Origin of the sequence: Geodermatophilus marinus (assembly GCF_003428645.1) — a bacterium.
GTDB lineage: Bacteria > Actinomycetota > Actinomycetes > Mycobacteriales > Geodermatophilaceae > Geodermatophilus.
Genome location: NZ_QVQH01000003.1, coordinates 271,535 through 328,032, shown reverse-complemented (window position 1 = coordinate 328,032; position 56,498 = coordinate 271,535). Strand labels below are relative to the sequence as shown.

Here is a 56,498-nt window from a genome sequence, read left to right as displayed (position 1 = left end):
TCCGGACACGGGCGGGCGTGCTCCTCAGCTCGGTGGCGTGGGCGGGCGGCCGGGGCCGCGCGCTCACTCGGTGGCGCCGGTCTCCTGACGCGGGCGGGGCGACGGCGCAGTCAGCAAGCCTACCAACTCGTCCGCGGCCCGGGCGACGTCGTCGTTGACCACGACCACGTCGAACTCCCCCGCGGCGTCCAGCTCGGCCTGGGCGATGGCCAGCCGGCGCTCCTGGACGGCCGGGGGCTCGGACCCGCGCCCGGCCAGCCGGCTGACCAGCTCGGCCCAGGACGGCGGGGCGAGGAACACCAGCTGGGCGTCGGCGTCCCGGGCCCGCACCTGGCGGGCCCCCTGCAGCTCGATCTCGAGCAGTGCCGGCGCCCCGGTGGCGAGCTGCGCGCGCACCGGGGCGGCCGGCGTGCCGTAGCGGTTGCCGGCGTACTCGGCCCACTCCAGGAGGCCGTCCTCGGCGACGAGCCGGTCGAACTCGGCGTCGTCGACGAAGTGGTAGTGCACCCCGTCGACCTCACCGGGCCGCGCGCGGCGGGTCGTCGCCGACACCGACACCCACACGTCGGGGTGCCGGCGCCGGACCTCCGCGACGACCGTGCCCTTGCCGACCCCGGACGGGCCGGAGAGCACGGTCAGCCGCGCGGGGGACCGCTGGGGGGCGACACTCGCCACGCGTCGTCCTCGACCTCCGGGTGCCTCGACGTGCGGGTCAGGCCTCGACGGCGGCCTGGTCGGCGGCCACCTTCTCGCCGCCGAACTCCGCTTCGAGGGCCCTGCGCTGGTTGGCACCCAGGCCGCGCACCCGGCGGGTCGGGGAGATCTCGAGCCGCTCCATGATCTTCGCAGCCCGCGCCTTGCCCACGCCGGGCAGGGACTCCAGGACCGCGGAGACGCGCATCTTGCCGATCACCTCGTCGGTCTCGCCCTGGCGGAGGACGTCGCCGACGGTGGCACCCTTGCTCTTGAGCCGCTCGCGCAGCTCGGCCCGGGCCTTGCGGGCGGCGGCGGCCTTCTCGAGGGCCGCGGCGCGCTGTTCGGGGGACAGGTCGGGAAGGGGCATGGTGCGACCCAATCTCGTCGTCGCCGGCCTTCGGGCTCGGCCGGCGGGGCTCGTGCTGATCTCGTGGTGCCGGTGCTCTGTGCTGAGCCTGGCGATCAACCTAGTTCCCGGGATATGCGCAGGTCACGCCCGGTCCGCACGGACTTTCCGGGCAATTCGTGACCTACCGGTCACTCTGCGTGCCAAGGGGTGCTCACGCTCCGTCAGGAGCGCAGGTCAACCCCGGTTGCGTGACGGCTGCGTTGCCCCCGTGTCACGACGGCTCGCGCCCGACACGCCGGTCCCGACACGCCGGGACGCCGCTCAGCGCCCCCGCCGGCCGAGCGGCCGGCCCCGGGTGGCGGGCGCGCCCGGGCGGGCCCGCCTCACGCCAGCGCGGCGGCCCAGCGACCGGCGGCCGCCCGGAGCGCCGCCGCGTCGGGCCCGGCGGCCAGCACGTCCCGCGACACCGCGGGGACCACGGCCGCGCCGTCGCCGAACAGCCGGCGCAGGTCGGCCGGCGAGCCGCCCTGGGCGCCGAGCCCCGGCGCGAGCACGGGACCCCCGAGGCCGCTCAGGTCGACGTCGCACTCGGCCAGCGTGGCGCCGACGACGACGCCGAAGGAACCCGTGCCCGGGCCCCAGCGGCTGCCGAGGTCCTGCACCGCGCCGAGGTCGGGCGGCGGGTCGCCGACCACCCAGCCGGGGGTGTTCCAGCCGCGCACGGCGTCGACGACGACCTGCGCCACCGACCGCTCCCCCACGAGCGCGTGCTGGAGGGCGCCGGCCCCGGGGTTGGAGGTGCGGGCGAGGACGAACAGCCCCCCGCCGTGCTGCCGGGCGGTGTCGACGGCCGGCTGGAGCGAGCCGGGACCCAGGTAGGGGCTGACGGTCATGGCGTCGACGGCCAGCGGGTGCTCCGGGCGCAGGTAGTCGGCGTAGGCGTCCATGGTCGAGCCGATGTCGCCGCGCTTGGCGTCGAGCAGGACCAGCGCCCCGGCCGCCCGGGCACGGGCGACGGCGTCCTCCAGGACCGCCAGCCCCCGCGAGCCGTGCCGCTCGTAGAACGCCAGCTGCGGCTTGAGGACGGCGACCGTGCCGGCCAGCGCGTCGACCACGGCGTCGGTGAACCGCGCCAGCCCCTCGGGGGCGTCGGGCAGCCCCCAGCGCTCCAGCAGCGGCAGGTGCGGGTCGATGCCGACGCACAGCGGGCCCCGGGCGGCGACGGCGTCGGCCAGCCGGTGCCCGAACGGGGCGATCACGGCCCCACCGCGCGCGGCAGGGTCTCCCCCAGCGCGGCGGTGCAGTCGCGGGCCAGGTACGGGGAGGCGAAGGCCCCGGAGGCCGACTGCACCGCGTCGGCGCCGGCGGCGAAGAGCGCCGCGAAGGAGGCCGGGTCGGTGACCCCGCCCATCGCCAGGACGTCGAAGCGCGCCCCCGCCGCCTCCCGCAGGCCCACCAGGCGCCGGGTGAAGTCCAGCGCGGAGGCCCGCACGGCGATGCCCGAGAGCCCGGCGAGCTCGCGGCCGGGGAACGTCGGTGCGCCGTCGCTGCGGCGCACCCGGGTCTGGACGGTGTTGATGCCCGCGATGCCGTCGACCAGCGGGGCGATCCGCGGCACCAGCGCGGCGAGCCGCCCGGTGTCCAGCCAGGAGAGCTTGGCCACCAGCCCCGTGCGGTCGTCCAGGGCCCGCCGGACGCCCTCGACGACGGCCACCGTGGCATCGGCGTCCAGGCACAGCGGCGGGCGCACGCCGGCCGTCGAGCGGTCGCGGCTGTTCGGGCAGGACAGGTTGAGCTCGACGACCGGCGCCCCGGCCTCCTCGGCCAGCCGCGCCGTGCGGGCGAAGTCCGCGACGAGCTCGGCCGCGTCGGCGGCCTCGCCCATGACGCTGACCAGGAGCAGCTGGTCGTCGTCCACCGCGGCCAGCGACCGCTCGAGGTCGGGCATCCACTCCTCCGGCGCCGGGGAGGGCACGCCGAAGGAGTTGACCGTGCTCACCGCCGCCGAGCCGGGCGGCACCCAGTCCCAGGGGTCGGCGGTGACGTCGGCGGCCGCCCCGGGCGGCAGGCCGGCCGTCTCGCGCGCGGCGAAGGTCCAGTTGGGCTGCGGGTTGGGGTCGTGGGCGCGGCTGCGGACGGTCTTGTAGGTCAGCACGTTCCACCCGTTGGCGGCGTGGTGGCGCACCCAGGCCTCGCCGCCGTTGAGCACGCAGGCCGGCACCCCGATGGGGAAGCCGACCGACCGGCCCAGCACCGGCCAGCGGCGCCGGGCGGCCGGGCGCTCCGGCAGCCGCGGCCCCACCGGGGTGGTGAGGTTGTCGCGGTAGGAGCCCAGCACGTCGTAGGCCGGGGTCGGGACGCCCGCGGCGGCGAGGACCCCGGCGTGCCCGGCGAAGAAGACCACCCGGGTCAGCAGCGGCAGGTCCTCGTCGCCGACCGCGCCGGAGGCCAGCCGGGCGGCCAGCCCGCGCGCCGCCGCGGCCAGCGCGTCGAGCTCCGGCTGCGGCGGCCGCGCGAACCGGGTGACCCCGGCGAGGAAGGCGTCGGGCAGGACGTCGACCGCCCCCCGGGCCACGAGCCCGTCGCGCACCCGCTGCACGGCCGCCGCCGGCGGGGCCTCGGTCACGACCGCGCCGGGGCCGCGAGGGCGGCGTGCACCTGCTGCAGGCTGCGGACGCCGACGTCCCCCCGGCGGAGCGACTCCACGCCCTGCACGGCCGCGGCCAGCCCCTGCACCGTGGTGATGCACGGGATGCCGGCGGCCACCGCGGCGGTGCGGATCTCGTAGCCGTCCAGCCGCGGCCCGCTGTTGCCCGGCGTCCCGAACGGGGTGTTGACCACGATGTCGACGTCCCCGGCGAGGATGCGCTCGACGACGTTGCCCGGGCCCTCGCTGAACTTGCCCACCACCTCGCAGTCCACCCCGTTGCGGCGCAGCACCTGCGCGGTGCCGGCGGTGGCCAGCACCCGGAAGCCCAGGTCGGCGAGCCGCTTCACCGGGAAGATGGCCGAGCGCTTGTCCCGGTTGGCCAGCGAGACGAAGACGGTGCCCTCGACCGGCAGCGACCCGTAGGCGGCGGCCTGGGACTTGGCGAACGCCGTGCCGAACCCGGTGTCGAGGCCCATGACCTCGCCGGTCGACTTCATCTCCGGCCCGAGGACGGTGTCGACGTTGTGCCCCTCGACGGTGCGGAAGCGGTGGAAGGGCAGGACCGCCTCCTTGACCGCGATCGGCACGTCCGCGGGCAGGTCGGCCCCGTCCCCGGAGAGCGGCAGCACGCCGGCGCGGCGCAGGTCGGCGATCGACTCCCCTACCGCGATCCGCGCGGCCGCCTTGGCCAGCGGGACGGCGGTCGCCTTGGACACGAACGGCACCGTCCGCGACGCCCGGGGGTTGGCCTCCAGGACGTGCAGGACGTCGTCCTTGACCGCGTACTGGACGTTGACCAGGCCGCGCACGCCGATCCGCGCCGCGAGCTGCTCGGTCGCCGCGCGGATCCGCGCGACGTCGGTCTGGCCCAGCGTGATCGGCGGCAGCGCGCACGCCGAGTCGCCGGAGTGGATGCCGGCCTCCTCGATGTGCTCCATCACCCCGCCGAGGAACAGCTCGGTGCCGTCGTAGAGGGCGTCGACGTCGACCTCCACCGCGTCCTCGAGGAACCGGTCGACGAGCACGGGGTGCTCCGGGCTGACGTCGGTGGCCTTGGCGATGTAGGCCTCGAGGGTGGCGTCGTCGTAGACGATCTCCATGCCCCGCCCGCCGAGCACGTAGGAGGGCCGCACCAGCACCGGGTAGCCGACGGCGGCGGCGATCCCCCGGGCCTCGGCGAACGTCGTCGCGGTGCCGTGGGCGGGCGCCTGCAGCCCGGTGTCGGCCAGCACGCGGGAGAACGCGCCGCGGTCCTCCGCGTCGTCGATCGCCTCCGGGGCGGTGCCCAGCACCGGCACCCCGGCGTCCTTGAGCCGCTGCGCCAGGGCCAGCGGGGTCTGGCCGCCGAGCGTGCAGATGACGCCGGCGACCGGGCCGGCGGCCCGCTCGGCCTCGTAGACCTCGAGCACGTCCTCGAAGGTGAGCGGCTCGAAGTACAGCCGGTCGGCGGTGTCGTAGTCGGTGGAGACGGTCTCCGGGTTGCAGTTGACCATCACCGCCTCGTAGCCGGCGTCCTGCAGCGCCATGACCGCGTGCACGCAGGAGTAGTCGAACTCGATGCCCTGACCGATCCGGTTCGGCCCCGAGCCGAGGATGAGGACGGCCGGCCTCTCCCGCGGCTCCACCTCGGTCTCCTCGTCGTAGGACGAGTAGTGGTACGGCGTGCGGGCGGCGAACTCGGCGGCGCAGGTGTCGACCGTCTTGTACACCGGGCGCACGCCCAGCCGGCGCCGCAGCGTCCGGACGCCGTCCTCCCCGGCCAGCTCGGGGCGCAGGGCGGCGACCTGCCGGTCGGACAGGCCGTGCCGCTTGGCCCGCCGCAGCAGCTCCGGGGTCAGGGACGGCGCGTCCCGGACCTCGGCGCCGACCTCGGAGACGAGCGCGAGCTGGTCGACGAACCACGGGTCGAAGCCGCTGGCCGCGGCGACCTGCTCGACGCCGGCGCCGGCGCGCAGCGCCGCCTCGGCCAGGTACAGCCGGCCGTCGACCGGGGTGCGCAGCGCCTCGAGCAGCTCGTCGACCGGGCGCGACGCCAGGTCCTCGCCCGCCCCGGTCCAGAAGCCGGCCCGCGAGGTCTCCGTCGAGCGCATCGCCTTGCCCAGCGCCTCGGGGAAGTTGCGGCCCAGGGCCATGACCTCGCCGACGCTCTTCATCGTGGTGGTCAGCCGCGGGTCGGCGCCGGGGAACTTCTCGAAGGCGAACCGCGGGATCTTCACCACGACGTAGTCCAGCGTCGGCTCGAAGGCCGCCGGCGTGACCCCGGTGATGTCGTTGGTGATCTCGTCGAGGGTGTAGCCGATGGCCAGCTTCGCGGCGATCTTGGCGATCGGGAAGCCGGTGGCCTTGGACGCCAGCGCCGACGAGCGGGAGACCCGCGGGTTCATCTCGATCACGACCAGCCGGCCGTCGACCGGGTTGACCGCGAACTGGATGTTGCAGCCCCCGGTGTCGACGCCGACCTCGCGCAGCACCGCGATGCCGACGTCGCGCATGTGCTGGTACTCGCGGTCGGTCAGCGTCATGGCCGGGGCGACGGTGACCGAGTCGCCGGTGTGCACCCCCATCGCGTCGACGTTCTCGATCGAGCAGATGACGACGACGTTGTCGCTGCGGTCGCGCATCAGCTCGAGCTCGTACTCCTTCCAGCCGAGCACCGACTCCTCGACGAGCACGGTGTGCACCGGGGAGTCGGCCAGGCCGTGGGTGGCCATCCGCCGGAGCACCGCCTCGTCGGTGGCGAACCCGGAGCCGAGGCCGCCCATGGTGAAGCTGGGCCGGACCACCACCGGGTAGCCGACCTCGGCGGCGGTCTCCACCGCCTCCTCGACGCTGCCGCAGACCCGCGAGCGGGGGGCGTCGGCGCCGACCGACCGGACGATGTCCTTGAACAGCTGCCGGTCCTCGCCGCGGTTGATCGCCCCGACGTCGGCGCCGATGAGCTGCACGCCGTAGCGCTCGAGGACGCCGCTGTCGTGCAGGGCGATGGCGATGTTCAGCGCGGTCTGCCCGCCCAGGGTGGCCAGCAGGGCGTCGGGGCGCTCGGCGGCGATCACCTTCTCGACGAACTCCGGCGTCAGCGGCTCGACGTAGGTGGCGTCGGCGACCTCGGGGTCGGTCATGATCGTCGCCGGGTTGCTGTTGACCAGGCTGACCCGCAGCCCCTCGGCCCGCAGCACCCGGCAGGCCTGGGTGCCCGAGTAGTCGAACTCGGCGGCCTGGCCGATGAGGATCGGCCCGGAGCCGATCACCAGGACGTGCGAGATGTCGGTGCGCCTGGGCATCAGGCCTGCTCCCCCGTCGTGTGCTCGACGACCGGGGGCGGGCCGCCGGCGACGGCCGAGCCCTCCCGGGCGGTCTCCATGAGGTCGACGAACCGGCCGAACAGCGGCGCGGCGTCGTGCGGCCCGGCCGCGGACTCCGGGTGGAACTGCACGCTGAAGGCCGGCGCCTCCTGCAGCCGCAGGCCCTCGACCACGTCGTCGTTGAGCCCGACGTGGCTGACCTCGACCGGCCCGTACGGGGTGTCGGTCGGCCGGTCCAGCGGGGCGTCGACGGCGAAACCGTGGTTGTGGCTGGTCACCCGCACCGTGCCGCTGACCCGGTCGAGCACCGGCTGGTTGAGCCCCCGGTGCCCGAACCGCAGCTTGTAGGTGCCCAGCCCGAGCGCCCGGCCGAGGATCTGGTTGCCGAAGCAGATGCCGAAGAGCGGACGGCGGGCGTCGAGCACCCCGCGCACCGCCGCCACGGCGTAGTCGGCCGCGGCCGGGTCGCCCGGGCCGTTGGACAGGAACACCCCGTCGGGCCCGGCGGCCAGCAGGTCCGCGGCGGTGGCGGTGGCCGGCAGCACGTGGGTCTCCACGCCGAGCTCGGCCAGGTACCGCGGGGTGGCGGTCTTGATGCCCAGGTCGAGCGCGGCGATGGTGAACCGCTTCTCCCCCACCGCCGGGACGACGTACGGGTCGTTCGCCGTGACCGCCGGTGCGAGGTCCGCGCCGGCCATGCCCTCGGCCCGCCGCACCCGGGCGAGCAGCTCGTCGGCGTCGAGCCCCTCGCTGCTGATGCCGGCGCGCATGGCCCCGCGCTCGCGCAGGTGCCGGGTCAGCGCCCGGGTGTCGACGCCGCTGATGCCGACGACGCCCTGGCCGGCGAGCGCGTCGTCGAGGCTGCCGGTGGCCCGCCAGTTGGCCGGGCGGCGGGCGGGGTCGCGCACGACGAACCCGGCCACCCACATCCGGCGGCTCTCGTCGTCCTCGCCGTTGACCCCGGTGTTGCCGATGTGCGGGGCGGTCATGACGACGATCTGCCGCGCGTAGCTGGGGTCGGTGAGGGTCTCCTGGTAGCCGGTCATCCCGGTGGCGAAGACCACCTCGCCGAGCGTCGTCCCCACCGCGCCGTAGGCCTCGCCGCGGAACGTCCGCCCGTCCTCCAGGACCAGGACCGCGGGCCTCACCGCTGCGCCTTGCCGTCGAGCACCGTCGGGACACCTCTCAGGAACGTGTGGACCACCCGGCCGGGCAGCTCCCGGCCGGCGTAGGGGCTGTTGCGGCTGCGGCTGGACAGGGCGGCCGGGTCGACCACCGACCGGGCCGCCGGGTCCAGCAGCACCAGGTTGGCCGGCTCGCCGGGAGCCAGCGGGCGGCCGTGCGCCAGCGGGCCCCGGCCGTCGAGCCGGCCGATCGCGGCCGGGCGGGCCGACATCCGGTCGGCCACGCCGCGCCAGTCGAGCAGCCCGGGCTCGACCATGGTCGCGAGGACCACCGAGAGCGCCTGCTCCAGGCCGAGCATCCCGGGCCGGGCGGCGGCCCACTCGCTCTCCTTGTCCTCCACCGCGTGCGGCGCGTGGTCGGTGGCGACCGCGTCGACGACGCCGTCGGCGAGCGCCTGCCGCAGCGCCTGCACGTCGGCGTCCGTGCGCAGCGGCGGGTTGACCTTGAACACCGGGTCGTAGCTCTCGGCGCAGGCGTCGGTGAGCAGCAGGTGGTGGGGGGTGACCTCGGCGGTGACCTGGACGCCGCGGCTCCTGGCCCAGCGGAGGATCTCGACCGAGCCCGCGGTGGAGACGTGGCAGACGTGCAGCCGGGCGCCGACGTGGCCGGCCAGCAGCACGTCGCGGGCGATGATCGCCTCCTCGGCGGCGGCCGGCCAGCCGGTCAGGCCCAGCCGCGCGGAGCGGTCGCCCTCGTGCATCTGCGCCCCGGCGGTCAGCCGCGGCTCCTCGGCGTGCTGGGCCACGACGCCGTCCAGCGCCTTGACGTACTCCAGCGCCCGCCGCATGAGCGCGGGGTCGGCCACGCACATGCCGTCGTCGGAGAAGACCCGCACGCGGGCGGCGGAGTCGGCCATCGCGCCCAGCTCGGCCAGCCGCTGCCCGCCCAGCCCGACGGTCACCGCGCCCACCGGCACGACGTCGACCAGCCCGGCGTCCCGGCCCAGCCGCCACACCTGCTCGACGACGCCCGCGGTGTCGGCGACCGGGTCGGTGTTGGCCATGGCGTGCACCGCGGTGTACCCGCCCAGCGCCGCGGCCCGCGAGCCGGTCTCGACGGTCTCGGCGTCCTCCCGGCCGGGCTCGCGCAGGTGGGTGTGCAGGTCGACCAGCCCGGGCAGGGCCACCAGGCCGGCCGCGTCGACGACCTCGGCGCCCGGCGCGGACAGGCCCGGCCCGATCCCGGCGATCCGGCCGTCCTCGAGCAACAGGTCGGCCGGGGCCTCGCCGTAGGGGCGGGCGCCGGTGACGAGGTAGGTGCTCACTGGGCGCCTCCGAGCAGCAGGTAGAGCACGGCCATGCGCACGGAGACCCCGTTGCCGACCTGCTCGACGATCGTGGAGCGGACGGAGTCGGCCACCTCGGCGGCGATCTCCATCCCGCGGTTCATCGGGCCCGGGTGCATGACGATCGCGTCGTCGCCCAGGGCGGCCATGCGCCGGGCGTCGAGGCCGTAGCGGCGGCTGTACTCGCGGGCGCTGGGGAAGAACGAGGCGTTCATCCGCTCGGCCTGCACCCGCAGCATCATGACCACGTCGGCCTTCGGCAGGACGGCGTCCAGGTCGTAGGAGACCTCCGCCGGCCAGCTGCCCACCCCGACCGGCAGCAGCGTGGGCGGCGCGACCAGGGTGACCTCCGCGCCCAGGGTGTGCAGCAGCCGGACGTTGGAGCGGGCCACCCGGCTGTGCAGCACGTCGCCGACGACGGCGACCCGCACGCCCTCGAGCCGGCCGAGCCGCCGCCGGACCGTGTAGGCGTCCAGCAGCGCCTGGGTGGGGTGCTCGTGGGTGCCGTCACCGGCGTTGACGACGCTGCCGCGCACCCAGTGCGCCAGCCGGTGCGGCGCGCCCGAGGCGGAGTGCCGGACCACGATGGCGTCGCTGCCCATCGCCTCGAGGGTGAGCGCGGTGTCCTTGAGGCTCTCGCCCTTGGAGACGCTGCTGCCCTTGGCGCTGAAGTTGATGACGTCGGCCGACAGCCGCTTGGCCGCCAGCTCGAAGGAGATGCGGGTGCGGGTGGAGTCCTCGTAGAAGAGGTTCACCACGGTGCGGCCGCGCAGCGTGGGCAGCTTCTTGACCTCGCGGCCGGCCAGCGCGGCGTCGATCTGCGCAGCGGTGTCGAGGACCAGCGTCGCGTCGGCGCGGTCGAGGTCGGCCGCCTCCAGCAGGTGCCGCTTCACCGCGCATCCCCGGTGAGGAGGACCTCGTCGACGCCGTCGACCTCGGTGAGGTGCACCCGCACCGACTGGCTGCGCGAGGTGGGCACGTTCTTGCCGACGTAGTCGGCCCGGATCGGCAGCTCCCGGTGCCCCCGGTCGACGAGGACGGCCAACTGCACGGCGCGGGGCCGGCCCAGGTCGCGCAGCGCGTCGAGCGCGGCCCGCACCGAGCGGCCGGAGAACAGGACGTCGTCGACCAGGACCACGAGCCGGCCGTCGATGCCCGCGTCGGGCAGCACAGTCGGCTCCAGCGCGCGCACGCCGCGGGTCCGCAGGTCGTCGCGGTGGAGGGTGATGTCGACGGTGCCGGTGCCGACCGCGGTGCCGGAGAAGGCCGCCACGCGGGCGGCCAGCCGGCGGGCCAGCGGGGCGCCGCGGGTGGGGATGCCGACGAGGACGAGGTCGGCGAGCGACTCGCCTGCCTTCTCGATCAGCTGGTGGGCCATCCGGTCGACCACGCGGGCGACGTCGGCGGCGGAGAGCAGCGCTCCCGGCGCTGCGGGGCTGCCCAGGGCAGCCGGGGACGAGCCGGCCATGAGGCCTCCTTCCCCGCCTCACGGGACGGGTCGTTAAAGGAGAGGGGTGGACCGGGGACGACCGTACTGCACCGCGACCGGTGACCCGCGGCACGCTCCGGGTGGGTCCCGGGGCGCCCGGCGGCCCGGCCGGTCCCCCCGGCGGCCACCTCCGCGCGTGAAGCCGCAGGACATCCCGCTCACCCGGGGGAGTGCCCTGGTGTCGCCGTCCCCGCGAGATCGGTACGCTCCGTGACGACAGAACGCCTCCGACGACGGACAGTGAGCAGGAACGCGATGAGCACCGACTACTCACGGGCCCTCGGTGCCCGGCTCCGCGCCATCCGCAACCAGCAGGGACTCTCCCTCCAGGGGGTGGAGGACAAGTCGCACGGCCGCTGGAAGGCCGTGGTGGTCGGCTCCTACGAGCGCGGCGACCGCGCGGTGACCGTGCAGCGGCTCTCGGAGCTCGCCGTCTTCTACGGCGTCCCGGTCTCCGAGCTGCTGCCCGACCCGCGGCCGAGCTCCGCGGTGACCTCGACGACGAAGATCGTGCTGAACCTCGAGTCGCTGGGCTCGCTGCCCGCCGACGAGGCCGGCCCGCTGGCCCGCTACGCCTCCACCATCCAGGCGCAGCGGCACGACTACAACGGCAAGGTCCTCTCCATCCGCGCGGAGGACCTCAAGTCGCTGGCGATCATCTACGACATGAGCCCGGACGAGCTGACCAGCCGGCTGATCGAGTGGGGCGTCCTCTCCCCCGGCATGGAGGGCATCGCCGGCGGCGACGACGAGGACGACGAGGCCTGGGGCAACGACCGCCGGCGCGCCCAGCGCTGAGGGGGCGACCCGCCGGCCGGGGCGCCCCCGCCCCCCGGGCCCGCACGGGCCGGGGGGCGCGGGGCGCTCAGCGGGTGGGGACCTCGGCGTCCAGGATCGCGCCGAGGACGCCGTTGACGTAGGCCGGGGAGTCGTCGGTGGACAGGCTCCTGGCCAGCTCCACGGCCTCGTCGATGACCACCGCGTCGGGCACGTCGTCGGCCCACAGCAGCTCGAAGACCGCCATGCGCATGATGGCGCGGTCGACGTCGGGCAGCCGCGCCAGCGTCCAGCCGCTGGCGTGCCGGGCGATCAGCTCGTCGATCCGCGCGCCGTGCTCCACGGCGCCCTCGACGAGCCGGATCGCGTGGTCGGGGATCGGCGGGGCGGCGAGCGCCACCCGCTCGCGCAGCAGCTCCAGCGGGTCGCTGCTGCGGACGTCGGCCTCGTAGAGGACGTCGACGGCGCGCTTGCGCGCCTTGGACCGGGCGGCCATGTCGGGGCGGGGCCGGGGACGGGCGGGCCGTCAGTTGGCGCGGCCGAGGTACCGGCCGTCGCGGGTGTCGACCTTGAGCCGGTCGCCGGTGTTGACGAACAGCGGCACCTGGATCTGCGCGCCGGTCTCCAGGGTGGCCGGCTTCGTGCCGCCGGTGGAGCGGTCGCCCTGCAGCCCCGGGTCGGTGTGCTCGACGACCAGCTCCATGGTCACGGGCAGCTCGACGTAGAGCGGGGTGCCCTCGTGGACGGCGACCACGGCCTCGGTGTTCTCCAGCAGGTAGTCCGCCCCGCCGCCGACGGTCTCGGCCGGGACGGGGATCTGGTCGAAGGTCTCGCCGTCCATGAAGACGAAGTCGGTGCCGTCCTTGTACAGGTAGGTCATCGACCGCTTGTCGACGGTGGCGGTGTCCACCTTCGTGCCGGCGTTGAAGGTCTTGTCGACGACCTTGCCCGAGAGCACGTTCTTCAGCGTGGTGCGCACGAAGGCGCCGCCCTTGCCGGGCTTGACGTGCTGGAACTCGGTGACGGCCCAGAGCTGGCCGTCGAGGTTGAGGACCATGCCGTTCTTGAGGTCGTTGGTGGTAGCCATCTAGAGGACCAGCAGTTCCTTGCTCGTGAGGGTCAACAACTCGGGCTCGCCATCGGTGACGACCAGCGTGTCCTCGATCCGGACACCGCCGTGGCCGGGCAGGTAGACGCCCGGCTCCACGGTGACGGCCATGCCGGCGGCCAGCGTACCCGCGCCGAGCGGGCCGATGCCCGGCGCCTCGTGGATCTGCAGGCCCACCCCGTGGCCCAGCCCGTGGGTGAAGTGCTCGCCGTGCCCGGCGGCGGCGACGACGTCGCGGGCCGCGGCGTCGACCGCGACCACGTCGGCCCCGGGTGCGAGCGCCGCCCGGCCGGCCGCCTGGGCCGCGGCGACGAGGTCGTACACCTCGCGCTGCCAGTCGGACGCGTGGCCGAGGACCAGCGTGCGGGTCATGTCCGAGTGGTAGCCGTCGACGGTGGCGCCGAAGTCCAGCTTGAGCAGGTCGCCGGCGCGCAGCTCCGTGCCGTCGGGCCGGTGGTGCGGGATCGCCGAGTTCGCGCCGGTGGCGACGATGGTCTCGAAGGACGGCGCCTCGGCGCCCATGGCCAGCATCCGGGCGTCGAGCTCGCGGCCGACCTGCAGCTCGGTGCGGCCCGGCCGCAGCGCGCCCTCGGCGGCCAGCTCGGCCAGGGCGGCGTCGGCGATCGCGCAGGCCCGGCGCAGCGCGTCGACCTCCTCGTCGTCCTTGACCGCGCGCAGCGCCTCCACCGCGCGCCCCAGACCGGTCAGCTCCGGCACCTGGCCCCCGGCGGCGTCGGCCACCGCCGACTCCAGCGCGCGCAGCCCGTCGACGGTGACGTGGTGGCCCTCGAAGCCGATCCGCCCCGCGCCCGGACCGCCCGACCGCGGGCGCACCGCCTCGCGGGCCAGGGCGGTCGCGGTCGCCCGGTCCACCAGCAGCTCGACATCGGGCACCTGGGTGCCGGCCTGGGTGGTGTAGCGGCCGTCGGTGCCGAAGACGTCGGGGTGGGCGGGGGACGGATCGGTGCGCAGCAGCAGCGCGCCGTTGGAGCCGGTGAACCCGGTGAGGTACCGCACGTTGTGCAGCTCGGTCACCAGGACGGCGTCCAGCCCCCGCTCGGCGGCGGCCGCCCGCAGCCGGTCCCGCCGGCCGGCCTGACGCGCACCCATCTGCAGACCTCCTCCTCCGGGGCCGTGCCCGGACCCCGCCGCGGTGCCCACCCGCTGCCGCCTCACCGCACGCCCCGCGCGGCCAGCCACTGCAGCGCGAGCACGTAGCCCTGCACCCCGAGACCGGCGATGACCCCGTCGGCCACGCCGGACACGTAGGAGTGGTGCCGGAACCCCTCGCGGGCGTGGATGTTGGTGATGTGCACCTCGACCAGCGGGCCGTTGAGCGCGGCCAGCGCGTCGCGCAGCACCACCGAGGTGTGCGACCAGCCGCCCGGGTTGACGACCACCGCGTCGCCGGCGTCGGAGGCGGCGTGCACCCAGGTGAGCAGCTCGGCCTCGGAGTCGGTCTGGCGCACCAGGACCGCGACGTCCAGCTCGCGGGCGGCGTGCTCCAGCAGCGCGACCAGCTCGGCGTACGTCGTCGTCCCGTACTTCTCCGGCTCCCGCAGGCCGAGCCGGCCCAGGTTGGCGCCGTTGAGCACCTGGATGGTCATGCCGTCCCCCCACGGACCGCCGCCTGCGCGGCCCCTCCGTCCACCGCCGCCCACGCGGCGTCGAGCCAGGCCTGGTCCGGGTCGGCCAGGATCCTCGGGTTGCCGAGCCCGTCGAGGACGACGAAGCGCAGCGACGCACCGCGGGCCTTCTTGTCCACCCGCATCACCGACTGCAGCCGGGGCCAGTCACCGGCGTAGCGGGTCGGCAGCCCGATCGCGGCGACGAGGTCGCGGTGCCGGGCGACCTCGGCGGGCGTGAGCAGCCCCGCCTGCCCGGCCAGCTCGGCGGCGAACACCAGCCCGACGCCGACCGCCTCGCCGTGCCGCCAGCCGAAGTCCTCGACCCGCTCGATCGCGTGGGCCAGCGTGTGGCCGTAGTTGAGGTGCTCCCGCACCCCGGTGTCGAGCAGGTCCTGCCCCACCGCGTCGGCCTTGACGCGCACGGCCCGCTCGATGAGCTCGGCGGTGTCGCGGCGGCCGGTGGGGTCGGCCTCGAGCAGGGCCAGGACGGCCGGGTCGGCGATGAACCCGCACTTGACGACCTCGGCCAGGCCCGAGCGGAACTCCGCCGCGGGCAGCCCGGCCAGCACGTCGGTGTCGGCGAGCACCGCGGCCGGTGGGTGGAACGCGCCGACGAGGTTCTTGCCCGCGGCGGTGTTGATGCCGGTCTTGCCGCCGACCGCGGCGTCCACCATGCCCAGCAGGCTGGTCGGCACCTGGACGACCCGCACCCCGCGCACCCAGGTGGCGGCGAGGAAGCCGGCGAGGTCGGTGACCGCGCCCCCGCCCACGCCGACGACCGCGTCGGAGCGGGTGAGCCCGAGCCGGCCGAACTCCTCCCAGGCCGCGGCGGCCACCGCTGCGGTCTTGGCGGCCTCGCCGTCGGGCACGACGACGGCCTCGGCGGCCACCCCGGCGGTCTGCAGCGCCTCCACGGCGGCGCCGGCGCGGGCGGCCAGCGGTGGGGCGTGCACGACGGCGGCCCGGGTGGTGCCGGCCAGCACCACCCCGAGCTCGGCCAGGGCGCCGGGGCCGATGACGACCTCGTAGGGCCGCTCCCCCGCGACGGGGACGCGCCTCACGAGCGGGCCCGCTGCGCGCCCACGGCGGCGAGCACGTCGGCGACCACCTCGGCCGGCTCCCGCCCGCCGGTGGGGACGGTGGCCGAGGCGACCTCGGCGTAGAGCGGGGCGCGCGCCTGCAGCAGGCTGCGCAGCGTCGCCCGCGGGTTGAGGCCCAGCACCGGCCGCTCGCGGCCCAGGCCCACCCGCCGGGCCGCCGAGGCCAGGTCGACGTCGAGCCACACGACCGTGCCGCCGGCGCCGCGGTGGGCGGTCAGCAGGGCCCGGGTCTCCTCCGCCAGCACCGCCCCGCCGCCCAGGGCGAGGACGCCGTCGTGCCCGGCCAGCGCGCGGTGGACCGCCTCCCGCTCCAGCGCGCGGAAGTGCTCCTCGCCGCGCTCGACGAACAGGTCGGCGACGGTCCGGCCCGTGCGCGCCTCGACGTCGGCGTCGGTGTCGCGGAACGGCACGCCGAGCGCCCGCGCCACCGCGGTGCCCACGGTGGTCTTGCCCGACGACGGCGGGCCCACCAGCACCAGGACCGGGCCGCTCACCGGACGGCCAGCGCGTCGAGGTAGGCCCGGGCGTTGCGCCGGGTCTCGGCGAGGGAGTCCCCGCCGAACTTCTCCAGCGCCGCGTCGGCGAGCACCAGCGCGACCATCGCCTCCATGACGACGGCGCCGCGCGGCACCGCGCAGGCGTCGCTGCGCTGGTTGATCGCGACGGCCGGCTCGCCGGTGGCCACGTCGATCGTGGCCAGCGCCCGCGGCACGGTGGAGATCGGCTTCATCGCGGCGCGCACCCGCAGCACCGCGCCGTTGGTCATCCCGCCCTCGACGCCGCCGGCGCGGTCGGTGAGCCGCTGCACCCGGCCGTCGGCGAGCACGATCTCGTCGTGGGCGACCGAGCCGCGGCGGCGGGCGGTCTCCAGGCCGTCACCGACCTCGACGGCCTTCACCGACTGCACGCCCATCAGCGCGGCGGCCAGCCGGGAGTCCAGCCGGCGGTCCCAGTGCACGTGGCTGCCCAGCCCCGGCGGGAGGCCGTGCACCACGACCTCGACGACGCCACCGAGGGTGTCGCCGTTCTTCCGGGCGTCGTCGACCTCGGCCACCATCTGCGCGCTCGTGGCCGGGTCGGCGCACCGGACCGGGTCCTCGTCGACGCGCGGGTTGTCCTGCGGGCCGGGGACCACGCCCGGCGGGACGACGACCGGGCCGATGCCGACGACGTGGCTGACCACCTCCACGTCGAGGGCCTGGCGCAGGAAGGCGCGGGCCACCGCCCCCAGCGCCACCCGGGCGGCGGTCTCGCGGGCGCTGGCCCGCTCGAGCACCGGGCGGGCGTCGTCGAAGCCGTACTTCTGCATGCCCGGCAGGTCGGCGTGCCCCGGCCGGGGGCGGGTGAGCGGGGCGTTGCGCGCCTGGCCCTCGAGGACCGCCGGGTCGACGGGGTCGGGCGACATCACCGTCTCCCACCTCGGCCACTCGGTGTTGCCGATCTGGACGGCGATCGGCCCGCCCTGCGTCAGGCCGTGGCGCACCCCCCCGGTGAGCGTGACGACGTCCTGCTCGAAGGACATCCGCGCGCCGCGGCCGTGGCCGAGCCGGCGGCGGGCCAGGTCGGCGTCGAGGTCGGCGGTCTGCACCCGCACACCGGCCGGGAGGCCCTCGAGGATGGCGGTGAGCTGCTGGCCGTGCGACTCACCGGCGGTCAGCCAGCGCAACATGCCCCGGATTCTGCCAGTAGCAGGACGCTCCCCCTCCGGCCTCCCTGCTGGATCCCACGGCGAGCCCGCGAGTCGTGGGGGGCAGGGAGGTCCTCTCTCCCTCGCACGCTCGGGGTGGGTCCCGGGAGGGGGCCGTACCCCACGTCCACCTCAGCGGAGCCCGAGCGCGGCCCGCATGGCCTCGATCGGCGCCGGCCGCCCGGTCATCAGCTCGACCTGGACGGTCGCCTGCCAGAACAGCACCTCCAGCCCGCCGGCCACCGTGCCGCCGGCCGCGGTCACCGCCCGGGCCAGCGGGGTGGGCCACGGGTCGTAGAGCACGTCGAGGACCGTCTGCCCCGCCCGCCAGCCCAGCGCGGCCACGGCCGGCTGCCCGGCGACGGGCACGGTGCTCACCACGACCGGGGCCGGCACCGGCCCCCCGGACATCGGGAGCACCCGTGCGGGCACCTCCAGGGCGTCGAGCACCCGGAGCACGTCCTCGGTGCGCGCGGGGTCGCGGACGACGACGTCCACCGCCTCGGCGCCGAGGGAGGCCAGGGCCACCGCGGCCGCCGCCGCCGTCCCCCCGGCGCCCAGCAGCGCCGCGTGCGACACCTGCTCCACGCCGGCCAGGCGGAGCGCCATGCCCACGCCGGTGACGTCGGTGTTCTCGGCCCGCCAGCCCGCCCCGGTGCGGACCAGGGTGTTCGCCGCGCGCAGCAGCCGCGGCAGCGGCTCCACCACGTCGGCGACCTCGACCGCCGCCTGCTTGCACGGCATGGTCACCGAGAACCCGCACCACTCCTCGCCGAGGCCGGCGAGCAGGACGGGCAGGTCCTCGGGGCCCACGTCGAGGGCGTCGTAGGTCCAGCCCTCCAGGCCCAGCGCGGCGTAGGCCGCCCGGTGCAGCAGCGGGGACAGCGAGTGCCCGACCGGCCGCCCCAGGACCGCCGCGCGCCTGCCCGTCCCCGCCGACCCGGAGGGGTCAGCCACCGCAGCCCAGGCCGGCCTCGGCGCAGCGCTGCCGGGCGGCCAGGAACTCCTCGTAGCTGCTGGTGAAGAAGTGGTTGCCGTCCTGCGACTCCAGCACGTAGTAGAGGAGGTCGCCGGTCGAGGGCGCGAGCGCGGCCTCGAGGCTGGCCTCCCCCGGGGAGCTGATCGGCGTGGGCGGCAGCCCGGCCCGCGTGCGGGTGTTGTACGGCGAGTCGGTCTCCAGGTCGGTCACCGTGAGCTCGTTGCCGTTCTTGCCCAGCCCGTAGGCCAGCGCCGCGTCGATGCCCAGCGGGATGCCCTGCTCCAGCCGGTTGTAGATGACCTGCGCGACGTCGGGCCGCTCCTCGTCCAGCCGGGTCTCCGACTGCACCATCGAGGCCACGATCACCACCTCGAGCGGCGAGCGCCCGGCGGCCGCCGCGCGCTCCTCCAGCTGGATGCGCGCGGCGGTGTCGGTGAAGGCCGACACCATCGCCCTCAGCATGTCCGCCGGGGTGTCGTCCGGCGTGAAGTCGTAGGTGGCCGGGAACAGGAAGCCCTCCAGCTGACCGCCGGCCCACTCCGGCACGCCCAGCGCCGCCGGGTCGGCCGCGGCGGCGCGGAACTCCTCGACGGGCCGCTCGGTGGCCTCGGCCAGCCGCTGCAGGGTCTGCTCGACGGTGAAGCCCTCCGGCACGGTGACCCGGGCGAACAGCCGCGAGGAGGGGTCGAGCAGCAGGTCGAGGGCGGCCTGGCCGCTCATCTCCTCCCGCAGGGCGTACACGCCCGGCTGGATGCCGGTGGCCGCCGGGTTGGCCTCGGCGGCCGCCACGAACGGGCTGACGGAGGCGATGACCCCGGCGTCGACCAGGCTGCGGCCGATGTCGCTGAGGGTGTCCCCCACGGCGACGCGGACCTGCACCTCCCCCGTGCCCTGCCCGGTGTAGTCCTCGGCCGCCGGGTTCACCAGGCCGATGAGCGCCCGGCCGCCGACGACGATGCCGCCGACCAGTGCGACCAGCACCGCCAGCGACAGCACGATCGCCAGCGGGCGGCGGGCGCCGCCGCGGCCGGCGCCGCCGCGCCCCCGGGGGGGCCGGCCGCGGTGGTCGGTGTCCTGCGCGTCCGCGCCGAGGACCTCCAGCCCGCCGGTGGCCTCGGGGTCGTCGTCCCAGTGCGGCTCGTGCCCGTGCGGGTCCGCCGGGTACGGGTCGATCGCGGCGGTCTCGTCGTCGCCGGCGGGCGGCCCGCCCGGCGCGCCGGGGCCGCCGGGCAGCGGGACGGCGACGGTCGCGTCCTCGTCGGCCCCGTCGCGGCGCGGCAGGCGCGACCAGGCGCCCGCGGGCCGCGGCGGGAGGTCGGGCAGCGGCGCGGAGGGGTGGGCCGCACCGGCCCGCCGGCCCGCACCGTCGCCGGGCGGGACCAGCGGACCGGTGCCGTCGTCCGGCCCGGCGGTCCCGGACGCGTGCCGGCCCCGCGCCCCGCGCGGGGCCGGGTCGGTCACGATCGCTCCTGCTGCGCGTCCAGGTAGGCCTGGAGGATGACCACCGCCGCGGCCTGGTCGATCACCGACCGCTGGCGGCGGCTGTCGAGGCCGTTGGCCCGCAGGGCGCCCGACGCGCTCACGGTGGACAGCCGCTCGTCGACGAGGTGCACCGGCACGCCGCCGAGGCGCCCGGCGAGGGCCCGGGAGTACGCGCGGGCCTCCCGCGCCGACGCGCCGGACGCGCCGGACAGGTGCCGGGGCTCGCCCACGATCACCTCGGTCACCTCGTGCTCGGCGACCAGGGCGGCGATCCGGTCGAGGTCGGACTCGTCCCGGGCCCGGGGCACGGTCTCCAGCGGGCTGGCCAGCGTGCCGGTCGGGTCGGACAGCGCCACGCCCACGCGGACGCTGCCGACGTCGATGCCCAGCCGGCGGCCCTGCCGGGTCCGGCGCGGCGGGATGGGCAGCCCGCCCGGCAGGCCGCCGGAGAGGTCGATCTGCGCGGTCTCGTGCCGGACCGGCGGGAAGCCGGCGCGCAGGTCGATCTGCTCGGTGCGGTGGTGCACCGGCTCCTGCGGCGTGCTCCGGGGCCGGGACGGCGGCACCGCCGGGCGGCTCACCCGCCGCTCCCCCACCGGACCGGTCTCGTCGGGGCGCTGCTCGGGCACGTCCCTCACCTCCCTGCGGCGGTCGCGACCGCCTGTTCGCCGGCCTCGAGGGCCGCGGGGATGCCACTCGGGTCGGTCCCCCCGCCCTGGGCCACGTCTGCCTTGCCCCCGCCCCGGCCGCCGACGGGGACGGCGGCGGCGCGGAGGACGTCGTTCGCCGTCAGGCCGCGCTCCTGGGCGGCCGGGGTCAGGGCCGCCACGAGGGCCACCTTGCCGCCGGACTCGGAGGCGAGCAAGACCACCGCCGGGCGATCGGCCAGCCGGCCGCGGACGTCGAGGGCCAGGGTGCGCAGGTCACCCCCGCCGAGGCCCGCAGGCGCGCCGGTGACGACCGCGATCCCGGTCACCTCGCGCGCCGAGCGGGCCAGCTCGCCGGCCGCGGCGAGGGTCTGCTGCCCCCGCAGGTCGGCGACCTCGCGGTCGAGGTCGCGCATCCGGGCCAGCATGCCGGCGACCCGGTCGGTCAACCCGTCGGCCGGGGTCTTGAGCAGGTCGGCGAGCTGGCGCACCAGGTCGCGCTCGCGGGCCAGGTAGCGGAACCCCTCCAGGCCCACGGCCGCCTCGACGCGCCGCGAGCCCGAGCCGACCGACGACTCGCCGGTCAGCGCGAGGGTGCCGATCTGGGCGCTGCCCTGCACGTGGGTGCCGCCGCAGAGCTCCCGTGACCACGGGCCGCCGATCTCCACCACGCGCACCTGCTCGCCGTAGGTCTCCCCGAACAGCGCCAGGGCGCCGATGGCCTGGGCCTCGGACAGCGTCATGAACGCGGCGCTCACCGCGTGGTCGGCGCGGACGGCGGCGTTGGCGACGTCCTCGACGTCCCGGCGCTGCTGCGCGGTCAGCGCACCCTGCCAGGCGAAGTCCAGCCGCAGGTAGCCGGGCCGGTTGTAGGAGCCCGACTGCAGCGCCTGCGGGCCGAGCACCTGGCGCAGCGCGGCGTGCACCACGTGGGTGCCGGAGTGCGCCTGGCAGGCCGACAGCCGCCACTCGCGGTCCACCTCGGCGACGAGCTCGGCGCCGTCGCGCAGCTCCCCCTCGAGGACCCGGACCTGGTGCACGACCAGGCCCTTGACCGGGCGCTGCACGTCGAGCACCTCGGCGCGGCCACCGTCCCAGGTCAGGGTGCCGGCGTCGGCGACCTGGCCGCCGGACTCGGCGTAGAAGGGCGTGCGGTCGAGCACGACCCGGGTGACCTCCCCCGGGCCGGCGACGGCCGGGCCGTCCTCCTCCAGGTCGGTGACGACGCCCAGCACGCGCGAGTCGGTGCGCAGGGTGGAGTAGGCCCGCCAGTCGGTGGCCCCGTGCTCGGCCAGCAGCCGGCGGTAGGCCAGGACGTCGACCGAGCCGGTCCGCTTGGCGCGGGCGTCGGCGCGGGCCCGGTCGCGCTGCTGCTGCATGAGCGCCCGGAACCCCGCCTCGTCGACGGTGACGCCCTGCTCGGCGGCCATCTCGAGCGTGACGTCGATCGGGAAGCCGTAGGTGTCGTGCAGGCTGAAGGCTTGCTCACCGGACAGCGCGGGGGCGCCGGCGGCCTTGGCCTGGGCGACGGCGGTGTCGAACAGGGCGGTGCCGGAGGTGAGGGTGCGCCGGAAGGCGTCCTCCTCGGCGTAGGCCACCGACGAGATGCGGTCGAAGTCGGTCTCCAGCTCCGGGTAGCTGGCCTTCATCGCGTCGCGCGAGACGGGCAGCAGCTCCGGCAGGGTGGCCGCGTCCACGCCGAGCAGGCGCATCGACCGGACGGCGCGGCGCAGCAGCCGGCGCAGGATGTAGCCGCGGCCCTCGTTGCCGGGCGTGACGCCGTCCCCGATGAGCATCAGGCCGCTGCGCACGTGGTCGGCGACCACCCGCAGCCGCACGTCGGTGTCGTGGTCCTTGCCGTAGGTGACCCCGGCGAGCTCGGCGCCCCGGTGCAGCACGGGGGCGACCTCGTCGATCTCGTAGAGGTTGTCCACGCCCTGCAGCAGGTAGGCCACCCGCTCCAGGCCCATGCCGGTGTCGATGTTCTTCCTCGGCAGGTCGCCGACGATGCGGAAGTCCTCCTTGCTGCGCACGTCGGCCAGCTCGTACTGCATGAAGACCAGGTTCCAGATCTCCAGGAACCGGTCCTCGTCGACGACCGGGCCGCCGTCGGGGCCGTGCTCGGGGCCGCGGTCGTAGTAGATCTCGCTGCACGGGCCGCCGGGGCCGGGCTGGCCGGTGTGCCAGTAGTTGTCCTTCAACCCGCGGCGCTGGATGCGCTCCTCGGGCAGGCCGGCGATCCGCTTCCAGGCGTCGGCGGCCTCGTCGTCGTCCAGGTAGACGGTGACCCAGATGCGGTCGGGGTCGAAGCCCAGCTTGCCGTCCTCGACCGACCCGGTGACCAGGTCCCAGGCGTGCTGGACCGCCCCCTCCTTGAAGTAGTCGCCGAAGGAGAAGTTGCCGTTCATCTGGAAGAACGTGCCGTGCCGGGTGGTCCTGCCCACCTCCTCGATGTCGAGGGTGCGCACGCACTTCTGGACGCTGGTGGCGCGCGGGTACGGCGCGGGCTCGCGGCCGGTCAGGTACGGGATGAACGGCACCATGCCGGCCACGGTGAACAGCAGCGACGGGTCCGGGGACACCAGCGAGGCGCTGGGGACGACGGTGTGCCCGCGCTGGGCGAAGTGCTCGAGGAAGCGGCGGCGGATCTCGGCGGTCTGCATGTCCTACTCGGTCGGTGTGCGGGTGGTCAGTCGGCGGCGTGCGCGCCGCGCCGGGGCAGCTGCGCCGGGCCGCCCTCGGGGAGCGGGGCGTCCAGGCCGGTGCCGGCGCGGATCTCGGCCTCGCGCTCGGCCATCGCCTCGCGGACGTCGGCACCGAACGCGCCGATGGCGTCGGCGAGGTCGCGCAGGCCCTCGGCGATCGAGGCGCCGACCCCGGCGGGGGTCATCCGCTCCGCGGCGCGGGACATCTTGCGGACGAGGAGGGCGCCGATGGTGACGCCCATCGCGAGCCAGAACAGCCGGCGCATCAGGCGGCCCTCCGAGCGGCGCGGCGCGCACGCCGGTCGGCCTTGTCGCGGGCGGCGGCCTCGGCGATGGCCTGGCCCTCGCGCTTCTTGCGCGCCGCGCTGCGCACCCCGTAGCTGAACGCGGCCACCTTGATCAGCGGGCTGCCGACGGTGGCGGCGACGACGCTGGTCAGCGCGGCGACGTTGCTGGAGACGTTCGCCGCGTTGCCGGTGATGTCGTCCACGCGCTCGAGGTTGCTGTTGACGTGGGCGACCGTGGTGGAGGCCTGGGTCAGGATGGGCTGCGCCTGCTCCCGTGCCTGCCGGATGGTCAGGGTGGCCTCGTCCAGCGTGCGGCCCAGCTTCAGCAGCGGGATCGCGAGCAGGGCCACCAGCAGCACCAGGGCCAGGGCGGCGATCAGGCCGGCCCACTCTCCTGCGGACACGCGGGGTCTCCTCGTCCTCGGCGACGCCGGTGCTCCGGCGTCGTCTGGTCGACGTCGTGGGCACGGCGGGCGCTCGGACCGTCGTGCTCTCGTCGTCATGTCGGCGTCTCGTCGGCGCCACCGTCTCGGCGTCGCCGGCCGGGCCCGGCACCGGCCGGCGGGCGTCGACCCGGCGTGGCCACAGTAGCCGCGGCCGCCGGGCGGTGTCCGTGCCCCGCCGGGACCGCAGGCCCCGGGCGGCGGTCGCTCAGGCCCCGCGCCGCCGGAGGATCGCGCGCAGCTTGCCCAGCCGCGCCGCGATCGGGCCCTCGGCGCCGCGCGAGGTCGGCCGGTAGTAGTCGCGGCCGACCAGCGCGTCGGGCGGGTACTGCTGGGGGACGATGCCCTCCGGCGAGTCGTGCGGGTACCGGTAGGTGGTGCCGTGGCCGAGCTTCCGGGCGCCCGCGTAGTGGGCGTCCCGCAGCCCGGGGGGCACCGGCCCGGCCAGACCGGCGCGCACGTCGGCGACGGACTCGCCGATGGCGACGGTGACGGCGTTGGACTTCGGTGCCGTCGCGAGGTGGACGACGGCGTGCGCCAGGGGGAAGTGCCCCTCGGGCATGCCGATGAGGGCGACGGCCTGCGCGGCGGCCACGGCGGTCTGCAGCGCCGTGGGGTCGGCCATGCCGACGTCCTCGCTGGCGGAGATGACCAGCCGGCGGGCGATGAAGCGGGGGTCCTCCCCCGCCTCCACCATGCGGGCCAGGTAGTGCAGCGCGGCGTCGACGTCGGACCCGCGGACGGACTTGATCAGCGCGCTGGCCACGTCGTAGTGCTGGTCGCCCTGCCGGTCGTAGCGGACCGCGGCCTGCGCCACCGCGGTCTCCAGCGTGGCCAGGTCGATCACGGTGCCGCCGGCCGAGCGCGCCGCCCCCGCGCCGGACTCCAGCGCGGTGAGCGCCTTGCGGCCGTCGCCGCCGGCGATGCGCACCAGGTGCTCCTCGGCCTCGGGCGCCAGCGTCACCGCGCCGTCCAGCCCCCGCTCGCTGGTCAGCGCCCGGTGCAGCAGCGCCCGGACGTCGTCGTCGGCCAGGGGCTGCAGGGACAGCACCAGGCTGCGCGACAGCAGCGGGCTCACCACGGAGAAGAACGGGTTCTCCGTGGTGGCCGCGACGAGGCTGACGATGCGGTCCTCGACGGCGGAGAGCAGGGAGTCCTGCTGGGTCTTGGAGAAGCGGTGCACCTCGTCGATGAACAGCACGGTGCGCCGGCCGGCGTAGGTCAGCTCGCGCTTGGCCGCGGTGATGACCGCGCGGACCTCCTTGACCCCGGCGTCCAGCGCCGACAGCTGCACGAACTGCCGCTTGGTGGCCAGCGAGACGACGTGCGCGAGGGTGGTCTTGCCGGTGCCGGGCGGGCCGTGGAGGACCAGGGACATCGGCTCGTCGCCCTCGACCAGGCGGCGCAGCGGCGCACGGGGGCCGAGCAGGTGCTGCTGGCCGACCACCTCGTCCAGCGACCGGGGGCGCATGCGCACGGCCAGCGGCGCCCCCGGGTCGACCGCCGGGCCCCCGGGCCCGTCGTCGGCCGGCTGGTCGAACAGCGAGCTCACGGTTGCCGACGCTACCCGGGGGGCACGACAGGCCCCGTGCAGCAGCGACGCATCGGGGACACGACCGTCAGCGCGATCGGCCTGGGCGCGATGCCCCTGTCGACGAAGGAGGACCGGCCGGGGCCGGAGGAGGCCGAGGCGGTGGTGCACGCGGCGCTCGACAGCGGCGTGACGCTCATCGACACCGCCGACGCCTACGCCCGGGACGAGGGCGAGTTCGGCCACAACGAGGAGCTGGTCGCCCGGGCGCTGCGCTCCTACGGTTCGGCGCCGGACGTGCTGGTGGCCACCAAGGGCGGGCACACCCGCCGGGGCAGCGACTGGGAGCTCGACGGCTCGCCGGCCTACCTGCGGCGGGCCTGCGAGGCCTCGCTGCGCCGCCTCGGCGTCGACGCCATCGACCTGTACCAGTTCCACCGCCCCGACCCGGCCACGCCGTGGGAGGAGTCGATGGGGGCGCTGCGGGAGCTTGCCGACGCCGGCCTCGTGCGCACGGTCGGCATCTCCAACGCCGACGTCGCGCAGATCGACGTCGCCCGCTCGATCGTCGGCCCGGCGCTGGTCAGCGTGCAGAACCAGTTCTCCCCCGGCTGGCGGCACTCGCGCGACGAGCTGGCGCACTGCGCCGGCCACGGCCTGGCCTTCCTGCCGTGGAGCCCGTTCGGCGGCGTGTCGGCGGCCGGTTCGCTGGACGCCGCGGCGCCGGCGTTCGCCGAGGTCGCCGAGGAGCTCGGCGTGTCGGTGTACCGGGTGACGCTGGCCTGGCACCTGGCGCAGGCCGACGTCGTCGTCCCGATCCCGGGGGCCTCGCGGGCCGGGTCGATCCAGGACTCCGCCGCGGCCGCCGAGGTCGAGCTGACCCCCGAGCAGCTGGCCCGCCTCGACGCCTGACGCGGCCCGCCCGGCCGCAGGGGGTGGCCCGTGGAGTCGCGCGGCGGGCCGCGAGCGGCGACGCTCGGGAGGTGCGCGTACTGGTCACCGGGGCATCGGGGTTCGTCGGCGGGCGGCTGGCGAGCGCCCTCGTCGAGAAGGGGCACGAGGTGCGGGCGATGACCCGGCACCCCGACCGCTACGGCGGCGCCGGCAAGCCGGTGGCCGGCGACGTCGGGGACGAGGACTCCCTGCGCGCCGCCCTGACCGACGTGGACGCCGCCTACTACCTCGTGCACTCCCTGGGCGACCCGGACTTCGAGCGCAAGGACGCCGCCGCCGCGCGCGCCTTCGCCCGGGCGGCGGCCGGCACCGGCGTGGGCCGCATCGTCTACCTCGGGGGCCTGGGCAAGGACGACGACTCGCTGTCGCCGCACCTGCGCAGCCGCCGCCAGGTCGAGCGGCTGCTCGGGGAGACCGGCGTCCCGGTGACCGCGCTGCGGGCCGGGATCGTCGTCGGGCACGGCGGCGTCTCCTGGGAGATGACCCGCCAGCTGGTCGCCCACCTGCCGGTCATGATCACGCCGCGCTGGGTGCACACCCGCACCCAGCCGATCGCGATCGCCGACATGGTCCGCTACCTCGTCGGCGTGCTGGAGACCCCCGGGACGGAGGGGCGGGTCTTCGAGGTGGGGGGCGCGGAGGTCCTCGAGTACCTGGAGATGCTGACCCGGGTGGCGGAGATCCAGGGCCGGCACATGTTCGTCCTGCCGGTGCCCCTGCTCTCGCCGCAGCTGTCCTCGCGGTGGCTGTCGCTGGTCACCGACGTCGACGTGAAGACCGGCCGCTCGCTGGTGGACTCCATGACCAACGAGGTGGTCGTGCACGACCCCGCCATCCGCGACGTGGTGCCCTTCGAGCCGATGGGCTACGACGAGATGGTCCTCGCCGCGCTGGCCGAGCGGGCCCGCGAGCGGCGGGAGCAGCGGGGCGCTCCCCGCCGGCTCGGGCACCTCGCCCGGGGGGCCCGGGCGTGAGCCGCCGCGGCCTGCTCGACCGGGTCACCGACCGGCTGGTCGACCGGGTGGCCCCCCGGCTGCCGCACTGGCTGGTGGAGAAGGTCCCCCGCGACCACTGGGAGAGCGACGCCGCCTTCCGCCGCCGCCGGCGGGTCACCGGCGCGGTCGCCGTCACCGGCGCCGGCCTGCTCGGCCTGTCGCTGTCCCGGAAGCCGAACACCCCCGCCTTCTACGGGCTCACCCTCGCCGTCGCCGGCACCTGGACGGCGGGCGGGCTGCTGTCGGGCCCGCTGCACCTGGGCTGGATGCGCCGCTCCACGCAGGAGGCCATGACCCGGCCGGTGCTGACGCCGGTGCTCACCGGGGCCGGCGCCTTCGGCGTCTTCTACGGCGCGGCGCTGGTCGCCAAGCAGGTCCCGGTGCTGGACCGGGCGATCACCCGGGTGCTGCGCTACGCCCACCAGGGGTCGCTGCCGCTGGTGCTCACCACCACGCTGGCCAACGGCCTGGCAGAGGAGGTGTTCTTCCGGGGCGCCCTGTACGCCGCGGTGGGCAGCCGGCGGCCGGTGCTCACCTCGACCGCCGTCTACGGCCTGGCCACCACCGCCACCCGCAACCCCGCCCTGGTCCTGGCCTCGCTCGCCATGGGCCTGCTGTTCGGGCTGCAGCGACGGGCCAGCGGCGGCATCCAGGCACCGATGATCACGCACGTCACCTGGTCGGTGCTCATGCTGCGCTACCTGCCGCCGCTGTTCGCCGACGAGCCGTCGATCGACGACCCGCGGGAGGGGACGAAGGACTGACCGGCGGGTGGGACGGCGGCGCGCCGGTCAGCCGGTCGGGTCGGTGGGGCCCGGGGCGCCGGGCTCGCCGGGCAGCGGCGGCTCGTCGGGTTCTGCGTCGATGCCGGCCTCCTTGCGCTGGGCGGCGGTGATCGGCGTGGGGGCGCCGGTGAGCGGGTCGTACCCGGCGCCGGTCTTCGGGAAGGCGATCACCTCGCGGATGGAGTCCACCCCGGCCAGCAGCGCGCAGGTGCGGTCCCAGCCGATGGCGGCCCCGGCGTGCGGGGGCGGGCCGTAGGCGAAGGCCTCGAGGAAGAAGCCGAACCGCTCCCGGGCCTCCTCGCGGGACATCCCGAGCGTCTCGAACACCCGCTCCTGCAGCCCGGCGTCGTGGATCCGCACCGACCCGCTGGCCAGCTCGTTGCCGTTGCACACCAGGTCGTAGGCGTCCGACAGCGCCGCGGCCCTGTCCTCGGCGAAGCGGTCCCGCCACTCCGGCGTGGGCGAGGTGAACGGGTGGTGCATGAACGTCCAGTCGCCGTCCTCGGTCTGCTCGAACATCGGGAAGTCGACGACGAAGAGGAACGACCAGCTGCCCGGCTCGATCAGCTCGAGCCGGCGGGCGATCTCGTTGCGGGCGGCGCCGAGCAGCTCCTGCGCGGAGCGGCGCGGGCCGGCGGCGAAGAAGACGCAGTCCCCGGGCTGCGCGCCCACGGCCTCGACCAGGCCGGCGCGCTCGGCCTCGGAGATGTTCTTGGCCACCGGCCCCCCGAGGGTGCCGTCCTCGGCGACGGTCACGTAGGCCAGGCCGCGGTAGCCGCGGGACTTCGCCCAGTCCTGCCAGGCGTCGAAGGCCCGCCGCGGCTGCGAGCCGCCGCCGGGCATGACGACGGCCCCGACGTAGGGCGCCTGGAAGACGCGGAAGGGGGTCCCGGCGAAGAACGCGGTGAGCTCGGTCAGCTCGAGACCGAAGCGCAGGTCGGGCTTGTCCGACCCGAACCGGTCCATCGCCTCGCGGTAGCTCATCCGCGGGATCGCCGGCACCCGGTACCCGGCCAGCTCCCCCCACAGCGCGCGGACGACGTCCTCCACGACGGCGAGGACGTCGTCGCGCTCGACGAAGCTCATCTCGAAGTCGAGCTGGGTGAACTCCGGCTGCCGGTCGGCCCGGAAGTCCTCGTCCCGGAAGCAGCGGGCGATCTGGTAGTAGCGCTCGAGCCCGCCGATCATGAGCAGCTGCTTGAACAGCTGCGGCGACTGCGGCAGCGCGTACCACTTGCCCGGCTGCAGCCGGACCGGGACGACGAAGTCCCGGGCCCCCTCGGGCGTGGACCGGGTGAGGTCGGGGGTCTCGACCTCGACGAACCCGTGCCGGCCCATGACCTCGCGGGCCACCCGGTTGACCTCCGACCGCAGCCGCAGGGTGCGCGCCGGACCCTGCCGGCGCAGGTCCAGGTAGCGGTACCGGTAGCGGACGTCGTCGGAGGCGGCCTGGTCGGTCTCGACGGGGAACGGCAGCGGCGCCGCCGCGGAGAGCACCTCGAGCCTCGAGGCGGCCACCTCCACGTCACCGGTGGGCAGCTCCGGGTTCTCGTTCCCCTCGGGGCGGCGGCGCACCGCACCGGTCACCAGCACGCAGAACTCGTTGCGCAGCGCGTGCGCCTCCTCCTCGCGGACGACGACCTGCACGTACCCGGAGGCGTCGCGGAGGTCGACGAAGACCACGCCGCCGTGGTCCCGGCGGCGGGCCACCCAGCCGGCGAGGGTGACGGTGGAACCGGCGTCGGACACGCGCAGCGTGCCGGCGTCGTGGGTGCGGAGCACGGTGTTGCCTCTCGGGGTGGTGGGGGGCAGCAGGGGCGCTGCGAGGGGGCAGCGGGGTGGTGCGGGGCCTACCAGCGGTCGTGCACGTGGGCGCGGACGCGCTCGTCGTACACCCGCTCGAGGTCGGCCTGCTGGCGGTCGGTCAGCGGGGGCAGCGCGGCGGCGGCGACGTTGCCGCGGACCTGCTCGACGGAGCGGGCGCCGGGGATGACGGTGGTGACGCCGGGCTGGTCGATCACCCAGCGCAGCGCGAAGGCCGCGGTCGGCGCGTCGCCGGCGATCTCGGCGACCTCGCGGGCCGCGGCGACGCCGATCTCGAACGGGACGCCGGAGAAGGTCTCCCCGACGTCGAAGGCCTCCCCGCCGCGGTTGAAGTTCCGGTGGTCGTCGGCCGGGAACGTCGTCGACTCGTCGTACTTGCCGGTGAGCAGCCCGCTGGCCAGCGGGACCCGGGCGAGGACGCCGACCTGCGCGCGGGCGGCCGCCGGCAGCAGCTCCTCGAGCGGCTTGCGCCGGAAGGCGTTGAGGATCACCTGCAGCGACTGCACGTTCGGCCGCTGGAGGGCGCGCAACCCCTCGGCGACGGTCTCCACCGACACCCCGTAGGCCGCGACCGCCCCCTCCTCGACCAGCGTGTCGAGGGTGTCGTAGACCCGGTCGTCCTCGTACGTGGCCGGCGGCGGGCAGTGCAGCTGGACCAGGTCGAGGGTGTCGACGCCGAGGTTGCGCCGGGACCGGTCGACCCACGCCCGGAGGTTGTCCGGGGTGTACTGCGCGGCCTCGAACGGGTCGGCGCGCCGGCCGGCCTTGGTGGCCACGAAGGGGCGCTCGGCGCGCGGGGCGAGCGCCTTCCGGATGCGCTGCTCGGAGCGGCCGTCACCGTAGACGTCCGCGGTGTCGAGCAGGGTCACCCCCGCGTCGAGGGCGGCGTCGAGCACCTCGGCGGCGGTGGCGTCGTCGACGTCCCCCCAGTCACCGCCGAGCTGCCACGTGCCCAGGCCGACGACGCTGACGTCGGCCCCCGTCCGCCCCAGCGGGCGCTGTTCCATCCCGGTCACCCCCCTACCGTTGCACGCACCGCGTCGAACAGCTCAGCGACGGGGACGGCGCGCTGCTCGCCGGTGCGCATGTCCTTGAGCTGGCCCACGCCGTCGGCGAGGTCCCGCTCGCCGATGACGACGACGTGCGAGGCCCCGGACCGGTCGGCGGCCTTCATCGCGCCCTTGAGCCCGCGGCCGCCGTACACCGTGTCGGCCGAGACGCCCGCCGCGCGCAGCCGGCCGACCAGGCGCACCGCCAGCCGCCGGGCCTCCTCCCCCAGCGGGACGACGAAGGCCTGCACGCCGGCGGCGACGCCGATGTCGAGCCCCTCGGCCCGGACGGCCAGCAGCGTGCGGTCGACCCCCACCGCGTACCCGATGCCCGACAGGTCCGGCCCGCCGAGGGACGCCGACAGCCCGTCGTAGCGCCCGCCGCCGCCGATCGCCGACTGCGCACCGAGGCCGGAGTGCACGAACTCGAACGTCGTCTTCGTGTAGTAGTCCAGCCCGCGCACCAGCCGCGGCGCCTCGGTCCAGGTCACGCCCAGGTCGGTGAGGTGCTGGCGGACGGCGTCGTAGTGGGCCCGCGCGGAGTCCGACAGGTGGTCGACCATCAGCGGCGCGTCCTCCAGCTGCGCCTGCACCTCGGGGCGCTTGTCGTCGAGCACCCGCAGCGGGTTGATCGCCGACCGGCGCCGGGTGTCCTCGTCGAGGTCCAGCTGGTCCAGGTGGGCGACCAGCTTCTCCCGGTACTGCGGCCGGCAGGTCGCGTCGCCCAGCGAGGTGAGCAGCAGCTCGAAGTCGGTGAGCCCGAGGTCGCGGAAGCCCTGCACACCCAGCGCGACCACCTCGGCGTCCAGCGCCGGGTCGTCGACGCCGAGCGCCTCCATGTCGACCTGCGTGAAGTGCCGGTAGCGGCCGGCCTGCGGCCGCTCGTAGCGGAAGCAGGACCCGACGGTCCACAGCTTGACCGGCAGGGCGCCGGTGTACAGGCGGTGCTCGTTGAAGGCCCGCATGAGGCCGGCGGTGAGCTCGGGGCGCAGCGTGAGCGAGCGGCCGCCGCGGTCGTCGAAGGTGTACATCTCCTTCGTGACGACGTCGGTGGACTCGCCGACCCCGCGCGCGAAGACGGCGGTGTCCTCGAACACCGGCGTCTCCACGTACCCGTAGCCGGCCCGCCGCAGCGGGGCGGTGAGCACGTCCCGGACGGCGAGGAACCGGGCCGACTCCGGCGGGAGGACGTCGAAGGTGCCCTTCGGCGCGGTGAGCCCGCTCACAGCCCGCGCCCCCGCGGCGCCGGCCCCGCCCCCGCGGCCGCCTCGGCCAGGTAGGGGTTGGTGGCCCGCTCCCGGCCGACGGTGGTCGCCGGGCCGTGCCCGGGGAGCACGACCGTGGCGTCGTCCAGCGGCAGGACGACGTCGCGCAGCGAGGTGAGCATCGCTGCCCAGGACCCGCCGGGCAGGTCCACCCGGCCGACGGAGCCGGCGAAGAGCACGTCGCCGGCGAGCAGGCCCGGGGCCTCCCCGAGGTCCAGGGAGAAGACCACCGAGCCCTGCGTGTGACCGGGCGCGTGCCGCACGGTGAGCTCCACGCCGGCGAGGGCGAGGACGGCGCCGTCGTCGAGCGCGCGGACCTCGGACGGGTCGGGCAGCCGCACGCCGCTGACCAGCGGGGCCAGCGCGGGGCCGTGCCAGCGCACGGGGTCGGCGAGCATGCCGTTGTCTGCCGGGTGCAGGTAGGCCGGGATGTCGTAGCCCTCGCAGACCGGGAGCACGGAGAAGGTGTGGTCGAGGTGGCCGTGGGTCAGCACGACCGCGACCGGCTTGAGGCCGTCGTCGGCGAGCATGCGGGCCAGCGGCTCGACGGCGTCCATCCCGGGGTCGACCACCACGCACTCCTGCCGCGGCCCGGGGGCGACGGCGTAGCAGTTGGTCCCGAACGCGCCGGCGGGGAACGAGCGGATGAGCACCCGTGCAGGTTACGCGGGGGTGATCACGGCGCTCCGCGCGTCTCCGGCTGCCAGGGAACGGACAGGACGGCCACCTACACTCGCGGATCGACCAGCGGTGCGCGGGCGCGCCGTGGCCCTCGTCCCGCGCCCCACCGCAGCAGCCGTCCGTCCGAGGAGCAGCACGTGCCCAGCAACAAGCAGCGGCGGCAGGCCGCCCAGCGCCGCCTGCAGCGCCAACTCGAGCGTCGCGCCGAGCTGGCCCGCAAGCGCCGTCGCAACCTGCTGGTCGGCGCCTCCGTCGTCGCCGTGCTCGTCGTGCTGGGTGCCGTCTGGCTGCTCACCGGCCTCGGCGGGGACGACGAGGCCCCCCAGGCGGCCGCCGACCCGACGCCCACGACCGCCCCCGTGGTGGACGGCGCCGACGGCACCTGCGACTGGGCGCCGGCCGACACCGCGGCCAACCCGAACCTGCAGGGCGACAGCGGCACCCCGCCCGCGGAGGTCACCGCCACCGGCACCACCCCGGTGACCATCACCACGAACTTCGGCCCCATCGGGCTCACGCTGGACAACGCCAACGCCCCGTGCGCGACGGCGAGCATGGCCTACCTGGCCCAGCAGGGCTACTTCGACGGGACCGTGTGCCACCGCCAGACCGACAGCGAGGGGCTGAAGGTGCTGCAGTGCGGCGACCCGAGCGGCACCGGCGCCGGTGGCCCGGCCTACCAGTTCCCCACCCAGGTGACCGGGGACGAGACCTACCCGCGCGGCACGGTGGCGATGGCCAACAGCGGCCAGGGCTTCGACGGCAGCCAGTTCTTCCTCGTCTACGGCGACAGCCAGCTGCCGCCGTCCTACACGGTGCTCGGCACGATCGACGAGCCCGGCCTGGCCACGCTCGACACCATCGCGGCGAACGGCAACGACGCCAGCAACGGGCCGAACGACGGCGCGCCGACGCAGGAGGTCCGCATCGAGTCCCTGACGGTCGCCGCGTGACGCGTCGGCCGCTGACCGCCACGGCCGTCCCCCTGCTCGCCGCGTCGCTGCTCGGCCTGGCCGGCTGCGCGTCGACCGTCGACGGCAGCGCGAGCTCCGCGGACGGCGGCGCCGGCGGCGGTGCGCGCGGCTCCTCCGGGGCGGGCACGGTCGCCTGCGACTGGTCGGCCGCCCCCTCGGCCAACCCGTACCTCATCGAGGTGCCGCCGCCGGCCGAGGAGGTGCCCGCCGAGGGCAGGGTCGGGCTGCGGCTGGTGACCGACGCCGGGGAGATCCCGCTCACCCTCGCCCGCGACGGCGCCCCGTGCGCCGTCGCCAGCCTGGTGCACCTCACCGGCCAGGGCTTCTTCGACGGCTCGCCGTGCCACCGGCAGACCGACACCGAGGGCCTGCAGGTGCTGCAGTGCGGCGACCCGACGGGCACCGGCGCCGGCGGGCCGACCTACACCTCTCCCACCGACGTCTCCGGGGACGAGACCTACCCGCGCGGCACGGTGGCGATGGCCAACAGCGGCCAGGGCTTCGACGGCAGCCAGTTCTTCCTCGTCTGGGGCGACAGCCGGCTGCCGCCGGCCTACACCGTGGTCGGCACCGTCGACGACGCCGGCCTGGCCGTCCTCGACGCGATCGCGGCCTCCGGCAACGACGGGTCCAACGGTCCCGGTGACGGCGCCCCGGCCGTCCCGGTGACCGTCGAGTCGGTCAGCGTCGGGGCCGGCTGATGGGCGGCGCGCCGGAGCGCCGGGACCCCTACGCCGGCTTCCCGGCGGGGTTCTTCGCCCGCGCCGACGAAGGCCCCGACGGGCGGTTCTACGCCCTCCCCCGGCTGGTCACCCACATCGACGACGCCGCGGTGACCGCCGTGGGCCACCTCTACGCCGAGCTCGGGATCGACGGCTCGGCGGGGCGGCCACGGCGAGTGCTGGACCTCATGTCGTCCTGGGTGTCGCACTTCTGCGTGCCACCGGCCGAGCTGGTCTGCTCGGCCTGAACCGGGAGGAGCTGGCCGCCAACCCGGCGGCCACCGAGCGGATCGTCCACGACCTGAACGCCGACCCGCGGGTCCCGCTGCCCGACGCCGACGTCGACGCCGCCGTCTGCTGCGTGTCGGTCGACTACCTGACCCGGCCGATCGAGGTGCTCGCCGAGGTCGGCCGGGTGCTGCGCCCGGGCGGGCCGGTGGCGATCACCTGCTCGAACCGGTGCTTCCCGACGAAGGCGGTCCGCGGCTGGCTGGCCACCGACGACGAGCGGCACGGCGCGCTGGTGGCCGAGCTCCTCCGGCGGACCGGGCGGTTCACCGAGCCGGTGGTGACGCTGCGCACCGAGCCCGGCGTCGGGGACCCCCTGTACGCGGTGGTCGCCACCCGCCGCTGAGCCGGCCCGCCGCGAGGCGTGGGGGGACGGGTGGTCCTCTTTCAGGCGGTGACGCGCTCGACGTCGAAGACGCCCTCGACGTTGCGCACGGTCTGCAGGACCGAGCCCAGGTGCGCCGGGTCGGCCAGCTCGAAGGTGAACCGGCTGATGGCCACGCGGTCCCGGCTGGTCTGCACCGAGGCCGAGAGGATGTTGACCCGCTCGTCGGCCAGGGCCCGGGTCACGTCGGAGAGCAGCCGGTGCCGGTCGAGGGCCTCGACCTGGATGGCGACGAGGAACACCGACCCGGGCTGGCTGGCCCAGTCGACCTCGACCAGGCGTTCGGGCTTGCGCTCCAGGTCGGCCGCGTTGGTGCAGTCGGTCCGGTGCACGCTGACCCCACCGCCGCGGGTGACGAAGCCGAGGATGTCGTCCCCCGGTACCGGGGTGCAGCACTTGGCCAGCTTGGCCCACACGTCGTTCATCCCGTGGACGACGACGCCCGGGTCCCCGCCCGCCGGGCGCCGGTGCACCGGCCGGCGGGCCGGGATGGCGGTCTCGGCGATGTCCTCGACCGCACCCTCGGTGCCGCCGAGCGCGGTCATCAGCTTGTCGACCACCGAGGCGGCCGAGATCTGGTTCTCCCCGACCGCCGCGTACAGCGCGGTCACGTCGGCGTGGCGGAGGTCCTTGGCCAGCGTGGACAGCGCCTCGCCGCCGAGCAGCCGCTGCAGCGGCAGCCCCGCCTTGCGCATCGCCCGGGCCAGGGCCTCCTTGCCGGCCTCGACGGCGTCCTCGCGGCGCTCCTTGGTGAACCACTGGCGGATCTTCGTCCGCGCCCGGGAGGACCCGACGAAGGACAGCCAGTCCTGGGACGGGGCGGCCGTGGGCGACTTGGAGGTGAAGATCTCCACGACGTCGCCGTTGTGCAGCAGGCTGTCCAGGGAGACGAGGGTGCCGTTGACCCGCGCGCCGATGCACCGGTGCCCGACCTCGGTGTGCACGGCGTAGGCGAAGTCGACCGGGGTGGAGTTGCCCGGCAGGCTGACGACGTCCCCCTTGGGCGTGAAGACGAAGACCTCCTGCGGGCCGAGGTCGTAGCGCAGGGTCTCGAGGAACTCGCCGGGCTCCTGGGCCTCCCGCTGCCAGTCCAGCAGCTGCCGCAGCCACAGCATGTCGTCGGGCGAGCCGGCCTTCGTCGCTCCGAGGTCGTTGCGCGCCCCGGCCCGGCCCGGCTGGGCCTTGGCCTTCTCCTTGTACTTCCAGTGCGCCGCGATGCCGTACTCCGCGGTGCGGTGCATGTCGTGGGTGCGGATCTGCAGCTCGACCGGCTTGCCCTGCGGCCCGATGACCGTCGTGTGCAGCGACTGGTACATGTTGAACTTCGGCATCGCGACGAAGTCCTTGAACCGCCCCGGGACCGGCTGCCAGTGCGCGTGCATGATGCCCAGCGCCGCGTAGCAGTCCCGCACGGTGTCGACCAGGATCCGGATGCCCACGAGGTCCCAGATGTCGGTGAAGTCCCGGCCGCGGACGATCATCTTCTGGTAGATCGAGTAGTAGTGCTTGGGCCGGCCGGTGACGACGGCCTCGATGCCGGCGGCCTTGAGCTGCTCGGTGACCGCGGCGGTGACCTCGGCGAGGTAGGTGTCCCGAGACGGCGCCCGCTCGGCGACCAGCCGGACGATCTCGTCGTACCGCTTGGGGTAGAGCGTGGCGAACGCGAGGTCCTCCAGCTCCCACTTGATGGTGTTCATGCCCAGCCGGTGCGCCAGCGGGGCGAGGATCTCCAGCGTCTCGCGGGCCTTCTTCTCCTGCTTCTCCGGCGGGAGGAAGCGCAGCGTGCGCATGTTGTGCAGCCGGTCGGCGAGCTTGATGACCAGCACCCGCGGGTCGCGGGCCATCGCGACGATCATCTTGCGGATCGTCTCGGCCTGCGCGGCGTCGCCCAGCTTGACCCTGTCGATCTTCGTGACGCCGTCGACCAGGTGGGCGACCTCGGGCCCGAACGCCTCGGTGATGGACTCCAGCGTCTGGCCGGTGTCCTCGACCGTGTCGTGCAGCAGGGCCGCGACCAGGGTCGTGGTGTCCATCCCCAGCCCGGCCAGGACGGTGGCCACGGCCAGCGGGTGGGTGATGTAGGGGTCGCCGCTCTTGCGCTTCTGCGTGGCGTGCGCGGTCTCGGCCACGTCGTAGGCCCGCTGGAGCAGCGCCAGGTCGGCCTTGGGGTGGCTCTGGCGGTGCAGCGCGGCCAGCGGCTCGAGCACCGGCCGGACCACGCCGGCGCGCTGCCCGGAGACGATGCGGCGGGCCAGCCGGTCGCGGACCCGGCGGCGCGGTGCACCGGCCCCGCCCTCGCCCGGGGGCTCGGCCGACACGTCGTCGGGGCGGCGCACCGCGGGGCGGGCCGGCAGCGGGCGGCGGTCCTCGGGGACGGCGGGCGGCTGGCCGCTCTCGGGCTCGGCGGCCGGCAGGGCGGCGGGCCGCGTGGCAGCCACGTTCGTGGCGTCCGGGCCCATGGCGACTCCTGCTCGGCGGCGAGGTGCGACCCTCACCATGCTAGCCGGGCCCCACCTGCCCGCGAGCGCGGCTCGGGGTCATCTCCCTCTCAGGTGGTCCAGAGCGCGTGCACGGCGTGCGGGGCCACCCGCTGGCGGCCGCCGAGGGCGCTGAGCTCGACGACGACCGAGACCGCGGTGACCACCCCGCCGAGGCCCTCGACCAGCGAGACGGCCGCGGCCAGCGTGCCGCCGGTGGCGAGCACGTCGTCGACGACCAGCACCCGCTGCCCGGGGACCACGGAGTCGGTGTGCAGCTCGAGCGTCGCGGTCCCGTACTCCAGCGTGTACTCGGCCGACAGCCGCTGCCGCGGCAGCTTGCCCGCCTTGCGCACCGGGACGACGCCGACGCCGACCTGCAGCGCCACGGCCGCGGCCAGCAGGAAGCCGCGGGCCTCGACCCCCACGACCAGGTCGTAGCCGGGGCCGCCCCGCCCGTCGGCCAGTGCCGCCGCGCGCGGGTCGACCAGCGTCGGGGTGGCCAGCCCGGTCACCGTGCGGCGGAACGCGGCGGGGTCGGCGAAGACCGGGGTGAGGTCGCGGAAGACCACGCCGGGGCTCGGGAAGTCGGGCACGTCGACCGACAGCGCGGCGATCACCTCGTCGAGCGGGCGCTCGGCGTCCGCCGCCCCCGCGGCCCCCGGGCCGCCCACCGGGGAGGTGGTCACCGGCGCTTCCGGCCGCCCGAGCGCCGGCCGCCCTGCGGCCGGGCCCCCGGCCGCGGCGCCGTCGTCCCCCGCGGCTCGGGCCGGACCGACTCCGGCGACTCGACGACGACGTCGGCGCGGGCCGGGCCCAGGTCGGCGTCCCGCTCGGCCACCGCGACGCCGCCGCCGCGCCGCGCGGCGCCGCCGGAGCGGCGGGCGTTGCCCACCACGGCGCGGCCGGCGTCCGGGCGCACGCCGGCCTGGCGGGCCTGCGACGACCGCCGGGCGAGCACCCGGCGGCGCAGCGCCTGCACCTCGGGCTCCCGGTTCTTCAGGTCGGCGACGATCGGGGTGGCCAGGAAGATCGACGAGTAGGTGCCGGCGGCCAGGCCGACGAAGAGCACCAGCGCGAGGTCCTTGAGCGTGCCCACGCCGAGCAGGCCGGCCCCCACGAAGAGCAGCCCGGCCACCGGCAGCAGCGCGATCACCGACGTGTTGATCGAGCGCATGAGGGTCTGGTTGACCGCGAGGTTGGCCGCCTCGCCCCAGGTCATGCGGCTGCCCGAGGTCAGGCCGCGGGTGTTCTCGTCGACCTTGTCGAAGACGACGACGGTGTCGTAGAGGGAGAAGCCGAGGATGGTGAGGAACCCGATCACCGTGGAGGGGGTCACCTCGAAGCCGACCAGGGCGTAGACCCCGGCGGTCAGCACGATGTCGTGGACCAGTGCGGCCATGGCGCCGACCGCCATCTTCGGCTGGAACCGGAGCGCGAGGAAGAGCACGACGGCGACGAAGAAGACCGCCAGGGCGATGAGCGCCTGGTCGGTGATGTCGCGACCCCACTCGGCGCTGACCGCCTCCGGGCTCACCTGCGAGGGCTCCACCCCGGCGGCCGCCGCGACCGCCTCGACGACGCTGCGCTCGGCCTCGTTGTCGAGCGCCTCGGTGCGCAGCAGCAGCGTGTTCCCGCCCACCACCTGGGCGCTGGCCACCGACGCGCCGGCGTCCTCCGCCGCCTCCCGCACCTCGGTGAGCTGCTCGGAGGTGCCGGGCAGGCGCAGGCTGTTGCCGCCCTCGAAGTCGATGCCGAAGTTGAACCCGCGGAAGACCATCGCGGCGATGCACAGGAGCACGACGACCGCGGTGATCCGGTAGATCAGCCGGCTCCGGCCGACGACGTCCAGGCCCGCCTCGCCGTTGTAGAGGCGGTGCGCCAGCGACGAGCGCCGGCCGGTGCCCGCCCCGCGGGCACCCCCGGGGCCCAGGCCGGCGTCGGCCAGCGCCGCGTCGTCGGCGGCGGTCGCGGCGTCCTCGGTGGCCGAGGAGGTGTCGGTCGCCTCGTCCGCGGCGGTGCCCACCGGCAGCGTGCCGTCGGTGGTCGCGTCGGTCGTGTGGTCGCGGCGGCTCATGCCTTGCTCCTGTCCTGGCCGGCGGCCGTCGCACCGGTCGTCGTCGCACCGGTCGTCGTCGCACCGGCGGCGCGGCCGGCCCCCACGAGCTCGCGGTCCGGCGTGCGGCCGGGACGAGCCGGCCCGGCGGGCCGGTCGAGGCTGCGGCCGAGGCCGGAGAACCGGCTGCTGCCGAAGCCGCGGAACCGGGCCAGCACGACCATCAGGGGGTGGGTGAAGAGGAAGACGACGACCAGGTCCAGCACGGTGGACATGCCGAGGGTGAAGGCGAAGCCCTTCACGTCGCCGATGGCCAGCACGTAGAGGATCGCCGCGGCCAGGAAGCTCACCGCGTCGGCCGACAGGATCGTCCGCCGGGCGCGCACCCAGGCGCGCGGCACGGCCGAGCGCAGGGTGCGGCCCTCCCGGATCTCGTCCTTGAGCCGCTCGAAGTACACGACGAAGGAATCCGCGGTGATGCCGATGGCCACGATGAACCCGGCGATGCCGGCCAGGCTCAGCGTGAAGCCGATCTGCCGGCCCAGCAGCACCAGGACGGCGTAGACGACGACCGCCGAGAGCACCAGGCTCGCGATCATCACCAGGCCGAGCAGCCGGTAGTAGAACAGCGCGTAGACGAAGACCAGCCCGATGCCGATCGCGCCGGCGATCAGCCCGGCGCGCAGCTGCTCGGCGCCCAGCTCGGTCGAGATGGACTGCGCGGTGGCCTGGGTGAAGGTCAGCGGCAGCGCGCCGTAGCGCAGCTGGTTGGCCAGCTCCTCGGCCGTCTCCTGGTCGAAGGAGCCGGTGATCGTGGTCGGGTTGCTGGTGATCGCGCCCTGGATGGTCGGCGCGGAGATCACCCGCCCGTCGAGGGTGAAGGCGACGTTGGCCCCGACGTTGGCCGCGGTGTAGGCGGCCCAGGTGTTCTCGCCCGTGGAGTTGAAGTCGAGCAGCACGACCCACTCACCGGTGGCCTGCTGCGTGCCGGCCTGGGCGTCGGTGATGTCGGTGCCCTCGAGGATGGCCGGGCCGAGCAGGTACTTGGCGGTGCCGTCCTCGGTGCAGGCGGCGACGTAGCTCTCCGGCTGCGCCACGTCGGGGCTGGCGTCCTCGGGGTCGCAGGTGAGGGTCGCGTACTCGGCCGCGGCCTCCTCCTGGGTGACCGGGGGCGCGTCCGGGTCCGGCGCGGTCGGGTCCTCGACCGCCCCGCCGGTGGGCTCGGCGGCGTCGGTCGGCTCAGCCCCGTCGGTGGCGGCCGCCGGGTCGGTGGGTTCGGCGGCGTCGGTGGGTTCGGCGGCCGGGGTGGCCGGCTCGGGGCCCTGGACGACCGGCCGGAAGCGCAGCTGCGCGGTCTGCCCGACCTCGCGCGCCTCGTCGCCCTCCTCGCCGGGCACCGAGATGACGATGTTCGAGTCGCCCTCGGTGACCACCGACGCCTCGGCGACACCGAGGCCGTTCACCCGCTGCTCGATGATCCGCCGGGCCAGCTCGAGGTCCTCGGGGGCCGGCGCCTGCCCGTCGGGGGTGCTCGCGGACAGGGTGACGGTGGTCCCGCCCCGCAGGTCGAGCCCCAGCTGCGGGGTCCGGGTGTCACCGGTGAGGAAGATGAGGCCGTAGAGGACGGCGACGATCAGGACGAAGGCGCCGAAGTACCGGCGCGCGGGGAAATCGCGGCGGGCCACGGGGGGCCCGTCAGCGGGCGGCCGAGGAGCCGCCGTCGGCGTTCCCCGGGGTGTCGTCACCGGGCACCGCGGGCCCGGAACCGGTGGCCGGGGTGCGGACCTCGAGGATGGCCTGCCGCTGGAAGGTCACGACCACCCCCGGGGCGATCTCGAGGTCGACCGTGCCCTCGCCGAGGCTCGCGACGGTGCCGTGCAGCCCGGCCGTGGTCATGACCGGGGTGCCCACGGTCAGCGACTCCTGCATCGCCCGGGCCTGCGCCTGCATCCGGCGGCGCTGCCGCGCCGGCAGCACGATGAGCAGCACGAAGGCCAGGGCCAGCAGGACGAGCGGGAAGAACTGCTCCACGACTGATGTGCCTCTCTACCGCGCGGCGGGGGCCCGCGGTGGGTGCGATCCGGGACGGGACCGCTCGGGTGCGTCGGCTGCGACGCGGACGTCCGGCCGGGCGAGCTCGCCGGCGGTCGGCGCACGGCCACGGCGCGGGCGGGTTCGCGCGCCAGCGCCTGACAGTCTATGCGTCGAAGAGCGTCTCTGACGACGACCCTGCGGCCTGCGGGTCCGCTGTGACCCGCCCGAGGGGGACACCGCCCCGCGGCAGCGGCTGGCCGAGGTGCGCCCACGCCGCCTCGGTGGCGACCCGCCCGCGGGGCGTGCGCGCCAGCAGCCCCGCCCGCACCAGGAACGGCTCGCACACCTCCTCGACGGTGTGCGGCTCCTCCCCCACCGCGACGGCCAGCGTCGCGACGCCGACCGGCCCCCCGCCGAAGCGCATGACCAGGGCCTCCAGGACCGCGCGGTCCAGCCGGTCCAGCCCGAGGTGGTCGACGTCGTAGAGCGCCAGCGCGGCCCGGGCCACCTCGAGGGTCACCCGCCCGTCGGCCCGCACCTCGGCGTAGTCGCGCACCCGCCGCAGCAGCCGGTTGGCGATGCGCGGCGTCCCCCGGGACCGGCCGGCGATCTCCGCCGACCCCTCGTCGGTGAGCTCGACGCCGAGCAGGTCGGCGCTGCGGGCGAGCACCAGCTGCAGCTCGGCGGGCTCGTAGAACTCCATCTGGCCGACGAAGCCGAAGCGGTCCCGCAGCGGGCCGGTGAGCAGGCCCGCCCGGGTCGTGGCGCCGACCAGCGTGAACGGGTGGATCTCCAGGGGGATGGCGGTGGCGCCGGGCCCCTTCCCGACGACGACGTCGACCCGGAAGTCCTCCATCGCCATGTACAGCAGCTCCTCGGCGGGCCGGGCGATGCGGTGGATCTCGTCGATGAACAGGACGTCGCCGGGGCCGAGGTTGGACAGCATCGCCGCGAGGTCGCCGGAGCGCTCGATCGCCGGGCCGCTGGTGATCTTCACCGAGGTGCCGAGCTCGGAGCCGATGATGAGCGCGAGGCTGGTCTTGCCCAGCCCGGGCGGCCCGGAGAGCAGCACGTGGTCCGGCGGCCGGCCCCGCCGTTTGGCGCCCTCCAGCACGAGGTCCAGCTGGCGGGCCACCTTGGGCTGGCCGATGAAGTCGGCCAGCGAGTGGGGGCGCAGCGCCGACTCGACCACCCGCTCCTCGTCGCCGGCCCGCGGGTCCACGGCGTCGTCGCGACCACGCCCCGGGCCGGCCTCGGCCGCCGGGAGGCCCCGGTCGATGGGGCTGCTCACGAGCGGCCCAGCAGGCGCAGCGCCTGCCGCAGGAGGACGGCGACCTCGACCGCACCGGTGGCCGCGACCTGCTCGTCGGCGATCGGGGCCAGCTGGGTGACCGCGGCCTCGGCCTCCCTGCTGGTCCAGCCGAGGCCGACGAGCGCGCTGGTGAGCTGGTCCCGCCAGGGCGCCACCGGGGTGACCGGGGCGCCGCCCGCCGGCGCGACCGGCCCGTCGAGCGCCGTGTCGGTCGTGGTGGCGCCGAGCCGGTCGCGCAGCTCCAGGATCAGCCGCTCCGCGCCCTTCTTGCCGATCCCGGGGACCTGCATGAGCGACTTCACGTCGCCCGTCGAGACCGCCCGGCGCACCTCGCGCGGCGGGTGGATGGCCAGCACCGCCTGCGCCAGCCGGGGCCCGACCCCGTTGGCGGTCTGCAGCAGCTCGAACAGCTGCCGCTCGTCGTCGTCGGCGAAGCCGTAGAGGGTGAGGGAGTCCTCCCGGACCACCAGGCTGGTGGCCAGCCGGGCCGGCTCCCCGACCTGGAGGCGGGCGATCGTGCCCGGGGTGCACTGCACCGCCAGGCCGACCCCGCCGACCTCCACCACGGCGCCGTCCGGCGACACCGCCGCCACCCGGCCGTTCACGCTCGCGATCACCGTCGTCCTCCAGTCCAGCGCGGCAGCGTGGTGGTCCGCACCGGGGCACCGATCCCGCCGGCCAGCGCCGCCACCCGCAGCCGCTGCTGCGCCGGCCCCCGCCACGCGTGGCAGACCGCCAGTGCCAGCGCGTCGGCGGCGTCGGCCGGCTTGGGTGGCGAGGCCAGCCCGAGCACGCGCGTGACCATGAGGGTGACCTGCTCCTTGTCGGCCCGGCCGCTCCCGGAGATCGCCGCCTTCACCTCGCTGGGCGTGTGCCAGGCCACCGGGCGGTCGGCCTGCGCGGCGGCGAGGGCGGCCACCCCCGCCGCCTGGGCGGTGCCGGTCGCGGTGCCCTTGTTGTTCTGGGTGAACACCCGCTCGATGGCCACCACGTCGGGCCGGTGCTCGCGCAGCAGCGCGGTCACCTCCGTGTGCAGCTCCAGCAACCGCAGCTCCAGGTCCAGCTCCGCGGCGGTGCGGACGACGCCCACCCCCACGGCCACCGGCCGGCTGCCGGGGCGGCCGTCGACCACCCCCCACCCGCACCGGGTGAGGCCCGGGTCGATGCCGAGCACCCGCATGGCCGCGCCCCCTGCCGTCGCCGAACTGGTGTTCGAGGCAACGGTAACCGGCGCCGCCGACGCGCGGGCGCCGGAACACGCCGCGTCGTGCCGCGGACGCAGTGGCGACGCCCCGGTCCGCCGTCGTGGCGGGGCGGTCCTCAGCCGACCTTCTCGAGCACCTCGTCGGAGACGTCGTAGTTGGCGTAGACGTTCTGCACGTCGTCGCAGTCCTCGAGCGCGTCGATCAACCGGAACACCTTGCCGGCGGCCTCCTCGTCGAGCTCGATGGTCGTGCTGGGCACGAACGCCGCGTCCGCCGAGTCGTAGTCGACGCCGGCGTCCTGCAGCGCCGTGCGCACGGCGACGAGGTCACCCGGCTCGCTGACCACCTCGAAGGAGTCGCCCAGGTCGCGGACCTCCTCCGCACCGGCCTCGAGCACCGCCATGAGGACGGTGTCCTCGTCCACGCCGTCGGCCTTGGGCACGACGACGACGCCCTTGCGGGAGAACAGGTAGGAGACCGAGCCCGGGTCGGCCATCGATCCACCGTTGCGGGTCATCGCCGTCCGGACCTCAGAGGCGGCCCGGTTGCGGTTGTCGGTCAGGCACTCGACGAGGACCGCCACGCCCCCGGCGGCGTAGCCCTCGTACATGATGGTCTGCCAGTCGGCGGCGCCGGCCTCCAGACCGGCGCCGCGCTTCACCGCCCGGTCGATGTTGTCGTTCGGGACCGAGGACTTCTTCGCCTTCTGGATGGCGTCGTAGAGCGTCGGGTTGCCGCCCGGGTCGCCCCCGCCGACGCGCGCGGCGACCTCGACGTTCTTGATCAGCTTGGCGAAGAGCTTGCCGCGCTTGGCGTCGATCGCGGCCTTCTTGTGCTTCGTCGTCGCCCACTTCGAGTGGCCGCTCACGAGTCCTCCTCGCTGGCGCTCGTCGGCCGCGTTCGCGGCCCCGCTGCTCTGCTCGTCGGTGAGCTCGCGAGCTCGCTCACGCTGGCACCTCCTCGTTCCCGGCGTGCACGCCGGCCCTCTCGGCCAGGTGGGATCTGACGATCTGCACGAACAGCGCGTGCACCCGGCGGTCCCCGGTGAGTTCCGGGTGGAAGCTGGTGGCCACCAGGTCACCCTGGCGCACGGCGACGATCCTACCGTCGGCCGGTCCGCCCACGACCCGCGCGAGGACCTGCACCCCCGGACCGGCCTGCTCGACCCAGGGCGCACGGATGAAGACCGCCCGGAGCGGCCCACCGGGCAGGCCGTCGAGCCCCAGGTCGGCCTCGAACGAGTCGACCTGGCGGCCGAAGGCGTTGCGCCGGACGGTGACGTCCAGCCCGCCGACGGTGACCTGGTCGGCGGGGGCGTCGAGCAGCCGGTCGGCCAGCAGGATCATGCCGGCGCAGGAGCCGTACACCGGCAGCCCGGCCGCGACCGCGTCGCGCAGGGGGTCCAGCAGCCCGGTGCGGGCCGCGAGCTTGGCGATCGTCGTGGACTCCCCGCCGGGCAGCACCAGCCCGTCGACGGCGGCGAGCTCGTCGGGCCGGCGCACCGGCACGGCTCGCGCGCCCTGCTCGCGGAGGGCGGCGAGGTGCTCCCTGACGTCGCCCTGCAGCGCCAGCACGCCCACCACCGGATCCCTCAGCACGAGGGACCAATCTACGAGGGCCGGTCCACGGGGCGCCGGTCCACGGGGCGCCGGTCCACGAGGCGCCGGCCTACGGGACGGCGCCCGCCGGGGCGCGGCCGCCGGCCGCCCGCGTGGAGCTCCAGGTGAGCAGCAGCTCCAGCGGACCGGGGCCCAGGATCAGCCGCCAGGCGGTGGCCCCGACCACCGCCACCGCGCAGAACCACAGCCACAGGCCGGTCCCGGCGGGGAACCCGGGGTCCAGCCACGCGAGGGCGACGAGGTGCGCGCTGTAGACGGTGAGCGCCAGCGCACCCACCGACGCCAGGGGGTACACCAGCCGCGGCAGGAGGTCGGCCAGCACGAGGAACACGCCGAGGACCGCGAGCGCCACGCCGGTCGAGCCGACCACCTCGAACGGCGTCCCGCTGTGCGGTGCCGCGCCGCTGAGCCAGGCGGGGTCCCACTCGCCCAGGGCGTCGAACCCGTCCTCCGGGCCGGCCGAGGGCTGCCCGCCGGCCAGCGCCAGGGTGGTCATCCGCCCCCCGCTGTAGCCGGTGAGGGCGAGCGCGACGCCGGCGAGCACCAGCCGGGCGCGGGTCCGCGGCGCGGCCAGGTCCAGGCGGCCCACCCCGAGGCCCACCAGCACGAAGGTCCACCAGATGAGCGCCGGGTAGGTCCCCGTGAGCACCAGCTGGGCGAAGGGCTGGTCGGCGTCGGCGTTCTCGGTCACCCACTGGCCGAGCAGCAGGTCGGCCACCGGCGTCACGACGGCCAGCACGGCGGCCAGCCCGAACAGCCGGGCCGGCGGCCAGCGGAGGAACGGCACGGCGAGCACGAACAGCACCGCGTAGACGACGAGGATGACCGCGACGAAGGTGTCGAGCAGCTCGAGCAGGCCGCCGATCAGGAAGACCCACGCCGCCCGCACCAGCACCCGCAGCCGCGCCCGGACCAGGTCGTCGCCGGTCACGGGCCGGTCCCGGCCCGAGATGAGCGCGACCGACAGCCCGGCCAGGACGGCGAACAGGATGGAGGGCCGCCCGTCGACGACGGCCGGCCAGGTCCCCGGCGACCAGGAGAGCTCGGTGAGCCGGCCGACCCCCATGTGGGCGCCGAACATGCCCAGGACGGCCAGGCCGCGGGCGAGGTCGACCCCGCCGATGCGCCGGCCCGCGGGTGGCCGGGCACCGGCCGGGCGGGCCGCCGTCCGCTCCTGCTGCGCGGTCACCGGGTCGCTCTCACCAGCCGCGGGTGGCGTACCGCTCGCTGTCGGGGAGCGTCGAGACGTTGATGCCGACCATGGGCTCGCCGAGCCCGCGGGAGACCTTGGCGATCACGTCGGGGTCGTCGTGGAAGGTGGTGGCCTGCACGATCGCCGCGGCGCGGCGGGCCGGGTCCCCGGACTTGAAGATGCCCGAGCCGACGAACACCCCCTCGGCGCCCAGCTGCATCATCATCGCCGCGTCGGCCGGGGTGGCGATGCCGCCGGCGGTGAACAGCACGACCGGCAGCTTCCCGAGCCGCGCCACCTCGGCGACCAGGTCGTACGGGGCGCGCAGCTCCTTGGCCGCGACGAACAGCTCGGTCCCGTCGAGGGTGCCCAGCCGCCGGATGCCGGCGCGGATGGCCCGCATGTGCCGGGTGGCCTCGACCACGTTGCCGGTGCCGGCCTCCCCCTTGGAGCGGATCATCGCCGCCCCCTCGGCGATCCGGCGCAGCGCCTCACCGAGGTCGGTGGCCCCGCACACGAACGGCACGGTGAAGGCGCGCTTGTCGATGTGGTGGGCCTCGTCGGCGGGGGTGAGCACCTCCGACTCGTCGACGTAGTCCACGCCGAGGCTCTGCAGCACCCGGGCCTCGACGAAGTGCCCGATGCGGGCCTTGGCCATCACCGGGATCGACACCGCGGAGATGATGCCGTCGATCATGTCGGGGTCGCTCATGCGGGCGATGCCGCCCTGGGCCCGGATGTCGGCGGGCACCCGCTCCAGGGCCATCACGGCGACGGCGCCGGCGTCCTCGGCGATCCTCGCCTGCTCGGGGGTGACGACGTCCATGATGACGCCGCCCTTGAGCTGCTCGGCCATGCCGCGCTTCACGCGGTCGGTGCCGGTGGTCGTCCGGCCCTGCTCGGCCTGGGGGTTCGGGTCCTGCTCGCTCACTGCTCGCTGCCTCGGGTCGGGGGTGGGTGCCCGCGATGGTACGGCCGGTCAGGCGCGGGACCGCCCGGCGCCGGTGGCGCTGGTGACCTCCTCCAGGCCGTCCTCGATGTCGAAGAAGCGCGGCAACGGCCGCGAGGCGTGCAGCCGCATCAGCCAGGGCAGCCGGCGCTGCCGCAGCAGGTGGGTGTCGCGGACGGCATCGTTGTAGAAGCGGCGGGCCAGCCCGATGCGGGTGGCGGTGCCCGCCAGGTCGGCCCGGAGCGCGGCCGGCACCGCGAGGTCCGGCGGGAGCTCCCGCAGCCGGCGACCCAGCGCGTTCTCGGCCAGCTCGCGGTCCCCGCTGCGCGGGCGGCGGGCCGCGGCCGCGGCCGCGGCCAGCCGGGCGGCCCGCTCCTCCCCGAGCGCCGCCGCGTGGTCGCGGGCGAGCTCGGCGGCCAGCGCGCTGCGCCGGGCCAGCTGGGAGTCCAGCGCGGTCCAGGCGCGGTCCACCCGCGCCTCGAGGCGGCGCAGCCGGGTCAGCGTCCAGGTCGTCCAGGCGGCCAGGAGGACGACGACCAGGGCGGCGAGCAGCAGCCAGGCGTCGGTCGTCACGACGGCTCAGGCTAGCGGTCCACCCACCGGCGCAGTGCCGCCCGCGCGCGGGCCGTCGCGGGTTCGTCGTCGTCGGCGGTCAGGCCCGGCAGCGCGCCGTCCCCCGTGGCGGTGACCGCCCCGGCCCCAGGGAGGACGACGGTCTCGTACACCGCCAGCACCCGCCGCGCGATCACCGACCAGTCGTACCCGGCGGCCACCCGGGCCCCGGTCGCGGTGAGGGCGGTCCGCCGCGCCGGGTCGGCCAGCAGGTCGCCCAGCGCCTGGGCCAGCGCCCGCGGGTCCCCCCGGCGGACCAGCACGCCGGCCGCGCCGTCCTCGAGCACCCGGGCGAAGGCGTCGAGGTCGCTGGCGACGATCGGGGCCCCCGCGGCGAGGGCCTCGATGAGGATGATCCCGAAGGACTCCCCCAGCAGGTTGGGCGCGCAGTAGACGTCGACCGAGCGCAGGAACGCCGCCTTGTCCGCCTCGCTGAGCTCGCCGAGCAGCGCGACGTGCGGGCGCAGGTCGGCGGGGACGAGGTCGCGCACCTCGTCGGGGTCCCCCCGGCCGGCGATGAGCAGCCGGGCGCCGGGGTGCCGCCGGACGACGGCCGGCACGGCCTCCAGCAGGACCGGGAGGCCCTTGCGCGGCTCGTCGTAGCGGCCGAGGAAGCCGATGGTCGGCCCGTCGACGCCGCGCGCGTGGCCCGGCAGCGTCGGCCCGGAGGCGAAGGCGGCGACGTGCACGCCGTTGGGGATGATCACCGCGTCGCCGCCGAGGTGCTCGACCTGCACCCGCCGGGCGAAGTCGGAGACCGCGATCCGGCCGCTGATCTTCTCCAGCCACGGCCGGATCACCGGCCCCCACGCGGCCAGCCACTTCGAGCGGGTGGTGGCGGCGTGGAAGGTGGCCACGATCGGCCCGTCGGCGATCATGCAGACCAGCAGGCCGATCGACGGCGGGGCCGGGTCGTGCACGTGCACGACGTCGAAGTGCCCCTCGCGCAGCCACCGGCGCACCCGCGTGGCCGACACCGGGCCGAACTGCACGCTGGCCATCGAGCCGTTGTACGGGATGGGGACGGTCCGCCCCGCCCACGTGACGTGCTGCGGCGGCAGGGACTCCTCGCGCTCGGCCGGGGTGAGCACCTCCACGTGGTGCCCCATCCCGCGCAGCGTCTCGGCGAGGTCGCGGACGTGGTACTGCACGCCGCCGGGGACGTCCCACTGGTAGGGGCAGACCAGGCCGATGCGCATCAGCGGCGCCCCGCGGGGTCCGGCGGGACGTCGGCCCAGATCCGGCCCGGCACGTGCCAGTCCTCGGGCCGCCGGGCGATCGTCGCCGCGAAGGCGTCCGCGACGTCCTGGGTGGCCCGGGCGACCCGGTCGCGCAGCCGGCCCGCTCCGGCGACCGGGACCTCGGGGTGGACCACGAAGCGCCAGCCGCGGCCGTCGAACTGGCAGACGGCCGGGTGCAGCGCGGCCCCGGTGCGCGCGGCCAGCAACGCCGGTCCGCCGGGCATCGTGGTGCCGTGGCCGAAGAAGCGGACCGGCACCCCGCCCGCGGAGAGGTCGCGGTCCACCAGCAGGCACACCGACCGGCCGGCGCCCAGCCACTCCTGCAGCACCGCGGAACCGGGCCGCGGGCCGCCCGTGAGCGGGGTCACCCGCATGCCCAGCGACTCGCGGTAGGCCAGGAACCGGCGGTAGAGGGACTCCGGCTGCAGCCGCTCGGCCACGGTCATGAACGGCCCGCCGAGCCAGTCGACGAACCACACGCCGGCGGCGTCCCAGTTGCCGCTGTGCGGCAGGGCCACGACGACGGGGCGGCCGGCGGCCCGGGCGGCCTCGAAGTGCTCGACGCCCGTGGCGACCGTGTCGCGGAGGATCCGCGCGGGGCCCAGCGAGGGCAGCCGGAAGGCCTCCTGCCAGTAGCGGGCGTAGGACCGCAGCCCCCGGAGGGTGAGGTCGTCGAGGGCGGCGTCGTCCAGCCGGCCGCCGGTGACCACCCGCAGGTTGGCGCGCAGCTGGCGCACCGCCCGGCCGTCCCGTGCGGCCGCCCAGCGGGCGCCGGCGTCGAACGCCGCGACCGCCACCGGCTCGGGGAGCAGCCGGACGGCGCGCCAGCCGGCGGCGTAGCCCAGGTCGGTCAGCCGCGCCGACGCGCGGGCGCGCCGCCCGGGCGCCGGGACGGGCAGCACCGGCGCCGGAGCGGCCGGCGGGGACGCCGGCCCCCTCACGTCGGGCTGCCCGGCGGGGGCGAGGGCGCGGTCGGCAGGGGCCGGCCGCGCGACTGGCGGCGGACGGCGGCGAACCGCTGGCCGACGGTGACCGCGCTGCCGACGAGCAGCAGGCCCAGCGCGACGTGCAGGGCGTAGGGGATGCCGAGGCCGGCGAAGCCGGTGCCGGTGAGCACGAGGATGAGCCGCTCGGTCCGCTCGACGACACCGACGTCGCAGGTCAGGCCGAGCCCCTCGGCGCGGGCCTTCACGTAGGAGGTGAGCACGCCCAGCACGAGGCACAGCAGCGCCAGGAGCACCAGCAGCCGGTCGTCCCCCGCGCCCGAGAACCACCAGACCAGCGCGCCGAAGACGGCGGCGTCGGCGGCCCGGTCGCCGGTGGAGTCGAGCACCGCGCCGAACAGCGACCCCCCACCCTGGGCCCGGGCCAGCGCGCCGTCGAGCATGTCCAGCAGCACGAACAGGGTCACGGTGAAGGCGCCCCAGAACAGCCGGCCGGTGGCGATGAGCAGCACCGACCCGGCGACGGCACCGAGGGTCCCGGTGACGGTCACGGTGTCGGCCGTGACGCCCAGGCGCAGCAGCCGGGCGGCCACGGGCGCCCAGAACCGGCCGACCGCGGCGCGCGCGTTGCCGCCGAGCACGTCAGACCCCCCGCGCCGGCCCGTCGCCGGACGGCCAGGAGGCGGCGAGCAGCGCCCGCGTCTCCCGGAGCACCTGCGGCAGCACCCGGGTCAGGCCGATGACCGGCATGAAGTTCGTGTCGCCGCCCCACCGGGGCACGGCGTGCTGGTGCAGGTGGTCGGCGATCCCGGCGCCGGCGACCGACCCCTGGTTCATCCCGATGTTGAAGCCGTGGGCCCCCGAGACCGCCCGGACCACCCGCATGGCGGTCTGGGTGAACTCGCCGAGCTCGGCGACCTCGTCGGTGGTCAGGTCGGTGTAGTCGGGCACGTGCCGGTACGGGACCAGCATCACGTGGCCGGCGTTGTACGGGTACAGGTTGAGGACGGCGAACACCCGCCGGCCACGCGCGACGACCAGGCCCTCCTCGTCGTCCATCCGAGGGATGAGGCAGAACGGGCAGTCGTGGACCCCCGTGGGCTTGTTCTCCCCCCGGATGTAGGCCATCCGGTACGGCGTCCACAGGTGCTCGAAGACCGCGGCCGGGCCCCCGTCGTCGCTGGGGACCTCGACGCGGTAGCTCTCCCCCGGCCCGGTCATCGCGCCCCCAGCGCCTCGGCGGTGGGATCGGTGTTGTGCCGCGCCGCCACCCAGCGCGCCACCGCATCGACGGCGTCGGCCACGGGGACGCCGTTGTGCTGGCTGCCGTCGCGGAACCGGAAGGACACCGCGCCGGCCTCGGCGTCCGTGGCCCCGGCGATGAGGACGAACGGCACGCGCTGTTTGCTGGCCGTGCGGATCTTCTTCTGCATGCGGTCGTCGGAGTCGTCGACCTCCACCCGGATGCCCCGTGACCGCAGCCGGAGCGCGACGTCGCGCAGGTAGGGCACCTGCTCGTCGGTGACCGGGATGCCCACCACCTGCACCGGCGCCAGCCAGGCCGGGAAGGCGCCGGCGTAGTGCTCGGTGAGGACCCCGAAGAAGCGCTCGATGGAGCCGAACAGGGCGCGGTGGATCATCACCGGGCGCTGCCGGCTGCCGTCGGCGGCGGTGTACTCGAGGCCGAAGCGCTCCGGCAGCATGAGGTCGACCTGGATGGTCGACATCTGCCAGGTCCGGCCGATCGCGTCGCGCGCCTGCACGGAGATCTTGGGCGCGTAGAACGCCGCGCCGCCCGGGTCGAGGACCAGCTCCAGGCCGCTGGCCTCGGCCGCCTCCCGCAGCGCGTCGGTCGCCCGCTCCCAGTCCTCGTCGCTGCCGATGGACTTCTCCGGGTCGCGGGTGGACAGCTCCAGGTAGAAGTCGGAGAGCCCGTAGTCGGCCAGCAGGTCGAGCACGAACTGCAGCAGCGAGCGGATCTCGGCCTGCATCTGCTCGGGCGTGCAGTAGATGTGCGCGTCGTCCTGGGTGAACCCGCGGGCCCGGGTCAGGCCGTGCACCACGCCGGACTTCTCGTAGCGGTACACCGTGCCGAACTCGAACAGCCGCAGCGGCAGCTCCTTGTACGACCGGCCGCGGGAACGGAACACCAGGTTGTGCATCGGGCAGTTCATCGGCTTGAGGTAGTAGTCCTGCCCCTGCCGCCGCACGGCCCCCTCGGCGTCGCGCTCCTCGTCGAGGTGCATCGCCGGGTACATGCCCTCCGCGTACCACTGCAGGTGGCCGGAGGTCTCGAACAGCTGCCCCTTGGTGATGTGCGGGGTGTTGACGAAGGAGTAGCCGGCCTCCTCGTGCCGCCGCCGGCTGTAGTCCTCCAGCTCCCGGCGGATGACGCCGCCCTTGGGGTGGAACACCGGCAGCCCGGAGCCGATCTCGTCGGGGAAGCTGAAGAGGTCGAGCTCGGCGCCCAGCCGGCGGTGGTCGCGCCGCTCGGCCTCGGCGACCTGCTCCAGGTACGCCTTGTGCGCCTCCCTGCTCTCCCACGCGGTGCCGTAGACCCGCTGCAGCTGCGGGTTCTTCTCGCTGCCGCGCCAGTAGGCCGCCGCGGACCGGGTGAGGCTGAACGCCGGGATGCTGCTGGTGCGGGGCACGTGCGGCCCGCGGCACAGGTCGGTCCAGACCCGCTCGCCGGTGCGCGCGTCGAGGTTGTCGTACATGGTCAGCGCGGCGCCGCCGACCTCCACGTCGGCGCCCTCGGCCGCCTCCCCGGCACCGCCCTTGAGGCCGATCAGCTCCAGCTTGTACGGCTCGTGCGCGAGCTCTGCCTCGGCGTCGGCGTCGGCGATCTCCCGCCGGGAGAACCGCTGGCCGGCCTTGACGATCTCCTGCATGCGCTTCTCCAGCGCCCGCAGGTCGTCGGGGGTGAAGGGCCGCTCGGGGTCGAAGTCGTAGTAGAACCCGTTCTCCACCGGCGGTCCGATGCCCAGCCGGGTTCCGGGGAACAGGTCCTGCACGGCCTGGGCCAGGACGTGCGCGGTCGAGTGCCGGATGACCGCCCGGCCCTCGGGGCTGGCCGCGGGCACCGGGTCGACCTCGGCCTCGGCCTCCGGGGCCCAGCCGAGGTCCCGGAGCTCGCCGGTGGCCAGGTCGCGGACCACCACCGCGCCGTCGGCGCCCTTGAGCGGCACCCCGGCGTCCTTGAGCGCCTGCTGCGCCGTGGTCCCGGCCGGCACCCGGATCGGGGCGGCGGCGGTGGACGGTGGCGGGGTGGACACGAGAGCGCTCCTGGGGACGGCGAGACGGACTCCCCGAGCCTAGTGCGCGGCGCCCCCCACCCCGGGACGACCGCCGGCCCGGCCTCGCCCGCCCCCCGCCGCTCGAGCACGTCGGTGACCCGCGCCGCGGTCGCCGGGCCGGCCGGGACGACCCGCACCGCGTCGGCGCCGATGTCGATCGCCGGCGGCACCGCCTCCGCGCGCGTCACCGCGACCCGCCCGCCGTCCCACCAGCACGTCGTCCCTGGCGACAAGGGTGATCCCGTCCGGGGGCTGCGCGGTGGCGGCGGGGGTCGGCGGCGGGTCGCCCGGCGCGGCCGACGGGGTCTGCCCGCACGCGGCGACCAGCAGCAGCGCCGGGACACCGGCCCGGCGCCTCACACCCCGTCGTCCTCGACGGCGGGATCGACGACGGGGTCGACGACGACGGGGTCGCCGACGGCCACGGTGCCCGGGCGCAGCACCTCGGCGTAGACGCCCAGGCAGTGCTTGGGCAACCGGCTCACCTCGAGCAGGGCACCACCGACCCGCAGCCTCCGGCCCACCCAGGCGCGCTCGTCGCCGCCGGCCCCCAGGGCCAGCACCAGGTTGGCGCGGGGGTCCTCGGCGGCGCAGCCCTCGGGCACCTCCCCGGCCGCGGCCCGGTCCAGCGCCCGCCGGGACACCAGGTGGACCGCGGCGCCCGCGGGGCCGGTGCGCGCCTCCAGCCGGACCGGCGCCCCGGCGAGGCCGCTGAGCGCGGCCGCGTCGCGGTCGGGGTCGCCGGAGGGGGCCAGGTCGTGCAGACCCGGGACGTCGCGGGCCTGCAGCGCGGCCCCGCTGGCGGCGTCGACGGGGACCCACGCGCGGTCGCCGGCCAGCCCGTCGGGGCCGAGCTCAGCGGCCGGCCGGCTGCTGCCCGCCAGCGACTTCACCGGGTAGACGACGACCCGTTCCACCGTGCCCGCCTGCACGGTGACCACGCTACGCACCGGCGGCGGCCGGGCCGCGGCGGCGCAACCGGCGCAGCTGCGCGTCGAGGTAGGGACGGGCGCGCCGCTGCCCACCGCGCTCGGCGATGGCGGCCGCGAGGCCCGCCAGCACGCGGCCCAGCCGCGCCTCGTCGGGGCACCAGCCCCGCCGGGTGCACTCCTCGAGCCACTCGACCGGCGCCGTGTGCCCGCGCGCGGCGTTGCACCGCCGGCAGGCGGCGACCTCGTTCTCCAGCCACGACGGGCCGCCCTTGACCCGCGGCACGACGTGCTCGGTCGTGGGCGCCACCGGCCCGGTCAGCTCCCGGCCGCACCAGATGCAGGTGGGACCGTCCCGCTCGGCGGCGGCGGCGAGCCGGGCGGCGCGGTCGAGGGCCATCGCCACCCATCCTCCCCCGCTCGGCGCGGCACCGCCCGCAGACGGCGGGAGGCCCGGGTCTCGACGACCCGGGCCTCCCGGTGCGGTGGGCGATACTGGGTTCGAACCAGTGACCTCTTCGGTGTGAACGAAGCGCTCTACCACTGAGCCAATCGCCCGGCTGCGGCTGCCATTGTGCCAGACGCAGTGTGCCAGACGCTCACCGCCAGAGCGGCACCCACCCCGGCACCCAGTCCGGCACACCGGTCATGTGGAGGGTGACCACCAGGACGCCGTAGACGAAGGCCGCGGTGCCGGCGCCGACCACCATGCGCACCCAGGACGGCTGCCGGCCGAGCCACTCCGTCCAGGCCCGCACGTGCCGCCGGGTGAAGTCGAGCAGCCGCTCGGCCCAGAAGAACTCGGAGGCCAGGACGAACAGCCCGGCGATGACGGTGAGCCAGCCCGGGCCGGGCAGCGGGATCGTGACCAGGCCCAGCGCGACGACCACTCCACCGACGACCCCCACGGCCACGCGGTAGGTGTGGTCCACCGCCCGCCGGGCGGCCAGCCACCGCCGCCAGCGGGTGCCGGCGATCCGCTCGCGCAGGCTGCGGATGCCGTCGTCGTCGAACCGCTCGCGCAGCTGCTCGGCGGTCTGGTGATGACGGCGCTCCCGCGCGGGGGGAACCTCGGTCTCCGGTGCGCTCAGCTGGTCACCTGCCCGGTCGCGACGATCTCCGTCGGGTCCGACGGAGCCTGCCGACCGGGCTCGAGGCTGATCCCGTACTCGGGGAAGGCGTCCAGACCGGTCGATGCCGAGCCTAATGTGTGCAGGTCCATCCGTGGTGTGACCACGTCGAACGTCCCCAGCGGGCGGGGGTCACCCGCCCCCATCCCCCACACCACGTAGGTCTGGGCGGCCTCGTCGTTGACCCGCAGGCCGTGGGTGACCACCTGCACGCGGTCCGGGCGCGCCACGACCGTGGCCAGCGGCCCGC

General features: G+C 75.8%; 58 protein-coding genes and 1 tRNA gene (2 of these 59 running past the window's edge). 8 read left to right on the top strand and 51 right to left on the bottom strand.

From position 1 onward, the window contains the following. From rpoZ to pyrR, 10 genes are all read right to left on the bottom strand, one after another. Positions 1 to 9 carry the 5' end (the start) of a DNA-directed RNA polymerase subunit omega gene (rpoZ, locus tag D0Z06_RS05630; RefSeq protein WP_012949163.1) on the bottom strand. It extends 255 nt beyond the left edge of the window, so the window shows 9 of its 264 coding nt (coding positions 1-9); it begins with the start codon at positions 7 to 9; the stop codon falls past the left edge of the window. Between the two features lie 54 nt (positions 10 to 63). Continuing rightward, positions 64 to 675, bottom strand: a complete 612-nt coding sequence (gene gmk, locus D0Z06_RS05625) for a guanylate kinase (RefSeq protein ID WP_117376364.1) — start codon at positions 673 to 675, stop codon at positions 64 to 66. 37 nt (positions 676 to 712) lie between these two features. After that, complete coding sequence (gene mihF / locus D0Z06_RS05620) at positions 713 to 1,063, bottom strand: integration host factor, actinobacterial type (protein WP_117376363.1); 351 nt, start codon at positions 1,061 to 1,063, stop codon at positions 713 to 715. A 365-nt stretch (positions 1,064 to 1,428) separates the two neighbouring features. Beyond that, positions 1,429 to 2,304, bottom strand: coding sequence for an orotidine-5'-phosphate decarboxylase (gene pyrF, locus D0Z06_RS05615; RefSeq protein WP_199522143.1), 876 nt, complete (start codon positions 2,302 to 2,304; stop codon positions 1,429 to 1,431). Then, entirely contained in the window at positions 2,301 to 3,671 is a 1,371-nt protein-coding gene (locus tag D0Z06_RS05610; protein ID WP_233517466.1) for a beta/alpha barrel domain-containing protein, read from the bottom strand. The genes pyrF and D0Z06_RS05610 overlap by 4 nt, the downstream gene beginning before the upstream one ends. Beyond that, positions 3,668 to 6,976: a carbamoyl-phosphate synthase large subunit gene (carB, locus tag D0Z06_RS05600; RefSeq protein WP_117376362.1), complete on the bottom strand. Its 3,309-nt coding sequence runs from the start codon at positions 6,974 to 6,976 to the stop codon at positions 3,668 to 3,670. Before carB ends, D0Z06_RS05610 begins: the two co-directional genes overlap by 4 nt. Next, positions 6,976 to 8,145 (bottom strand): glutamine-hydrolyzing carbamoyl-phosphate synthase small subunit, encoded by a 1,170-nt coding sequence (carA, locus tag D0Z06_RS05595; protein ID WP_117376361.1) that lies wholly within the window; start codon positions 8,143 to 8,145, stop codon positions 6,976 to 6,978. The genes carB and carA overlap by 1 nt, the downstream gene beginning before the upstream one ends. Continuing rightward, on the bottom strand, positions 8,142 to 9,446 hold the full coding sequence (locus D0Z06_RS05590) for a dihydroorotase (protein WP_117376360.1): 1,305 nt from the start codon (positions 9,444 to 9,446) through the stop codon (positions 8,142 to 8,144). Before D0Z06_RS05590 ends, carA begins: the two co-directional genes overlap by 4 nt. Next, complete coding sequence (locus D0Z06_RS05585; RefSeq protein WP_117376359.1) at positions 9,443 to 10,360, bottom strand: aspartate carbamoyltransferase catalytic subunit; 918 nt, start codon at positions 10,358 to 10,360, stop codon at positions 9,443 to 9,445. Before D0Z06_RS05585 ends, D0Z06_RS05590 begins: the two co-directional genes overlap by 4 nt. Continuing rightward, positions 10,357 to 10,935: a bifunctional pyr operon transcriptional regulator/uracil phosphoribosyltransferase PyrR gene (gene pyrR, locus D0Z06_RS05580; RefSeq protein ID WP_117376358.1), complete on the bottom strand. Its 579-nt coding sequence runs from the start codon at positions 10,933 to 10,935 to the stop codon at positions 10,357 to 10,359. Before pyrR ends, D0Z06_RS05585 begins: the two co-directional genes overlap by 4 nt. Before the next feature lie 276 nt (positions 10,936 to 11,211). Here pyrR and bldD point away from each other — a divergent pair, with 276 nt between their 5' ends. Next, positions 11,212 to 11,754, top strand: a complete 543-nt coding sequence (gene bldD / locus D0Z06_RS05575; RefSeq protein ID WP_117376357.1) for a transcriptional regulator BldD — start codon at positions 11,212 to 11,214, stop codon at positions 11,752 to 11,754. A 67-nt stretch (positions 11,755 to 11,821) separates the two neighbouring features. On the opposite strand, the gene nusB is transcribed toward bldD, so the two are convergent. From nusB to D0Z06_RS05505, 14 genes are all read right to left on the bottom strand, one after another. Then, positions 11,822 to 12,229: a transcription antitermination factor NusB gene (gene nusB / locus D0Z06_RS05570; RefSeq protein WP_117376356.1), complete on the bottom strand. Its 408-nt coding sequence runs from the start codon at positions 12,227 to 12,229 to the stop codon at positions 11,822 to 11,824. Positions 12,230 to 12,259: 30 nt separating this feature from the next. Continuing rightward, positions 12,260 to 12,820, bottom strand: a complete 561-nt coding sequence (efp, locus tag D0Z06_RS05565) for an elongation factor P (RefSeq protein ID WP_117376355.1) — start codon at positions 12,818 to 12,820, stop codon at positions 12,260 to 12,262. After that, on the bottom strand, positions 12,821 to 13,951 hold the full coding sequence (locus D0Z06_RS05560) for a M24 family metallopeptidase (RefSeq protein ID WP_117376354.1): 1,131 nt from the start codon (positions 13,949 to 13,951) through the stop codon (positions 12,821 to 12,823). It lies immediately after the preceding gene. A 62-nt stretch (positions 13,952 to 14,013) separates the two neighbouring features. After that, positions 14,014 to 14,448 (bottom strand): type II 3-dehydroquinate dehydratase, encoded by a 435-nt coding sequence (gene aroQ / locus D0Z06_RS05555; protein ID WP_117376353.1) that lies wholly within the window; start codon positions 14,446 to 14,448, stop codon positions 14,014 to 14,016. After that, the gene (aroB, locus tag D0Z06_RS05550; RefSeq protein ID WP_117376352.1) at positions 14,445 to 15,530 is read right to left on the bottom strand and encodes a 3-dehydroquinate synthase; all 1,086 of its coding nucleotides are present in this window, start codon (positions 15,528 to 15,530) and stop codon (positions 14,445 to 14,447) included. Before aroB ends, aroQ begins: the two co-directional genes overlap by 4 nt. Then, positions 15,527 to 16,063 carry a shikimate kinase gene (locus tag D0Z06_RS05545; protein ID WP_117376351.1) on the bottom strand — a complete coding sequence of 179 codons (537 nt, stop codon included), beginning with the start codon at positions 16,061 to 16,063 and terminating at the stop codon, positions 15,527 to 15,529. The genes aroB and D0Z06_RS05545 overlap by 4 nt, the downstream gene beginning before the upstream one ends. Continuing rightward, on the bottom strand, positions 16,060 to 17,238 hold the full coding sequence (gene aroC, locus D0Z06_RS05540; RefSeq protein WP_117376350.1) for a chorismate synthase: 1,179 nt from the start codon (positions 17,236 to 17,238) through the stop codon (positions 16,060 to 16,062). Before aroC ends, D0Z06_RS05545 begins: the two co-directional genes overlap by 4 nt. Positions 17,239 to 17,388: 150 nt before the next feature. Next, positions 17,389 to 18,213, bottom strand: coding sequence for a shikimate dehydrogenase (locus D0Z06_RS05535; RefSeq protein WP_117376349.1), 825 nt, complete (start codon positions 18,211 to 18,213; stop codon positions 17,389 to 17,391). Beyond that, positions 18,206 to 19,696, bottom strand: coding sequence for an endolytic transglycosylase MltG (gene mltG, locus D0Z06_RS05530; protein ID WP_158579887.1), 1,491 nt, complete (start codon positions 19,694 to 19,696; stop codon positions 18,206 to 18,208). Before mltG ends, D0Z06_RS05535 begins: the two co-directional genes overlap by 8 nt. After that, positions 19,693 to 20,346: a Holliday junction resolvase RuvX gene (ruvX, locus tag D0Z06_RS05525; RefSeq protein ID WP_233517465.1), complete on the bottom strand. Its 654-nt coding sequence runs from the start codon at positions 20,344 to 20,346 to the stop codon at positions 19,693 to 19,695. The genes mltG and ruvX overlap by 4 nt, the downstream gene beginning before the upstream one ends. Before the next feature lie 5 nt (positions 20,347 to 20,351). After that, positions 20,352 to 23,027: an alanine--tRNA ligase gene (gene alaS / locus D0Z06_RS05520; protein WP_117376348.1), complete on the bottom strand. Its 2,676-nt coding sequence runs from the start codon at positions 23,025 to 23,027 to the stop codon at positions 20,352 to 20,354. A gap of 26 nt (positions 23,028 to 23,053) precedes the next feature. Continuing rightward, a complete protein-coding gene (locus D0Z06_RS05515) occupies positions 23,054 to 23,335 on the bottom strand; it encodes a hypothetical protein (protein WP_117376347.1) in 282 nt (93 codons plus the stop codon). Beyond that, positions 23,335 to 23,760, bottom strand: a complete 426-nt coding sequence (locus tag D0Z06_RS05510; protein ID WP_117376346.1) for a DUF948 domain-containing protein — start codon at positions 23,758 to 23,760, stop codon at positions 23,335 to 23,337. The genes D0Z06_RS05515 and D0Z06_RS05510 overlap by 1 nt, the downstream gene beginning before the upstream one ends. Before the next feature lie 247 nt (positions 23,761 to 24,007). Further along, entirely contained in the window at positions 24,008 to 25,351 is a 1,344-nt protein-coding gene (locus D0Z06_RS05505) for a replication-associated recombination protein A (protein ID WP_233517464.1), read from the bottom strand. A 36-nt stretch (positions 25,352 to 25,387) separates the two neighbouring features. Here D0Z06_RS05505 and D0Z06_RS05500 point away from each other — a divergent pair, with 36 nt between their 5' ends. The 3 genes from D0Z06_RS05500 to D0Z06_RS05490 all read left to right on the top strand — a co-directional run bounded on the left by D0Z06_RS05500 (position 25,388) and on the right by D0Z06_RS05490 (position 28,043). Next, complete coding sequence (locus D0Z06_RS05500) at positions 25,388 to 26,242, top strand: aldo/keto reductase (protein ID WP_117376345.1); 855 nt, start codon at positions 25,388 to 25,390, stop codon at positions 26,240 to 26,242. A 71-nt stretch (positions 26,243 to 26,313) separates the two neighbouring features. After that, positions 26,314 to 27,258 carry an NAD(P)H-binding protein gene (locus D0Z06_RS05495; RefSeq protein ID WP_117376344.1) on the top strand — a complete coding sequence of 315 codons (945 nt, stop codon included), beginning with the start codon at positions 26,314 to 26,316 and terminating at the stop codon, positions 27,256 to 27,258. Beyond that, positions 27,255 to 28,043, top strand: coding sequence for a CPBP family intramembrane glutamic endopeptidase (locus tag D0Z06_RS05490; protein ID WP_199522142.1), 789 nt, complete (start codon positions 27,255 to 27,257; stop codon positions 28,041 to 28,043). The genes D0Z06_RS05495 and D0Z06_RS05490 overlap by 4 nt, the downstream gene beginning before the upstream one ends. A 27-nt stretch (positions 28,044 to 28,070) precedes the next feature. Here D0Z06_RS05490 and aspS read toward each other — a convergent pair whose 3' ends face one another. The 4 genes from aspS to D0Z06_RS05470 form a co-directional block, all read right to left on the bottom strand. Further along, positions 28,071 to 29,846, bottom strand: coding sequence for an aspartate--tRNA ligase (gene aspS / locus D0Z06_RS05485; RefSeq protein WP_117376343.1), 1,776 nt, complete (start codon positions 29,844 to 29,846; stop codon positions 28,071 to 28,073). 68 nt (positions 29,847 to 29,914) lie between these two features. Continuing rightward, a complete protein-coding gene (locus D0Z06_RS05480) occupies positions 29,915 to 30,895 on the bottom strand; it encodes an aldo/keto reductase (protein WP_117376342.1) in 981 nt (326 codons plus the stop codon). A 5-nt stretch (positions 30,896 to 30,900) separates the two neighbouring features. Next, positions 30,901 to 32,163 (bottom strand): histidine--tRNA ligase, encoded by a 1,263-nt coding sequence (gene hisS, locus D0Z06_RS05475; protein WP_117376341.1) that lies wholly within the window; start codon positions 32,161 to 32,163, stop codon positions 30,901 to 30,903. Beyond that, entirely contained in the window at positions 32,160 to 32,855 is a 696-nt protein-coding gene (locus tag D0Z06_RS05470) for an MBL fold metallo-hydrolase (protein WP_117376340.1), read from the bottom strand. The genes hisS and D0Z06_RS05470 overlap by 4 nt, the downstream gene beginning before the upstream one ends. A 165-nt stretch (positions 32,856 to 33,020) precedes the next feature. On the opposite strand from D0Z06_RS05470, the gene D0Z06_RS05465 reads away from it, so the two are divergent. The 4 genes from D0Z06_RS05465 to D0Z06_RS26155 all read left to right on the top strand — a co-directional run bounded on the left by D0Z06_RS05465 (position 33,021) and on the right by D0Z06_RS26155 (position 35,213). Continuing rightward, positions 33,021 to 33,836 carry a peptidylprolyl isomerase gene (locus D0Z06_RS05465; protein WP_117376339.1) on the top strand — a complete coding sequence of 272 codons (816 nt, stop codon included), beginning with the start codon at positions 33,021 to 33,023 and terminating at the stop codon, positions 33,834 to 33,836. Beyond that, positions 33,833 to 34,558, top strand: coding sequence for a peptidylprolyl isomerase (locus D0Z06_RS05460; protein WP_117376338.1), 726 nt, complete (start codon positions 33,833 to 33,835; stop codon positions 34,556 to 34,558). Before D0Z06_RS05465 ends, D0Z06_RS05460 begins: the two co-directional genes overlap by 4 nt. Further along, on the top strand, positions 34,558 to 34,827 hold the full coding sequence (locus D0Z06_RS26160) for a hypothetical protein (protein ID WP_233517463.1): 270 nt from the start codon (positions 34,558 to 34,560) through the stop codon (positions 34,825 to 34,827). The genes D0Z06_RS05460 and D0Z06_RS26160 overlap by 1 nt, the downstream gene beginning before the upstream one ends. Before the next feature lie 113 nt (positions 34,828 to 34,940). Then, positions 34,941 to 35,213 (top strand): hypothetical protein, encoded by a 273-nt coding sequence (locus D0Z06_RS26155; protein ID WP_370453290.1) that lies wholly within the window; start codon positions 34,941 to 34,943, stop codon positions 35,211 to 35,213. Between the two features lie 41 nt (positions 35,214 to 35,254). Here the strand turns inward: D0Z06_RS26155 and D0Z06_RS05450 are convergent, their stop codons facing one another. The 23 genes from D0Z06_RS05450 to D0Z06_RS05345 form a co-directional block, all read right to left on the bottom strand. Then, on the bottom strand, positions 35,255 to 37,711 hold the full coding sequence (locus tag D0Z06_RS05450; RefSeq protein ID WP_117376337.1) for a RelA/SpoT family protein: 2,457 nt from the start codon (positions 37,709 to 37,711) through the stop codon (positions 35,255 to 35,257). Between the two features lie 89 nt (positions 37,712 to 37,800). Then, complete coding sequence (locus D0Z06_RS25660) at positions 37,801 to 38,418, bottom strand: adenine phosphoribosyltransferase (protein ID WP_370453289.1); 618 nt, start codon at positions 38,416 to 38,418, stop codon at positions 37,801 to 37,803. Next, positions 38,415 to 39,806, bottom strand: a complete 1,392-nt coding sequence (gene secF / locus D0Z06_RS05445) for a protein translocase subunit SecF (protein WP_199522141.1) — start codon at positions 39,804 to 39,806, stop codon at positions 38,415 to 38,417. Before secF ends, D0Z06_RS25660 begins: the two co-directional genes overlap by 4 nt. Beyond that, positions 39,803 to 41,470, bottom strand: coding sequence for a protein translocase subunit SecD (gene secD / locus D0Z06_RS05440; RefSeq protein ID WP_117376336.1), 1,668 nt, complete (start codon positions 41,468 to 41,470; stop codon positions 39,803 to 39,805). The genes secF and secD overlap by 4 nt, the downstream gene beginning before the upstream one ends. Positions 41,471 to 41,480: 10 nt before the next feature. Beyond that, the gene (yajC, locus tag D0Z06_RS05435) at positions 41,481 to 41,816 is read right to left on the bottom strand and encodes a preprotein translocase subunit YajC (protein WP_117376335.1); all 336 of its coding nucleotides are present in this window, start codon (positions 41,814 to 41,816) and stop codon (positions 41,481 to 41,483) included. A 166-nt stretch (positions 41,817 to 41,982) separates the two neighbouring features. Continuing rightward, the gene (gene ruvB / locus D0Z06_RS05430) at positions 41,983 to 43,110 is read right to left on the bottom strand and encodes a Holliday junction branch migration DNA helicase RuvB (RefSeq protein ID WP_458339530.1); all 1,128 of its coding nucleotides are present in this window, start codon (positions 43,108 to 43,110) and stop codon (positions 41,983 to 41,985) included. Next, positions 43,107 to 43,748 carry a Holliday junction branch migration protein RuvA gene (gene ruvA / locus D0Z06_RS05425; protein WP_117376334.1) on the bottom strand — a complete coding sequence of 214 codons (642 nt, stop codon included), beginning with the start codon at positions 43,746 to 43,748 and terminating at the stop codon, positions 43,107 to 43,109. The genes ruvB and ruvA overlap by 4 nt, the downstream gene beginning before the upstream one ends. Continuing rightward, positions 43,745 to 44,311 carry a crossover junction endodeoxyribonuclease RuvC gene (gene ruvC, locus D0Z06_RS05420; RefSeq protein WP_117376333.1) on the bottom strand — a complete coding sequence of 189 codons (567 nt, stop codon included), beginning with the start codon at positions 44,309 to 44,311 and terminating at the stop codon, positions 43,745 to 43,747. The genes ruvA and ruvC overlap by 4 nt, the downstream gene beginning before the upstream one ends. A gap of 140 nt (positions 44,312 to 44,451) precedes the next feature. Next, positions 44,452 to 45,204, bottom strand: a complete 753-nt coding sequence (locus tag D0Z06_RS05415) for a YebC/PmpR family DNA-binding transcriptional regulator (protein ID WP_117376332.1) — start codon at positions 45,202 to 45,204, stop codon at positions 44,452 to 44,454. 76 nt (positions 45,205 to 45,280) lie between these two features. Continuing rightward, positions 45,281 to 45,934: a pyridoxal 5'-phosphate synthase glutaminase subunit PdxT gene (gene pdxT, locus D0Z06_RS05410; RefSeq protein WP_117376331.1), complete on the bottom strand. Its 654-nt coding sequence runs from the start codon at positions 45,932 to 45,934 to the stop codon at positions 45,281 to 45,283. 70 nt (positions 45,935 to 46,004) lie between these two features. Further along, positions 46,005 to 47,144 (bottom strand): heparan-alpha-glucosaminide N-acetyltransferase domain-containing protein, encoded by a 1,140-nt coding sequence (locus D0Z06_RS05405; protein WP_117376330.1) that lies wholly within the window; start codon positions 47,142 to 47,144, stop codon positions 46,005 to 46,007. 10 nt (positions 47,145 to 47,154) lie between these two features. Beyond that, positions 47,155 to 48,078: a pyridoxal 5'-phosphate synthase lyase subunit PdxS gene (gene pdxS, locus D0Z06_RS05400; protein WP_117376329.1), complete on the bottom strand. Its 924-nt coding sequence runs from the start codon at positions 48,076 to 48,078 to the stop codon at positions 47,155 to 47,157. Positions 48,079 to 48,126: 48 nt separating this feature from the next. Then, positions 48,127 to 48,669: a LemA family protein gene (locus D0Z06_RS05395; protein WP_117376328.1), complete on the bottom strand. Its 543-nt coding sequence runs from the start codon at positions 48,667 to 48,669 to the stop codon at positions 48,127 to 48,129. A gap of 11 nt (positions 48,670 to 48,680) precedes the next feature. Beyond that, positions 48,681 to 49,907, bottom strand: a complete 1,227-nt coding sequence (locus tag D0Z06_RS05390; RefSeq protein ID WP_117376327.1) for a glycosyltransferase family 4 protein — start codon at positions 49,905 to 49,907, stop codon at positions 48,681 to 48,683. Next, entirely contained in the window at positions 49,907 to 50,890 is a 984-nt protein-coding gene (locus D0Z06_RS05385) for a phosphatidylinositol mannoside acyltransferase (protein WP_233517462.1), read from the bottom strand. Before D0Z06_RS05385 ends, D0Z06_RS05390 begins: the two co-directional genes overlap by 1 nt. Further along, positions 50,887 to 51,534, bottom strand: coding sequence for a phosphatidylinositol phosphate synthase (pgsA, locus tag D0Z06_RS05380; RefSeq protein WP_117376326.1), 648 nt, complete (start codon positions 51,532 to 51,534; stop codon positions 50,887 to 50,889). Before pgsA ends, D0Z06_RS05385 begins: the two co-directional genes overlap by 4 nt. Position 51,535: 1 nt before the next feature. Then, positions 51,536 to 52,114, bottom strand: a complete 579-nt coding sequence (locus D0Z06_RS05375; RefSeq protein ID WP_199522140.1) for an HIT family protein — start codon at positions 52,112 to 52,114, stop codon at positions 51,536 to 51,538. Continuing rightward, the gene (gene thrS, locus D0Z06_RS05370) at positions 52,111 to 54,168 is read right to left on the bottom strand and encodes a threonine--tRNA ligase (RefSeq protein ID WP_117376325.1); all 2,058 of its coding nucleotides are present in this window, start codon (positions 54,166 to 54,168) and stop codon (positions 52,111 to 52,113) included. The genes D0Z06_RS05375 and thrS overlap by 4 nt, the downstream gene beginning before the upstream one ends. Before the next feature lie 377 nt (positions 54,169 to 54,545). Further along, positions 54,546 to 55,121 carry an MOSC N-terminal beta barrel domain-containing protein gene (locus D0Z06_RS05365; RefSeq protein WP_117376416.1) on the bottom strand — a complete coding sequence of 192 codons (576 nt, stop codon included), beginning with the start codon at positions 55,119 to 55,121 and terminating at the stop codon, positions 54,546 to 54,548. Positions 55,122 to 55,131: 10 nt separating this feature from the next. Further along, complete coding sequence (locus D0Z06_RS05360) at positions 55,132 to 55,518, bottom strand: HNH endonuclease (RefSeq protein ID WP_117376324.1); 387 nt, start codon at positions 55,516 to 55,518, stop codon at positions 55,132 to 55,134. Positions 55,519 to 55,604: 86 nt separating this feature from the next. Next, positions 55,605 to 55,676 (bottom strand) — tRNA-Val (locus D0Z06_RS05355). A 41-nt stretch (positions 55,677 to 55,717) separates the two neighbouring features. Beyond that, entirely contained in the window at positions 55,718 to 56,032 is a 315-nt protein-coding gene (locus tag D0Z06_RS05350) for a PGPGW domain-containing protein (protein WP_233517461.1), read from the bottom strand. Between the two features lie 173 nt (positions 56,033 to 56,205). Beyond that, positions 56,206 to 56,498, bottom strand: the end of a protein-coding gene (locus D0Z06_RS05345) for an anti-sigma factor (RefSeq protein WP_117376322.1). Its footprint extends 658 nt past the window's final position; the window shows 293 of its 951 coding nt (coding positions 659-951); its start codon lies beyond the right edge, outside the window; its stop codon occupies positions 56,206 to 56,208.

Excerpts from the sequence above, each read along its gene's own strand:
- D0Z06_RS05375 (WP_199522140.1), bottom strand. The coding sequence starts at position 52,114 with ATGACCGGGCCGGGGGAGAGCTACCGCGTCGAGGTCCCCAGCGACGAC.
- D0Z06_RS05450 (WP_117376337.1), bottom strand. The coding sequence starts at position 37,711 with ATGGGCCCGGACGCCACGAACGTGGCTGCCACGCGGCCCGCCGCCCTG.
- pyrR (WP_117376358.1), bottom strand. The coding sequence starts at position 10,935 with ATGGCCGGCTCGTCCCCGGCTGCCCTGGGCAGCCCCGCAGCGCCGGGA.
- bldD (WP_117376357.1), top strand. The coding sequence starts at position 11,212 with ATGAGCACCGACTACTCACGGGCCCTCGGTGCCCGGCTCCGCGCCATC.
- aroC (WP_117376350.1), bottom strand. The coding sequence starts at position 17,238 with ATGTTGCGCTGGCTGACCGCCGGTGAGTCGCACGGCCAGCAGCTCACC.
- efp (WP_117376355.1), bottom strand. The coding sequence starts at position 12,820 with ATGGCTACCACCAACGACCTCAAGAACGGCATGGTCCTCAACCTCGAC.
- aroQ (WP_117376353.1), bottom strand. The coding sequence starts at position 14,448 with ATGACCATCCAGGTGCTCAACGGCGCCAACCTGGGCCGGCTCGGCCTG.
- D0Z06_RS05360 (WP_117376324.1), bottom strand. The coding sequence starts at position 55,518 with ATGGCCCTCGACCGCGCCGCCCGGCTCGCCGCCGCCGCCGAGCGGGAC.
- D0Z06_RS26160 (WP_233517463.1), top strand. The coding sequence starts at position 34,558 with ATGGGCGGCGCGCCGGAGCGCCGGGACCCCTACGCCGGCTTCCCGGCG.
- nusB (WP_117376356.1), bottom strand. The coding sequence starts at position 12,229 with ATGGCCGCCCGGTCCAAGGCGCGCAAGCGCGCCGTCGACGTCCTCTAC.
- D0Z06_RS05560 (WP_117376354.1), bottom strand. The coding sequence starts at position 13,951 with ATGGGTGCGCGTCAGGCCGGCCGGCGGGACCGGCTGCGGGCGGCCGCC.
- D0Z06_RS05515 (WP_117376347.1), bottom strand. The coding sequence starts at position 23,335 with ATGCGCCGGCTGTTCTGGCTCGCGATGGGCGTCACCATCGGCGCCCTC.
- carB (WP_117376362.1), bottom strand. The coding sequence starts at position 6,976 with ATGCCCAGGCGCACCGACATCTCGCACGTCCTGGTGATCGGCTCCGGG.
- D0Z06_RS05390 (WP_117376327.1), bottom strand. The coding sequence starts at position 49,907 with ATGCGCATCGGCCTGGTCTGCCCCTACCAGTGGGACGTCCCCGGCGGC.
- D0Z06_RS05480 (WP_117376342.1), bottom strand. The coding sequence starts at position 30,895 with ATGGAACAGCGCCCGCTGGGGCGGACGGGGGCCGACGTCAGCGTCGTC.
- secF (WP_199522141.1), bottom strand. The coding sequence starts at position 39,806 with ATGAGCCGCCGCGACCACACGACCGACGCGACCACCGACGGCACGCTG.
- mihF (WP_117376363.1), bottom strand. The coding sequence starts at position 1,063 with ATGCCCCTTCCCGACCTGTCCCCCGAACAGCGCGCCGCGGCCCTCGAG.
- ruvC (WP_117376333.1), bottom strand. The coding sequence starts at position 44,311 with ATGCGGGTGCTCGGCATCGACCCGGGCCTCACCCGGTGCGGGTGGGGG.
- alaS (WP_117376348.1), bottom strand. The coding sequence starts at position 23,027 with ATGCAGACCGCCGAGATCCGCCGCCGCTTCCTCGAGCACTTCGCCCAG.